Raw genomic sequence first — 57,671 nt, forward strand, 5'->3', positions numbered from 1 at the left:
TGGCGCCGTCGTCCTCCCGGCCGACTACGTCGCCACCAAGCTCGAGCTCGGCTACGCCTCCACAGCCCCCCGCGCCCAGGGTTCGACCGTCGACACTGCCCACGCGATGGTTACCGCCACCACCACCCGCGAAGTGCTCTACGTCGAAGCCACCCGAGCCCGCGAGACGAACATGCTCTACGTCGACACCCACTACGACCCCAACCCCGACACCAGCCACGGACCAGCACCCGTGACCGACGTCGACCAGGTCCTTGCCGCCGTCCTGGCCAACACCGGCTCCGACGTCGCCGCGACCGTCCACGCCCGCGAGCTCGTCGAGGACCGCGAGTCCCTGACCGCCCTGCACCGCGAGTACGCCACCATCGCCCGCGAAGCCGACCTGCACCACTGGACGCAGCTCGTCGACGACGCGACCGCGGGGGCCGGTGCCGCCGTTGGTGCAGCCGAGGCGATCACGGACAGCCCGAACTTCACCGCCCTCTGCGACGCCCTACGCGACACCCAGACTCGGGGCTTCGACCCCCGAGTCCTGCTCACCGAAGTAGTCCTGCGGACCGAAGGGATCGCCACGGTGACCGTCGGGCCCGAGGCGGAATCCGACGACATCAACCCGACGTCTATGGAGGCCGCGAACGACCGGGCAGGTCGGATGGCCGGGCTCGTCGACGCCGAGCTCCGCACCCTGTCCCCGGAGCCGAGACCCGCCCGCGACCGCACCGTCCTGGGCCTCCTGGCCTACCCGGATCACGTCGTCGACGAGGACCTGCGTCGTGGCCTCGACGAGCGCGCCCACGCCATGGAGACCCGCGCCGTAGACCTCGTCGAGACCGCGCTCGCCACCGATGCGGACTGGATCCGCGACCTCGGCAGACCGCCTGCAGCACCCCAGGCGCGCGCAGCCTGGGTCCGCGAGGCCCGCGTCATCGCCGCCTACCGTGAGCTCCACGGCTACCGCGGCACCAACGCCGACATGCTCGCCACCGCGACCAACCGCACCGAGAAGGGTGAGGCCCGCGCCGCAACCGCGGCCGCCGACCGCGCCCGGACTCTTGCGGCGGTGCACCAGCCCTCGATGGCCGTCGCGCTTGCACCGACGGACATCGGAGCAGCTCCCTCGAACCCCGGACTGGGGGCCGGGTAGCGCCCTACGATTCCTGGGCATGCCCGCGGGAGACCCGAGACTCTGGCGGGCCTGTCCCGTCTGTCTACTGGTCGCGAAACCGTTTTCTCACCTGTCTGACTCGGCGCTACCGTGAGTCGTTCAGGTCGTTCAGGTCGGGAGGTAGCAGGCATGGTCATGTGGCGCTCGCCGGCGCTCGAGGCCGTGCTCGGCGCGTCCCTGGACGAGGCTGGTCTGACCGAAGAGGTCATCCAGCGCCTAGTCGAGGTCTCGGCCGCTGAGGGCGAACAGCTCGACTTCAAGCTCAAGGCGCACCTGCCCGAGACGGGTCCGGTACCCGTGCCGTCCACGGGCAAGGGGTTTGGAGCCGAGCAGGAGTTCGCTAAGGACGTCTGCGCGTTCGCCAACCACATGGGCGGTCTCCTTCTCATCGGCATCAAGGACGCCGCGGACGTGGCGGTCGAAGCAACACCGACCGTGACCGACCCCGTTGCTCTTGAGCAGCGCCTGCGCCGAGCGGTGCTGAACTACGCCAGCCCGGTCCCGCAGTTCCAGTGCATCCCGATCCCTGCCGCTGCCGGTGGCCACTACATGGCGATCATCGTGCCGCCCAGCCCGGCTGCACCGCACGCAGTGCGCGGTGCGCCAGGCAACGACCAGCGTCCTCTGCACTACCCGGTGCGCGACGGCAGCACCACCCGCTACCTGCTCGAGCACGAGGTCGCGGACCGCTACCGCCTCCGCGCAGCCGGTCACTCCGAACGCGCCGCGCTGCGCACCGCGACGGTTGCCGAGGGCCTTCACGCGCTCGAGCGAGCCGACGACGACATCTGGCTGTACCTAGCGCTGGTGCCCGAGTCGCCCAGTCTCCAGCGACTCGACCGGTCGACTGTCGACGCCATGAAGAATTGGCTGCGCGAGTACGGATTCACCTCACCGCTCGAACGAACGCTGCACTTCCAGGGCGTGGCGACCCCTGCACCGGAACGGCTCACGGTTTCCATGCAGTCCGCGTGGAAGGAAGAGCATGAGGAGGTCGACCCGCGCGGAGGCTACGTCGAGCTGTACGCCGACGGACGCGTCTTCGTGGCCACGCCCATCACCAGGCGCAGCAGCCGCTCAGACGGCGAGGGCGCGATCGGCAACCTCACGCTGGCCGACGACTCGATCATGCTCACCGACCTCTGCGTCAGCTGGGCCAGCCACCAAGCCGGAGCCTGGGGAGTTGCCGACCTCGTCATCGGCATAGCGCACCGAGGGGAGACGACCGGGCTCTTCAAGCCACCTCTCACGCTGCACTACGTCGTCCACAACGAACTCCGTCGCGTCCCAGACACCCGCCCGGTACGCGAACCCGTCCAGGCGGTGACCACCGCCGACCTCGCCGCGGGCGGCGACCAGCTGGGTCGCCTGCAGGTCGCCCACGACGTCCTCACCGTCCTCCTGCACCACTTCGGCATCGCCGAGACCGTCCACCTCGAACAAGACGGCACCGTCGTCTCCTGGGCGTGGACCGGACGTGAGGACGACGTCGAGAAGTGGGCCCGAGGACGAAACCTCCCGCACCACCCGCGATACCGCCGGTAGCCGGCTCATCCAGTCGGCTTAGAGCGAAGCGCCCGTGCCCGGTTCCTGACCCGCCGGCATCGGCCGTGGCTCATATGGGCTTGCCGACCGAGCCCCAGAGGAACGGCCAACGCCTCCCACACTTCCTGGAGTGGTCGCAACGAGATCCCCGATCACGACGTTGCGATTCCCGGACGGGAACAGATCAGCGCAGGTGATGAGTGTGATCATCGCTTCACGGGCCGGTTCACCACCGCTAGCAGGGGAGGGCACCGGCTGCAGCGGCCAGCTGACATCGGCGTCGACCTCGATGTCACGACCGCCGTTGCGCAGCTCGTAGACGTAGGTCGCTGACTTGGTGTCGACGTAGACCCGGTCGCCCGCGCGGAGGTCGGGGAAGTTGTTGAACGGTTGGCCGTGGGTGATGCGGTGGGCGGCAAGGACGAGGTTGCCGACCTCTCCTGGCTTGGCAGAACCGGTGTCTCGGCCGACACCGCGGGCAAGCGCAGCGTCGTCGGTGCCGTTGACGACGGGGTATGCCCAGTCGTCACCGAAGCGCGGAATGCGGACGATCGCCTCCACTGAGCTGGCTTCACCGCGAGCCCAGCTGTCGCGGGTCCGCTCGACCAAGAGCCCGGCGCGGTGATGCGCGACGACGTTGGTCCCGACCAGAACCCAAATCGCGTAGCCGGTGGCCACCAGGCCCAGCACGAGCAAGCAGATGGCGACCTGTCGGGCCGAGGAGTGCCTGGTCACGCCGGTGCGATCCCGTCCGACACACCCAGTCCAGCGCCCCAGGCAGCGCTCACTCGCGTGGTCGACCAGCCGGTGATCTGGTCGACGTACCAGTCCCTCGGGCGGCCATCGATGCGCTCGGCGAGAACGTCGGCGGCCCCGACCGCGAACCGGTGCCGTGCCTCGCCCGGCACGTGGGCCGCGAGCTGTCCCAGGCGTGGGACGACGGCACCGACGACCTCGTGTGACTCCACCGCGCGCCCGGAGGCCGGCTGAGCCGCGTCCAGGGCGGCGTCGAGCTCACGAATGGCCACCACGGCGCCGGCAGAGCGCGGCCGCGGGGAAGCGGTGCTGTCGTCGTCGACGAGACCGTAGCTGGAGAACGCCAGCAGGCCCACAGGGCCCTCGGTGCGCAGCCAGTCCAAGGGGTCCATCCCGGCCGGGAGGGTGACGGCCAGGACCTCGCGGTGCAGCCCGGCCATCGTCGACGTCGCCCACCGAGCTGTGGCCGCTTGCCCGGACGGGTCCGGGTCACCGCACACGATCGGTGGGCGCGTTGAGATCGCGGCCACCCGGTGCGCAACGGCTGGGGTGAGACTGAGCCCTGACTGGCTGCAGGGCGCGAAGTGCTCGGACATGCCGGCGGCCGCCGCGGAGGAGGCGATCGCCAACGCGTCCAGCGTCCCCTCGACCACGACGGCAGAGCCTCGTCGGTGCACCTGGTGCTCGGTCGGCCGGTACAGAGCCTCGGACTTGTCGAAGACGACCGTGCGGGGGTGGTTGAGGTACTTCGGTCGCCGATCACCGTCCGCCCATGACACCGCACGGGCAGCCACACCGACGACCTCACCGCTCTCGGTCTTGAACGGCACGAGGATCCGGGCGCGGAATCGGTCGATGATCACGCCGGCGGCCGGGACGTCTCCGGTGCGGCGTGCCGCCCAGCCGGCGTCGACCATCTCGTCCTCGGTGAACCCGGCACGGCGCAGCTGGTCGACCAGGCCAGTCGGAGACTTCGGAGTGTGCCCAACCAGTGGCCCCCCGGAAGCGTCCTCCAGAACCTCCAGGCCCGAGACATCGACACCGCGGTAGACCACGTACGCGCGGGCACGCTCGGCGAGTCTCGGGAGCGTGAGGTAGCGCCAGGCCTCGGCGTTCACGGCCAGCACCCGCTCCGCCGGGGTCCGGTCAAGGTCAGGAGCCTCGTAGGAGCCACCCTGGGCCGCCACCCGACCATCCGGCCCCACACCGACACTCGTATCCCGGTTCACGGCGATCGGTCCGCCCTGCTCAAGGACCGCGACGGCCTCGCGCAGCGAGGTTCCGGTCACCGCCCGGACCAGCTCCACGACGTCACCCCCGCGCCCGTCGCGGAAGGCCCACCAGCAGTGCGACGGGGACGCCGGCTTGATCAGCACACCTTGGGAGTCGTCGCGACCATGCCCGAACCCCAGCGCGGCGGCCGACACCCGGAACTCACGATCCGGGGTCGCTGCGTGCGAGGCCGGCGGGTCGATCCCCATCCGGCCGAGCACCTCCACCACCGGGTGAGTGTCGCGGAGCGCGATGAACGGGATCGGCGCACGACGCTGCCCCGACCCGCTCGGCTCAGGGCTTCTCCTCTCAGGTGTGCTCACTGACGTGCTCCTTCGCTCTCTCGGATCCAGACCATGACGTCGACCGGGATCTCGACCACCAGGGGTGTCACCTGGTGGCATTCGGCGCCGCGATCGCTCGCTGAGGCGGATCCGCCGCATCCCAGGGCGCTGACCCAGGTCCGCAGCCGGCTCTCGAGGTCGCGGAACGTCATGTGCCAGTTCGCGGCCCCGGTCGGAGGCGAGGTCGGCGCGAACGACGCCCGCTCGTAGTCGTGCAGCGCCTGCAGCACCTCGACCAGACCGTTGTGCCGGTGCCAGCACTTCGGCAGCCGGACCATCTCGGGGAAACGGTCCTGGAGCTCCACGACCCACCGGTACAGGGCGTGCATCCGATCCGAGATCTCGGAGGCCTCCAACGACGGCCAGTGCACCGGCGGCGCCAGCAGCTCGGCAAGGTCCGCAACGGGCGGCCCGTACATATCTCCACCGGCACCAGCACCAGCATCAGGACCAGCGCCAACACCGTCAGGGTGGGCCTCGGGCCAGTGCGCTCCCTCAAGAGCAGCATCAGGCCCGTAGAGCAGGCGCCGCACCTCGGCTGCCCGGTCGTCGCCTCGAGTGCCCCACTCGGCAGCCACCCGACCGCCCCCGGCCGGCTCATCAACCGGCTCGTCGGCCGGATCATCGGGTCGCTCGCTGGCGTGCTCGTCGCTCATGGGGTCGTGTCCTGGGTGCGGCGCTTGAGCACGCCGATGATCCCGTACGTGGCCTGCACGCGGCCCGTGCGCCTCCACAACGGAGAGGCGTCGTAGAGGTCGTGCAGGGCCTCATGGTGGGTCCGGCACAGCGGGACGAGGTCCTCGAACGCCTCAGCGCCGAGCCGGTCGTAGGTGACGTGGTGCAGATCGCCCTCGCGCAGCGTCCACAGGCGACCGCAGACCAGGCACACAGGTGCGGCACTGTCTTGGAGTCGTCGAACCCCCTGGGTGCGAGAGACCCATTCCTCGAACCACCAGCGGCGCCGCGCGAACCACTGCGGGGACTGCATGTATGCCTGGTAGCCCGCGCGACGGATCGCCCGGCCGCGCGACCACACCACGTCGTTGCGTCCGGGCCTCATCGGGACTCTCCGAGCCCTCCGCTGTGCGGGTCGCCGGATGGGTTTCTGTGCGGGCCGTCATAGGGGCCGGTCATCAGACCACCCGTGACGAGGTCGTCCTCGGTGAGCGTCCTCCACGCCGACGGGCTGCGCATGGCCTCGGTGATCTGGGAGCGACCCTCCAGGAGCTGCTTGGCGTCGTCCCGTTCAGTCCACCGCTGCATCGTGAGCATGATCGGTGCCGCGGAGCGCAGCACCATCAAGGCGTAGCCGAACCCGATCCGGCGGATCTGAGCGGCGTCGAGGATGTGCCTGTCCTCGAGGTGGTCGGAGTACGAGGTAGTGGGGGAGTGCCCGCCGTAGGAGACAGAGCTCTTGCGGACCTTGCGGGTCCCGAGCAGAGCGGACAGGTCGCCGAGGTCATCGGCATGACCACCGCCCCCGAGGATCACCTTGACGATCGCTGCATCCCAGATCGCGTCCGCGTCGTCATCGCCCCACCGGGCGCGGGCCTGGGCCCGGGACTGCAGGAACACCCACGTGCAGATCCCAGACCCGCCGCCCTCGCTCATCAACGCCGGCAACGACGGCAGCGGGTAGTTCGCTGCCTCGTCGAGCACCAGCGTCAGCGGCGGGTCCAGACGGAAGTTGCTCGAGGAGGCCGCGATCCGGCGAGCGGCCTCAACCAGGTCCTCCACGAACGTGGCCACCAACCGGGCCGTCGCCGACGCCCCTGAGGCCGTACCGAGCAGGTACGCCGTACCGCAGGTCCGGATGAAGGTGGACGGGTCAAAGTGCTCGCCGGGACCAGGGCTGACCGCCGCCAGCACGGCCGGGTCGGCCAGTGCGGCGAACGTGTTGGTCACCATCGCCCACACCGAGTCGCGCTGACGCGGCTCGGCGTCCAGGATCGCTGCCAGGGCGCGTTCCCACCCCGGAGCAGTCCGTGGGTCGCCGCGCAGGACCTCGATGGCCGCACGTGCGGCGACCACCGATAGCGACCACTCGTACAGCTCGACCGGTTCCCGCTCGCCCAGCGCGGCGGCGTGCAGCAGACACCGGACCGCTGCCTCGCACTGCTGCGCCCAGAACGACCCTGACTCCACACCCTGACCGGGATCACCGCTCAGCGCCCTCGCCCGAGCCATCGCGACCCTCGGGTCCTCACATCCCCGCACCAGCGACCACCGTGCGGACCCGGGGACACCGGGTGCCAGGTTCTGGGGATCGAACACCATCACCGGGTGCGCCCGGTGCCGCCCCGAGCTGCGTGCCGTGATCGTCGCCGCCAGGTTGTCCGGCCTCGTCGACGTCGTGACCACCGCTCCCGGGGCGTCGAGGATCGCGTTGATCACCAGGTGCAGACCCTTGCCCTGCCTGGGTGGACCGACCACGATCACCGAGTCCTCGACCGTCGCCCAGCACTCCACACCGTGCGAGCGGCCAAGACGAAAGCCCACATCGGCAGGCTTCATGTCGTCGTGCCCGATCGGGCGCAGCGTCGCCGCTCGCGCCATCAACGCCTTCGTACCGGCGGCCTTCTCGACCTGGCGCCGGCCCGCGAGACCCGGCCAGGTGCCCGGATCGCCGGCGTACGGGTCCGTGCTGGGTCGCAGCAGACGCCACGCCCACGAACCCACGGACGCGACCAGAGCCGCCATGCCCACGACCAGACCCCAGAACAGGACTGCCGGCCCGATCGGGTGGCCCCACGCGGCCGCCGGGTCACCAGGGTGCAGCAGCACGCCCACCGCGTCCGAGATCTCGTCGGGACCAGCGTTGCCGCTCAGCGTGGCCGTCATCGACGCGGCACCCCAGAACAACGCGAGCAGCGAGAACAACCCTGCCAACGCCGCAAGTCCCAGATTCGTGCCCAGCATGTGCCCGCCAGCGGGCCGGGTCTCGTTCACCGACCCTCCCCGCCCTCGAGGTCGGCCCCGGACGGGTCCGGTGTCCTGCCGTGCAGCTTGGGAAGCGGCGGCAGGACCGGCCCAGCTGGCGGGGCAGCGGACGGGCTGTTGGGGGAGGGGTTGGCGGGGGAGTCAGACGTCGACGTGGTTCGGAGCACCACAAGGATCTCTCGGATGCGCTCGTCGTACTCTTCCGGCTCGAGGTCGTCGATGCCTTCGACCTCGGCGAGCATCGCGTGCACCCGCGGCCACTCGTCCTCTGTGGGCTCGTATGCGGGGTCGCCGTAGGGGCCGCTGCCTCGTAGGAGGTGCATCTGGTCGATCAGCCGGTCATGGCGTTCTTGGTCGCCGACCTCGAACTGTCCGGCTGCCTTCCGCGCGGAGAAGATCGTCACGGCTAGGAGCCCGTAGCGGGAGTCCGCGAGGGCGTTCTCCCCGGCGCGCCCGATGTGCATCCCGGCCTCGTAGACCGAGGCGAAGTCCCAGGGCAGTACCGACTCCAGGGACAACCCCGAGGCGCGACGCGACAAGGCGTCGAGGTGGAGCAGCCACAGACCGAACATCGAGTCTCCGGCGCAGAAGTACTGCATCGACTGCGTCAGTTCTGATTCCCCGGCCTCGAAGGCCGTCAGCATCGTGGCGATATCGGCCGGGTTCTTCTCCGCGAACCACGGATGCACCCACCCCGCGTGCGGGCCCCACCCGGTGTCCCCATCGACCAGCAGGGCCGGGTCCTCGATGCGGTGGGTGGTCTTTCCAGCTGGGTAGTAGGAGGTGAAGTCTGCCGGTAGATCGGGGTCGAAGTGACCCGGGACCCTGACCGGCGACACGCTGTCTGAGCCCGTGTGGTCAGCATCGGGGGTGTGGTCGTTCATTCGGTCTCTCCGCTCAGATCGATGCCGTAGCCGGCCGTAGCCGGCTGGGAGTACGGCCCTGACTGTGTGGGGGTGGTCATGCGGGCGTCGGTGGAGAACAGCTCGAGCTCGCCGGGGGTGAGCACGTTGCGGACCAGGAACGCGCGGTCGCGGATCTTCCACAGGCCTTCGCCCTGGTCTAGGTGCGGCAGCTGCCCGATCTCGGAGGCGGTCAGCCCGATCCGGGCGCCGGTCTTGTCGGCCTCTCCGGGTTCGTGGGCGTAGATGATCCGTGTCGAGCAGTCCGCGAGCAGACCCAACGCGAGGTTGCGGGCCTCTGACCCTTCGTCGCCGACTGCCTCGAGGTCCGAGAGGCGGTGCATCACCGCCATGTTCGCGATCCCCAACGCCCGCGACAGCTTCCACTGCGCCTGCATCCTGGCCAGCAACGCCGGGAACCGGAACAGCCGCCACGCCTCGTCATAGATCACCCACCGTTGCCCACCGTTCGGGTCCGTGAACGCGGCCTCCATCCACGCCGCCGCACACGTCTGCACCAACGCGATCAGCTCGTCGGCGCCCTGGATCTGCGACACGTCGAGCGAGACCATCGGCAGCGACGGGTCAAACGCCGTGGTCGACGGCCCGTCGAACAACCCGCCCAGGTCCCCGGCGACCAGCCGGTTCAACGCGTGGCCGGCGTCGCGGCCATCGGCGAGCAGCTGCTCCACGCTGGAACCCTCCACGGCCGCCCGGGGCTCGAACATCGCCTTGACCACCTGCGGCAGCAGCACCACGGTGTTCTCCGCCGTGGCGGTCTCCAACGCCGCGTACAGCGCGGTCGCCTCCGGGGCCGTCAACGGCCGCCCCAGCGCCGCGGCCGCCAGCGCCCGCAGCAAGTCACGACGACGACTGGTGACCACCCGGACCCACTGCTCGTCGCTCATCGGGACCAGGGCACCGTCCGGGCCCGGCGTGTGCGCCGGACGGGGGCCCTCGTCGAGCGGGTTCAACCGTGCGCTCGACGAACCACCCAGCACGATCGCCTGCCCGCCCACCGCACGCGCCACCGGGGTCCACTCGCCCTTCGGGTCGCCCGGCACGTAGACCTTGCGCCCGAACGCGATCGACCTGGTCGCCAGGCTCTTGCCAAGACTCGACTTGCCCGAGCCGACGCTTCCGGCTACCAGCACATTCGGGTTCGTGATCATCCGCTTCGCGTAGAGCACCCAGGGGTCGAACACGAACGCGGACCCGGCGTAGGAGTCCTGCCCGACGTAGATGCCGTCCGACCCCAGACCAGCCTCGGCGAGGAACGGGTACGCCCCGGCCAGGACGTCGCTGGTCGCCTTGTGCGGCGGGAGCTTGAACGGCAGGTACTGCCGCAGCGCATCCGCCCCCTTCGCACCCGAGGCGGGCAGCAGCTCGGAGCGGTCGTTGGCCGCCCGCTCCGCCGCCCGCTCGGCCGCTCTCGCCTCAGCGCGCGCGGCCCGAGTCCTGCCCTCGAGCCGGCCGGCCGCCTTCGCGGCCTCCTTGCGGTCCCGGCGCGACGCGTCGGGCGCGACCAGCCCAGTGCCTGCGACGGTGCGGCGCGCCTGAGCCGAACCCAGGTCCACCCGACCCGATGCCCCGGCCGCGGCCGGGAGGTCCTCACCTAGGTCGGGGTCCTCCGGACCAGGCTCGTAGGGGTCGGTTCCGTCGGGCCACTCGGGCCACGAACACGGGTCATCGTCAGCGTCGGTCACCACCAGCTCAAGCACGTCCAGGTGCATGTCCGGGTTTGGGACGTCGGGCGGATCTAGGCGCAAGTCGATGTCCGTAGTGGCCAGGTACGCGAGCGCCTCCCTGGCCTCAAAAGCGAGACGCTCCCCAGACGCCGGGCCGGAGCCCGAGCCCGTCGCCGGGCCTACCCCAGATTCGGCCGAGCCGGTCAGGGGGAGCGGCGGTAGGGCCTTGCGTGGGGGAGTGGTGACGCTCTGGTCGGCGGCGCTCTTCTTGTTCCGTCGGTTGTTGCGTGCCATGAGGTTCAGACCCTGACTGTGAGCGTGGAGGGGTGGGAGGACAAGCCGTTAGCGGTGCGCACCGAGACGCTGATCCGATAGGTGCCGGGTCCCAGCGAGAAGGTCTTGGACCACGACCCAGACCCGCTGGTGGTCCCGGAGCCCGACGAGCTGCCAGCACCGGAGACCGACACCGATATCGACGACGACGGCGCGTCGGTAGAGACCGACACCGAGACGGTGAACGACCCGCCGCTACCGCCGGCCGACGCGCTCGCCCGCAGGTAGGTCCCCTGCGACGCCGGCTGCTGGACCGGCTTCGTCGGTGCCTTGGTGGGCGTCTTCGTTGGCGTCTTAGTCGGTTGCTTCACCGGTTGCTCGACGGGCTGCTTCACCGGGTTGTCCGGCGGCCGCTGCACCTGCTGCGTCACCGTCACCGGCGGCGGTGCCACCGGAGAACCGCCCCCCGACGCGCTCCCGGACCCACTGCCCGAACCCGAGCCGTTGACCGGCCGGTTCGTCGCCGTCACCTTTCCGGGCTTCTGACCCTTCTTGCCGCCCGCACCCTTTCCGCCCGCGCCCGTGGTGGCGTTGCCCTTGGCGATCGCGCTGTACATCGGCGACTCGGGCCACGGATGCGCGGCGTTGGAGCGCTGCGGGGCCGTGGAGGTGGTGGTGTCACCGATCTGGGAGGGGTCAGCGAGCGCGCTGTTGGCGATGGTGGTGCGAGCGAGCAGAACCCCACCGAAGCTGATGACTGCAGCGGTCACCACGGCGACCGCAGCTGCCACGAATGCCGAACCACGCCGAGAGCCAGCCGCGGGTTGCTTCCTCACCGTGTAGCTCGTGACCTTGGGCGGCAGGGCAGGCATGCCGCCGCCTTGACCCGTCGGCCGCGGCGGCGGCGCGGGGGCCCCGATCCGTGGCACCGGGGGCAGCTGCGGCGGCAATTCTGGCGGGCTGGGCGCGTTCATGGCGTCCAGATCCCCTCATCGGCGGCGAAGCGTGTGTCCTCGATCCCGGCGGCCTCGTTGCGCGCGTCGTACTGGTCCGGGGAGTCCAGGCCGTAGCGGGGTAGACCGGGGTAGTCCCCGACCCGGGCCGCGCGCGGTGGATTCGGGAACCGGGCGGCTACGTGGCCGGTGACCTCGAGGTGAGCCAGCGTCACGGTGGGGTCGACCTTCGCCCAGTCGATGAGGTCGCCGGTGGCCAGGTGCTGGTCGCGCCCGACCAGGACGACCGCGCCGCACGCGGCACGCAGCCAGTCCAGCAACGGTGCCAGGTCGACGGGGTCGCGGTCCTCGTCGCGTGAGGGTCCGACCACGATGATCGCGCTGGTGGCAAGGTCGGCGTACCGTCCGTCGGCCAGCGCGGTGTAGTCGGTCGGCTCAGCGGAGTAGGTCTGCGGGTTGCCGGCCAGGGCCGTGACGAGCTCGACGGTCATCTCGAGCGTGTCCTGGGTCAGGTCGGTGGCCAGTACCAGGGTGTCGGTGCCGGCCAACGCTGCTTGGGCGGCCTCGCCGGTGATCGAGGTGCCCATGTCCTGCACGACGACCTGCGCGGCCCGGGAAAGCAGGTCCAGGACCATCCGGTAGTCGTCGCCGGGCATGGACTCCACCAGGCTGGGGTCGGCGTTCGCGTTGGAGAACACCCGCAGGCGGCCGACGTAGTCGTACCAAGCACCCAACCAACCCCACTCGGGGCAGGCGGTCCCGACCTTGATCTGCTCGACGAGCTCGAGCATCGGCCACTTAGGTGCTGCGTCGGCCGCCACCAGGCGCCGGCGCAGGGTGCCGGTGTGGAGGTTGCCGTCCATGACCGCCACGACCTCGCCGCGGTTCTCGGCGAGGTGGTGCGCGATCGCCGCGGCGGTGATGGTCTTGCCGACCCCGCCCTTGGGGTTCATCACCGTGACCCGGTGACCACCGGTCGGGATCTGCGCGTAGGCGTCGCTGATCGCGGCGGCGTACCCGGTGGGTGTTCCCGCCGGGGTGTACATCACGGGCCCCGTGACTGTCTCGTAGGCGGCATCGATCCGCGCCTGCAGCGCCCGCTCCGACTTCGACAGTCGACGACCGCCCGGCGCGATCTGTACCCGGTTGCGGTTACCGAAGAGATTCATGGGTGCTCCTTGCTGCTCGGGGGGTTGCTCGGGGGTTGCTCGGACGGCCGAGCTGGTCGAGACGACTGGACTCAGGTGATGGGGCGTGCCAGCGGCAGCGCCGCGGCCGTGAAGGCCTGGGCCTGGCGGCCGTAGAGGACCTCGGTCTCCATGCCGCACGCGTTGGCTGAGCGGCGCACGGTGTCGGCCGCTGCCCGCGCCTCCTCCAGCGAGGCGGCGGTGATGGTGATCAGGCCCGTGTAGCGCATGTCGGCGTGCCCGGCGTTCAACGCACGCTCACGGGTCACGACGTCGACGTACTCGTCCGAGTCGGACTCCGCGAGGACCTGACCCATCTTCTGCTTCTGCGCCCGGTCGGCGATGTAGTCGGTCTTCTCGCGGCGCACCTCGCGCACCGCGTTGGCCTGGGCCACCGGGCGCATGAACAGCGACAGGGTGCGTCGTACGCCGCGCTCGAAGATCAGCTGGTGCATGAAGTTCGGGATGGTCTCCGAGCGGGGCCAGTCCGAGATCCACAGCACCACCGAGACACCCGAGTCATGCACCAGGTGGTCCCAGTGCTCATCAACCGCCACCGGCCCCGCGACACTCAGGCTCGCCCCCGCCCCGGCGGGCTCCAGGTCGACCACCGGGTCGTAGGCACCGCGGATCACCCTCGCCAGCTCGCCCTCACTCAGCCACCCCTCCACGTGGAGCTCGGCACGACGCAGCGCCTGCTCGACCTGGGCGATGTCGGTGGCCAGCACCTTCGCCGCCCCGGCCACCCCACGGCCCGCGCGGCGGATCTGCGCCCGGGCCTTGCGCATGTCCAGCCCGAACGCGATCAGCGTCCGGTGCGTCGACGACGTCGGCGCGTAGAGCTCCATCAGGTCCGCGTACTGGACTGAGGCCCACCCACCGGCCCAGCTGGTGTCCTTGATGCCGTGCGTCTCCCACCAGCCCACCACGCCGCGGCCGGGGTCGGGGATCACCGACTCCATCACCTGGATCGTCGACGTGCGGCCCAACGAGGCCTGAGCGGCCTGGACCCTGGCCCACGACGACACCCGGCGCTGCTGGGCGTACCCGTCGAGCAGCACGAACGCCCGATACGACACCTCAGCGACCGCGGTTAGCGTCTGCCGGTGCGGGTCATGCACCATCACGATCCCCGGCCCCCCGCCAGAGCCAGAACCAGAACCAGAGGCAGGGCCGGACCCGTAGCCGGAGCTGTTGGTGGCCAGGAACCGCAGCGCGGCCGCGTCACCGGGCAGCGCCATCGACCCCGCCGGGCGGGGCTCCTCGACCCGGACCCGGAACGTCGTCTGTCCCAGGGCCCGGCGTGCGCCCCAATGGGTCACAACGCCGACCGACTCCACCACCGGGCGTCCCTGCCACCGCACGAACGTCGCGGCCACGAGCACCGTCACCGGTACCAGGGCCAGCGCCAGGACGCCGGACACCAGGGCCAGGCCCAAGATCACCGCGGCCGTTCCCAGCGCGGCCACCCGCGGGCCGGAGAATCCCAACAGCACCCCACGGGTCTGCCGGCGGCCGAACCGGGTCATCGGGACCTCAGTCGTCATCTGCGCCATCACGCGCTCCTCACTGCTGCTTCATCGGCGCCGACGGCGCACTCGGTGTAGACGGAGTCCCGGATGCCGCTGGGGCCGACGTTGCTGCGCCCGGCGTTGCTGGGGCCGGTGGTGGGGGAGTGCTCGAGGCGGGCGCGGATGCGGTGCCGCTCGTCGACGACGCCGCGGGGGCCGGCCCGGGGCGGGGCGCAGCATCGGCAGGTGCGGCACCCGGAGCACTCGCCGGGGTGCTGCTCGTTCCGCCTACAGACCCGCTGATCGTGGCCGCACCAGCCCCGACCTTCGCCGGGACCGACAGCGCGGCCTTGCCGGCACCGACCGCCGCCACCGCGGCCAGACCCACCGGGCCACCCGCAGCACCCGCAGCCGACCCACCCGCAGCCGACCCACCCGCAGCAGACCCACCCGCAGCAGACCCACCGGCAGATCCGGCACCAGCCATCGCCGGCGCCGGCGATGGGCGCGGCGCTTGCGCCCGTGCGGCGCTCTGAGCGCCACCCGCACTGGCGCTACCGCTCGTCGACCTCGACGAGCTCGCGGAGGTCGACATCATCCGGGACACGCTCATCGCCTTCTGCGGCGCCGAGGTGATCGTGCGACCAGCCGCGGCCGCGCCACCGCTGGCAGAGCGGAGGTGGTGATGCAGCCCGTCACCAGCGAAGGTGACGAGCTTGAGTGCCATGAACGGCGCCAGCCCCGCCAGGAGCAGGACCACGACACCGGCCGCGAGCAGAGAAGCACCGTCGAGTGAGCCCGTGCCAGCGTGGGCGAACATGTTGTAGCCCAGGCTCATGATCACGACGATCACGAACTTCGAAAACACCAGGGCGACCACGACCTCGACCCACTTGCGCACCCACGAGGACGTGTAGTCCGAGGCGCCGCCGGCGAACGCGATCGCCGCGAACACCACACTGATCAAGATCAAGACCTTGCGGACCATCAGCGAGGCCCACACCATCACCGCGGCGAGCATCACGATCACCGCGATCAGCATCAGCCCGATCGGGTTCGTGCCGTGCACCGCCTGGAAGACCAGGAGCTTCTTGCCCAGCGCACCCGCGTTTGCCTGCCCCGTGGTCGCCTGGACGACGCCCTTGCTCATCGCGTCCACCGCGGTCAGCGACAGCTGGGTGATCGCCAGAGCCGCCGCGCACCCGACGGTGCCGAGCAGCAGCCCCTTCAGTGCACGCCCCAGGCCGCCGGGGTCTTGGCGCAGCGCCGAGACCGCGCACTGGATCACGAATAACGCGACCAGCAGCACCAGCGCGAACGCCCCGGTGAAGACCATCGGCTGACGCACCGACGCATCCGAGAGATCCACCGACGTCGCCAGGTCGAGCTCCTTCCACAACCACGCCAGCGTGTTGCCCGCCGCGGTACCGAAGGCCTCAGCGAGCTTGTCGATCGCCGACTCCGCAGCCGACTCAGCCAGCCCGCCGGCGGTCCCGCCGACGACGTCGCCCACCACGTCGCCCGCGGCGTCACAGACGCTGTCGAGGACGGGGCAGCCGCGATACATCGGCTCGGCGATCATCGGGCGTCCTTGACCAGCGCGACGCCGGCGAACCCGTAGCCGTCATGCTCGGCCGCCGATCCCGTGCAGGCCATGAAGGTCAGCGCATCCCGTGACTCCTGCTTGCCCGTCGTGCGGTGCAGAGTCACGGTGACGTCGAGGCAGTCGCTGTTCGGGTCGCTCGATCGCACCGTGCCGGCAGTGACCTTGTCTTCCCAGACCTGGTTGGGGAGCACCGTGACGCCGTCGACGACCTGCACCGTCCCTGCCTGGGCGTAGCGCGCCCACTCGTCCTCGGTCGGGATGACGCCGCGCTCCGACTTCGGGGGATCGGTCAGCGTGGAGAGCAGCCACAACGTGTGCTGTCCGGCGGTGTCGCCGGCCTCGCCCGGGGGAGCGGTCTCGTACCGGACCCACGCCATCGCCTCGTCCCACGAGTCCGCGGCGTAGTCGACCGTCAGCAGCTGCTCGTAGAACGCCGAAAGGAAACCCTCAGCGCTGGTCGTCGCCTCATCCGGCAGTGCAGGGAACGACGCTCCGTCCGCGGCCGCGGGCGGGAACCGGCCCGCGTTCTCCTCGGCCCACGCCGCGAGCTCAGGGTCCTGAACCGCGGACCCGTCCTGACTGGCCTCGTCGACGTGTGAACCGGACTGGCCCGGGGCAGTGGCGGTCGACGTCGGCTCAGCCGCCGGCGTCGGCTCGCCAGTGTCGCCCGTGGTGATGACGACCGCGAACAAGGCTAGGAGCAGCAGGGCGAGGCCACCGCCGATGCCGGCGAGGACCTTGGTGCGGGGGTCCACGACTCAGCCCCCCAGACTCGCGTCACGGCGAGGGGCGGCCCGGCGAGCGGTCACCCAGCCGGTCACAGTTCGGCGCCCATCCCGGAGAACGTGCCGACCAGGACGTTCGCGCCGCCGATGAGCAGGGAGGCGACCAGGGACACCAGGACGCCCTTCTTGCCCCGCTCCGCAGCGTGGGAGTTCGACGAGTTCGCGCCGACCGCCCACACGATCGCTGCGAGGACCAGGGCCACGAAGCAGCCGATGAACCCGAACACCAGAAGTCCGCCGGCCATCTTCTTGGCCAGCTGCACACCAGGGAGGCCGTTGTTGTTCGGAGAGATGCCCGGGTCGCCGGCCCTGACCACGAAAGCGGTCACCTGGGAGGCGACGTACTGGCCCTGCAGAGCGGTCTGGGTGAGGGTCTGGGAGATCATGTGCTGCTCCTTCCGGCTCGGGCCCGCGGATCGGGCCCACACCCATAGGCCGAAACACGTACGCAGCGAACACGCCCCCGACGGAATCCGGCCGGGAGAGCGCAGGGAACCCCCGCCCCAACCCCACGCTCCGCCCCCACGCTCCGCCCCCGCTCAGCAGCTCCTCGAGGCGGGTTGCTCGAGGCAGTTCCTCGGGCAAGTTCCTCGGGCAAGTTCCTCGGGGTGGGGGTTCAGGCGGCGGCCGGGAGGGTCTGGCCGACGTTCTGGGCCAGCCAGGTCGACGGGTTGACGTTGTCGGGGCCGTAGATCGAGCCGCCCTTGGTGTGGACCTCGAAGTGCAGGTGACAGCCGGTCGCGTTGCCGAGCTCACCGACTGCACCGATCTGCTGGCCCGGCGCCACGGTCTGTCCAGGGGTGACGGTCACGGACTGCATGTGGGCGTACCAGGTCGACAGTGCCCCGGGTCCTTGGGAGATCTTCACCAGGTGCGGGCCGGCCCACGAGGAGGCCTCGATGCTCACGGTGCCGCCGTTCGCGGCGTACACCGGTGTCCCGCACGGGACCGAGAAGTCGGTGCCGGTGTGCCACGCGGACCAGTGCGACCCGTCGTCGCCCCAGTTGTGGTTGTCGGACGAGGCCGCCAGAGCCGGGTCCAGGGGCCAGCTGATCTCCCCGGACACGGCGATCGCCGGCGTGCAGTCCACCGCCGCGGTGACCACCACCCCGGTCAGCGCCGCGAGGAGGCGGCCGGCGGGCTCCCAGAACCGCTCGTAGTGGTACGGGTCGGCGTTGTGCTGGGTCTCGTGGGCGGCCAGGGTCGGCTCCAACGTCTCCCAGTGCGGGACCCGCAACAGGGCCTTGTAGAAGTTCAGCGACGAGATCCGTGGGTCCATCCGGTCCGCCAGCGACCCCCACGCCCCGTTACCGCGCTGCTGGAAGAGACCCCGCGAGTCCGGGCCCGCGGCGTCGCCGTAGTCCAGGACCCGCAGCGACGACTCACCCAGGGCGGTCATGACCGCGATCCGCTGCGCCCGCGCCGGCACGCCGAGCTCGGCGCCGGCGGCGATCACCGCGGCCGCGTTGGCGACCTGCTCGGCATCGAACCCCGCCACCGCCGGCAACGCACCCGTCGACGAGCCCGTTGTAGCTGTTGCAGCTGCCGGCCGGAACCGGGCCGCCGTGGCCGCCGTGACGCGTGCCCCGCTCTGCTCGCCTGCCCCGGCCGGTGTGCCGGTCAGGGTGAAGACGGCTCCCAGGAGCCTGTGGTCGGAATTCAGAGCCGTCGTCCACTGACGGGTCGGTGTCGCGGCCGCGGGCTGGGCAAAGACGTAGTCGATCGTGCCGCCGCCGTCGTGGGTGGGGACCTTCCCGAAGGTGTCCATGCTCGAGCGCATCGTCACCGGCGCCGGCATCGCACCCAGGACCGCCCGGGGCCCCCAGGGGTCGTTCGCGCCCCACTGGGAGTTGAAGTCGCCGGCGATGAACACCGGACCCGACGTCGAGAGCTGGGTGACCAGACCGGCGACCAGGTCCATGCCCTGACGGTAGATCTGCTGCCGCAGCGGGTTCGGCCCGACCTTGGCCGGGTTGACCATGTGGTGCACCGAGACCATCGACACGGTGCCCGCGGATGTGTTGTCCCCAACCCCCTGCAACGTCACCCAGGTCGCGGCCCGGTCGTGGTCCCACTGCTGAGGACCGTGCTCGACGATCAGCACCCTGCCCTGGTTGACCCGTGTCCACCGGTCCGTGCGCCACAACACCGCGGTGCCATCCGTTCCATGAGCTGGCGAACGCCACAGCCCGTATCCGGGTGGGGTGATCGCCCGGTCGGTGCGGTAGCCGACCTCGTTCAACGACACCAGGTCAGGGGAGGGCGCCAAGACCGTGGCCATGTCCGCAGCGAACGAACCGGCCGGCATGCCGACCTTGATGTTCGCCTGCACCACTCGCACCACGCCGGTGCCGACACCGCTGGCGCCGACATTCAGCGTCTGGCCGGCGCAGCTGGCCACCGCCGTCTGTGTCGCGCCACCGACCACCGTCACCAGCACCGCCACACCCAGCACCAGCAACGCCAACCCCGCGGCCACCAGGCCACCCACGATCACGAATCCACGGCTCACACCCATAGGCCGAAACACGCACACCCCCGACCAAGCGCGCCGGCGAGGGCAACCGTCCCCGAAATGCGGGAAGGGGCGACCCCCTCAGGAGCCGCCCCTCAACACACGCCGATCAGCTCGGAATCTCCGGGCACGAGCCGCCGTAGAACTGCACCAGCACCTCCAGCCCGAGCCGGCCCTCCGGCGTCAGCTTGATCCCAACGCCGACCCCCATGCGGGTGTGGGTCGGCCAGAGCAGTTGCTGCTTGTGTCCCGGTGATGCGAACCAGCCCTTCTGCAAACGCTCGGCGACATATCGCGCGGTCTCCTGGGTTAGAGCCACCGAACCGTAGGCCCCGTGCGCCAGGTTCTCGCCGATTCCGCCGTCGTTGCCACTGCACACCTCAAGTCCAGGCACATCGCCGGACCAAATCGAGGGAGAGTGCGACCACTTGATCGCCGGATTGCCGAAGTCGCTCAACGGGTGCGCATCCGCCCCGGCTTGTGCGTAGCCCTGTGCGCGCGCCGTGAGGGGCGCGAGGCTGGTCAGCGTGGGGAGCGCGGCTGTGGTGCGCGCGTCGTTGGTCAGTTCGACCAGGTCATCGCGGATCCACTGGCGGAACTGCTCGAGCTCGGCTGCCGTCGGGGGCGTATCAGGGCCGGGGTCGGTGGGCAGGTCGCTGTCGTTGGAGGCAGCCCAGGCGAGCTGCTGGACTGTTGCCTCGGCCTTGGTGGCGGCCGCGGACTGTGTGGCCCGGGTGGCCTTGATGCGGGCCTGGTTGGTGGCTGCCTTGACGGCGTGGCCCTTGGCCTGTCGCAGGTTCGGGGCGATCGCGGCCTTTGTCGCTGTTGCGGTCTTGGTGCCGGCCCAGGTGACCGTCTTGGTGATGGTCTTCGGGTTCGACACGTCGCCGGGGCAGGCGTCGGCCTTCCCGGTCCCGACAGCGGTGTTGGTAGCTGTCACTGCGACCGTGACCCGGAGCTTCACGGTGGTCTTCTTGCCGTGCGGCTTGATGCTGAGGAGTTTGGTGCCGAGTGGCTTGGTCTTGGTGACCTTGACCTCGAGGTCCTGCACAGACGCCGACCGATGGGTCGCGCACGCCGAGACCTGCCCGACCGGCCCGAGCGGCCCCGCCGCCGTCGAGGCGCTACCAGCTGCGCTGAGGAACGTCGTGACACCGAACAGAGCACCCAGGAGCGCAGTGAGCCACGGTTCCACCGCCTCCACGCCGCGTGATCCCCGCCGCCGGTGCGGCCGGGGATCCGTCGTGGTGGTTGTCATGGTCGCCTCCTGGATGCGGTCTCGAAGACCCGTTCGAAAGTTCTATCGGATGCCGCCGACAGTGCGGTGGGAGACCGCTGGGAGCCCCGATTCGCGAGGCGGTCCGTCCGGGCCCACGGCCTGAACGCCCGACACCTGGGGATCGGCGGGGGAGTGCGTGGAGCCGCCCTCACCGCGCAGAAACGGTGAGGGCGGCTCGGTTGTCCGGTGACCGTGGTGCTTGGCGGTGGCCACCGGACCGATACCCGCCAGGGGAGGGCGAGGGACCAACTTCTCCACCCCTGGCGGGCACATCTGGCGGGCACATCTGCAGGGCTAGCCGCTGCCCAGCTGCCTGCCTAGCTGCTCTCCGGCCGCTCGGTCTCGTGACGGCCGGGCTGGTCGGCGTGCTGTGTGGATCAGTACCGCACCTCCGGCGAGCAGCAGCAGCCCGGCCAGCAGCAGCACCGGGAGCGCCGCGCCGGCGCCGGCGTTCGGGAGCCGCCGGTCGCCGTCGCGGGACTCACCATCGGTGGAGTCATCGCGGCTGTCAGAGTCGTCCGACCTCGAGGAGTAGGCCTCGGCGATGTCCTGGTCGGGGTTGGTGACCAGGGTCGTCTCGTCCGGGATCCCGGCCAGCGTCCCGATCGGGTCCGAGGTCGGGGTCTGCGGCAGCGACTCGAGGTAGGTGTAGCAGCCTTCCTCGTCGACCAGGTGCTCCCCGACGACGTAGGTCCCATCACCCATCACCTCGAACGTCCCCGCGGCGGCGGTAGGTGCGTTTCCCCACTCGACGCCCAGACAGCTCAGGGTGCTGGTGCTTGTGTCCCAGTACGGGGAGATCGGGCCGAGCAGCGTCCAGGTGCCGATGACATGGGCGCCTTCGGTGCCCTCGATCACCACGGTGTCGGTGATGGTGTCGCCCAGGTCGCTGGTCTGGTCCGAGATCTGGGTGACGATCCGCGGACCGGTGGTGATCAGCGAGGTCTCCTCGACCAGGCCGGCCGGGGTCTCGGGGAACTGCACCGTGACCCGGGTCGGTGCGAGGGACTGGACGTAGGTGTAGCAGCCGGTCTCGGTCACGGTGTGCTCTCCCACGACGTAGGTTCCGTCGCCGGTGACGATGAACTCGCCCTGCCCGGCGACCGGGACGACCCCCTCGCCGCCGGACCAGTCGACACCCTCACAGGTGCGGCCGAGCTCCTGCGACAGCACCGGCTCCACCGGCCCCAGCAGGCGCCACCGGGCCGGGATCGAGATCCCCGTCGCCGGGCCGCCCTCGACCTGCTTGGCGATGCCGATCCCGGTGATGAAGACCTGGTCGGTCAACACCGTCCCGACAGTGCCCATCTGGTGCGACACCTGGGTCGTCAGGGCCGGTGTGTGCTGCGCGACCGTGGTCTCCTCCGGGATCCCCGGAAGCGTCGGCGGCAGTGGGTCGGTCGTCGACGAGCCCGCGAGGTCCTCGACGTAGGTGTAGCAACCTGCCGTCTCGACGGTGTAGGCGCCGACGACGTAGTCCCCGTCGCCGTGGTCGACCAGGAACGTCCCCGAGGCCGCCACCGGGGCCGGGTTCGTCGGGTCGGTCCAGTTCACCTGCGCACACGTCGGCCGCCCATCGGCACCCGCCCGCGGCGTCATCGGCCCGTACAGCGTCCACGTCCCCGCGGGGGAACCAGTGCCGACGTTGCTCACCATCACCGTGTCGAAGATCGTCGAGCCGACCTCGACCCGCTGCGAGGACACCCGGGTCTGCAGGGACGGGACCCGCACCACGATCGTGGTCTCCGAGCGTTCACCACGGGTCGTCTCCGCGACCGGTGCCGTACCAGGGGTCGCATCCAGCGACTCGGTGTAGGTGTAGCAGCCGTTCTGCGTGACGGTGTGCTCACCCACGACATAGGTCCCGTCGCCGGTGACGGTGAAGTCACCAGTGGCTGCGACCGGCGCCGTCGACCAGTTCAGCTCGGGACCGCACGCGTCCACCGTGCCCTGCTGGGAGACCGGGACACTCTGCGACGGCGCGATCGGCCCATACAGCGTCCAGTGCCCAGGCACCGTGGCCCCGCCCGTGCCGGTCACGGTCACGGTGTCGCGGATGACCTGGCCGACCTGAACCTTCTGCTCCGAGATCTGCGTGACCACCGACGGGCGCAGCACCTGGAGCGTGGTCTCCGCCACGATCCCCGCCGGCGTCCAGTCGACCGCCGCCGTCACCACCGTGGCGTCCAGGCTCTCGACGTAGGTGTAGCAACCCGGGTCGAACAACGTGACCGACCCGACCACATACGCACCGTTCCCGGTCACCGCGAAGACACCCTCATCGAAGACCTCCGCAGCCGCGTAGTCCACACCGGCACACGTCAACGCACCGCCGTCCAGCCGTGGAGCCACCGGCCCCAGCAACCGCCAGTGCCCCAACACCGGGTCAACCACCGGGTTCGGAAGACCCGACACGACCACGCGGTCCGTCACCACCTGGCCATACGTCGACCGCTGGGCCGAGACCTGCGTCACGACCGCCGGCGTGTAGAACCGCTCATCAGCAAACTCGGACATGAACGCCGTCCCAGCATCGTTCAACCACGCCTGCTGCACCGGCTCACGCGACACCCAACCGTCCGGCTCATCGACAATGACGACGTAGAAGATCTCATCAGAGTTATAGATGGGGCCGGAGGTCCACAGAGCCCTGCCATCGCTTCGGATGTCAGCAGCCGAGAACGTGTGCGTATCGACTCGAGGACCAGAAGGACTACCAAGCCGGACTTCGAACTGCACCCCGATAATGCCCGCTGGGTTGCCGCCCTCTGCGGACTTCGTCACGCGGATGGGCACGAAGTCCTCGAACACGTCGTGACCGTTCTCGATCTCGATCGTGACTGTCGCGGTCAGGGAGCCAGGGCGAATGCAGCGGACGGTGCGGTCGACCGCGTAGCCGGGGGGTGCCTGGGTCTCGCGGAAGCAGACCTGGGCGCCGTCGGCGTTGAACCACGGGTAGTAGCTGGTGTACCCGCCAGGACCGGACGTCAGCGACATCAGGTCACCGTCGGTGGCGGCGTTGTAGACGCGGTTGCCATCGGTCTCGCCCCACACGTTGAACGCAGCGCCCTGCAGCGGGTCGCCCGTCGCGGCGTCGACCTTGCGGGCCCGCGCCCGACCGCCGTCATCTGCCGTCGTCACGTCGGTGTTGCTGGCGGAGACGTAGTCGGCCCGAGCGAGGACGTGCTGGGTCATCCCGCCGCCGTGCCACACCTGGTAGGTCGTGGCCGCAAGCTCACCCGCTATCGCGGTGACCCTGACGATGCCTGGCTTGGTCTGCGTCGCCTTCAGGGACTGCGGGTTGAACGACGAGACCAGAGTGATGGTCTTCGACCCGGTCTTGTTGAAGACCGCGTCCCCGGACAGCGTCAGCGTCATCGGGGAGTCCGGCACCCAGTCGGCCCCGGAACGGACACCGATCTGGGTGACGTCCAGCCCATCCGGGGAGTCGTCCTGGTTGATCGCGACCGACACGGTGTACCCACCGGCCGGGGAAGCGAACGCGTTGGCCTCAGCGACCATCCTGTTGTGCAGCGAACGGATCTCGTTGTACGTCCCGGGCGACTCCGCGCGCATCTGGTTCAGTCGCGACTGCATCGCCGCCTGCTGCGAGTTCTGCCCGAACGTGAGACCAGTCGCCCACCACAACGCGGCCGCCATCCGCGGGTTGGTCCTCGCCTGGTCCATGAAATGCGACAGCAGGTACGCCGTACGCGGTGCGTTCACATTGACCAGCGACAGACCACCGGTCGGCCACGGGAACTGCGCGCCCGTGTCGGTGCACACCCCGTAGCGGCCGTTCGAGAGCCGCCCGATACCGAGCTCACCGTTCGACGCCGTCACATAGCCCACGAACCCCGGGATCGTGGCCACACCCGGCCCGAGCTTCGTCGCTCCCAAGGTCGCCACCGACGGCGACACATCCGCCGAAGACTCCCCGCTCGTCGTCTGGTCCTCGGTCACCTGGTCCTGGTCGACGTTCTCCCCGCCCTGGCTGGCGGGCGGCTGCTCGCCCTGGTCCTCCTTCCCCCCAGCCGTGGCGGAGTCCGACGACTGCTCCGGTCCGCGAGCGCCGGCCGGCCGGCTGCCCGGCCCATCGCTCGGCTGCGTGCTCGGCCGGGTGGTCGGCTGGATGGCCGCCCGCGTGAGCGTGTACGTCAGGGCCGCGCTCGTCGACGGAGCCTGGCCGGAGTCTTCTGCGGGCACGAACCGGGCGGTCACGGTGTGCTCACCCGCCGACGCTCCCGGCCCGGTGGTGGGGACCTCCAGCTGCACGGGGCCGGTCGTGGTGCCGGTCTTGGTGCTGGCCGTGGTGCTGGCCGTGGTCGTGGTCTTCTCGAGGTGGACGGCCGACTGCTGGACACCATCGACGGAAAGGACAACCGCTCCTCGAGCGACTGCGGCCTCCCCGTCGACCGCACCCGTCGCCCCAGGGACGCTCACGTTGACGGTCGCGGCGATCGGCTCCCCGCCGACCGGGCCGCTCGTGCGGTCAAGGGTCAACGTGGTCGACGTCGCCACCGGAGCACCCGACCGCGACTCCGCCACCGAAGTCGCGGCCGCCAGCGGCTCGTCGGCCTGGGCCGGGGTCGCGCCCAGCGACACCGTTCCGGCGACCACGGCGCCGGCCAGGAGGAACCGCAGTCCTACCAACCCGCCCCGCCCGCGCGCCTGGTCACGTGCCTGGTCGTGCCCCTCGTTAGGGGTCTCGCTCTGCGTATTCACCACGTCTTCGCCTTCCCTACCGGGTCGTCTGTGCTTGAAGACCCCTCATAGAGACCGCGAAAACACGTACGCGGCCGACACACAGGGACCGCCGCGGCGAGCTGAGAGGCCCACAGACCGCGGCGCGGAGCACCCGTGGGGTACTGCTAGCGGATGCGGACCTTCGCGGTCGCAGCTGAGGCACTGACCTCGGCTGAGCCGAGGTAGCGCACCGCCAACGTGCGGACCCCCTTGGCCAGAGCCGGAGTCGTCAGCACCACCCGGACCCGACCGATCCGGCCCGCCTGGGCGGTGGTCCGGATCACCGCCGAACCGAGAACCTTCATGGTCTCCGGCCGGCGCGGGTTCGCGACCAGGACCTGGACCTGGCCACTGAGCAGCCTCGACGAGGTGACTGAGGCAGTCACTCGAACCCGGTGCTTGCGCAGCGCCTTGAGCGCCGCGGTCAACCTCGAGGTCGCCTTCGCGGCCGGGTCCGGCTCGCCCGTGCCGGTGTAGGTGAGCGTCTCGCTCACCGAGGGCTCCTGGGTGCTGCTGCCCAGGTAACGGGCCATCACGGTGTGCTCACCTGGTGCCCGCACCATCGCAGCCGGCAGCTGCACGCTCACCCCGCCGGTGCCCGCTGCCTGCGTCGAGACGGCCTTGCCGTCCACGAACACCGACACCCGCCCGTCAGGGACCCCACCCGGAGAGGCCACGGTAGCGACCGCAGACACGGTCGTCTCACCGAGCGACTGACTGGCAGCCGCACCGCTGGATGCTGCACCGCGTGGCAGGGTGCGCTGGAACTGCAGCTCCAGCGACGTCGTCGACGCCGCCTTGGAGATCTCGCCGATGGTGAACGTGACCGACGTCGACGACGGGCCGGACAGGGTGTCTCCGAGGTAGTCCAGGTCCAGAGTGTGCGTGCCCGGGGCGTACCCGTCGAGCTGCACGCTCGAGCGGCCCGCCGGGTCGAGGATCGCGTTGGACCGACCGGTGCCGTTCTCAGAGACCACCACCATCCCGGACGGGACCACCTCGCCGTCCAGGCCGACAGCCTCGATCGCGACCTGACCAGTGCCGTACGGCACCACCTCCGCCGGCGCGCCCATCTCGCCGTCCGCCTGGACCTCGGCCCGGACCCGGGTGGTCGCCTTCGAGACGGTGAACCGCACCGTCTCCGCCGACTCCCACGTACGCCCGTCGCCCCCGTAGACCAGGTCCAGGGTGTGCGGCCCCGGCGCCAGACCGGCCACGCTCATGGAGCCCGTCCCGCCCTCGTCGAGGACCACGATGCCCCGCGACACGTTGCCCTCGCGGACCTCGACGGTCCCGGCCGCGACCGCTCTCGAGTCCACCGCCGACACGGCCACAGACAAGACCCCGCCCTGGTACGGCACCGTCTCCGCGATGCTCGCCTGCAGCCGCGTGTCCGCCTTGGTGACCGTGTACGTCGCCGGATCGCTCGACGAGGCCTTCTGGACAGTCGGGTTCGCTGGGGCGAACGACGCATCCACCGTGTGGCCGCCGACCGCGTTCAGCGGCAGCCCCAGCGAGATCACCCCAGAACTGTCCAACGGCAGGCTGCCCACCACCTGACCGTCCACCCGAACCTTGACCGACCCGGCCGCCGCGCTGCCGTCCGCGGTCACCACCTCCACGTCCGCCATCAGCGCCGCGCCCAGCACCACCGCCCCCGGACCAGCCAGATCGACCGTGGTCGTGGTCGCCACCACGAACTCACCCGAGCCCCCCGCCTTCGCCGGTGGCGCGGCCATCAGAGCTCCAGCGATCAGCAGCCCGACCGCAAGGAGCACACCGACGCGCTCAACCACCCGGTCGAACCGACCGCCCCAACGCCACTCTCTCTGAGTTTGCCTCACTACAACCACCCGTGGTCCCTTCGCTCGTCCCTACACGTCTCCGAGGCCCCGCGCAGCGCGAGAACCCCTCATAAGGACGGCGAAAACACGTACGCCACCGACACACCGGCGTCGACCGGTAGCCCGGCCGGAAGCGCCGGCGTCGACCAGCTGGGTCGACGAGCGGCTGCGTGGACGAGTAGTGCGTGGGCGGCGAGAAGGCCCGGTCCGACGGCTTCCCGGCCCGGTCGCAACGGGCGGGGCGGACCAGGCCTTCTCCTGGAGACGGGTGAAACACCGAACAGACCACACCCTCCGTCTCCAGCTCCATCACCCATCACCACCCAGTTCTCGGACAGCAGGGTGATGAAGGTGAGGGCGGGTGGGCCCCAAAGCATGGGGGAGGGCCCACCCGACCGGCAGAGCGGGGGACACCAGAACCCTGCCGACGACCCCAGCATCGCCACCCGTCATGGTGAACCGCCGGGAACGCACCGGGAACGCGCCTCACCGGGTCAGCGGCGGCCCGTCGACCAGCAGCTCCCGCTCGGGAGGGAAGGCCCGATCCGACGGAATTCCCGACACCTGTGGGTTATCGGGCAGACCAGGCCTTCCCCTCGGAGACGACTGTGAACAACACGCGGCCGTCCCCAGCAACACCAACCAGTCCTCCAGGCACAAGGTGGTGAAGACACGAGGTGGGCGGGCCCGCCGGCACTCATGGAGAGCGGACCCACCCAATCGACCGAGCCCCGTGGTGGCGAAACCCGGCCGACCCATCAAGCCTCACCCCCAGCGACGGTGATCCCCCGGGACCACACCGGGAGCGCCCTCCCGGAGGACGAAGCCCCCAGCGCCGTCTGGGCCGCCAAACAACCAGCGGCCCAGACGCCGGTGTCGCTCCAACGCCGGCGCGCTGTCCAGTGACTGGAGGTCGACGACGCGCGGCCCAGAGCCGGCGATGGAACCTGCGAGGAGGTCCCGTGAAAAGCAGGGGTCAGCGAGCGGCCGTAGCGGCCCGCGCGGGAGAGCCTTGACGTGCTCCGTCCTCCTGCCGTCGAGACACTCCACGCAGGCGCAAACTCGGCGGCAAGATCACCCGGCCGCCCATGTCGGTTCCCGCCGAGCCAAGCAGGGACTTTCGACGGCGAGCTCCAAGCCATTGTGCGTCGCCATCAGCTCTTTCCGAGAGCCGAGGACATCTCGCGACGCAGGCCCGGTGCTAACCAGCCGGGACGCTCACCGGAGCCACGTCAAAGACGCCCCGTCGACGAGCGATACCGCTCCGACGAGGCGTCTCCTGGAAAGGTTGCCGGCTGGCAACGAGGGAGCAACAAACGCTACGTGAGGTCCTCGACGGTCGCCTCGGCCGCGGCGCGCTTGACGGCATCGGTGCCGTCCTTCGCCCCGTCCTTGCTCTCGTAGGCCTCACTCTGCGCGACGATCTCGCCGTTGGCTGCCTTGAGGCGGAACCGGAACTTGCTCGCCGCGTCCTTGTAGATCTCGAACTGTGCTGCCACTGGACTCTCCTCCAGGTCGTGGTTACCGAACCACCCACACGATGCCGTACATCGATGGGAGTCAGATGGGGCCGGACCGGAGAAGTCGGCGTCGCCGTCGGCCCACAAGTGGGACCTCAGAAGCGGTCTCGTTGTGAGGTCGAGGACCTGCGTGAGCGGACCGATACACCCAGCACGCACGGGCGCACTTTTGGCTGGTCGCTGCCATCGCCGTCACCTATGACCATGTCAGGCGTTGTGCTGGAGGAGGCGCCCAATGGTCGGCAGGCGGTTGGAGGAATGATGGCTCTGTTCATCGTGCTTGCCGTGCTGGCGATCCTCTTCGTGGGTCTAGTTGTCTTCACGGGGACTAAGCGGTGGCATTCGGGTCTTACAGACCGCCTTGCCGTCGCCAACGGCGTTGCCGGAACGATGCTTGCCGTCGTCGCGTTGGTCATCTCCTATCAGCAACTAGTCGCCGACGATGACTCCGACAACCCGGCTCCCACCCAAACCCACGGCGGCGGGGACAGCGAAGTGTCGATTGGTGGCGGGTCGGGCGGGTCGATCTGTATCGATGTAGAAGGTGACTGTCCGAGCGGACTTCCCCCACCCGATGAACTCGCAGAGGCACCTGTGGCTGACTCGGTGGCGCTGCTGAACCAACTCCCCGGAGCGGACCAGCCGCCGTCCTCCCTGCCAGCCAGCTTCGTTGTCCTCGGCACCAACGGCCAAGGTATTTACTACCGCGATGGCTACACCATCGACGCGAACCGACTACCTGGCGAGCCCGTCGTACGGGACGCACGTCCGGTGCTTGCCGACTGCATCGTGAGCAACGAATGGGTCGCTGATCCGATGGCACCCAACACCTCCAACGCAGGCGTCTGGCTGAAGGTCCGATACCCCCAGCCTGGAGACGTCAGCGACACGTACGTGTACGGCGGATTCACCTTCCCGGTTGGGCACAACGGGAAGCTCCCGGAGTGCCCCTCGCGCTAGGTCAGTCGATAACGACTGTGACCCGCAGTGTCATCCCGCCTCGTGGGAAACGAAAGTCCCCGCCAATCCGGAGACGACGGGGAGCAACACCCAAAGTGTGCGGCGACGAGTCAGGGTGGTCAACTCACGGCGGGCTGGAGGAGGCCCACCATGCCCGGCCGCGGCGTGTGCAACGGTTTCTGGAAACCGGGGTGCCGGAAATGTCGGCCGGCGAACCCACCAACGAGGAGCCGCGTTCGTCGCTACGGTGGCGCCCATGCGCATCGGGGTCTACGTCGACGGCTTCAACCTCTATTACGGCGGCAAGTACCTCGTCGGAGGTGGCGGCGTCGCCGGCTGGAGGTGGCTGGATCTGCGACAGTTGAGCCTGAACATCACCGCGGCCAACTCAGGATGGGCGGCCGCGACGTCCTCGCGCGTCGTGTACTGCACCGCCAAGATCAAGGCCGACGCCAACAACCCCACCGCCGCCGGCCCGCGCGAGCAGGACGTCTACCTGCGCGCACTCAACACCGGCGGATACGTCGATGAGATCTCCTACGGCAACTATGTCAGCCGGGTCGCCTACGCGCCCCTGGCGACCGCCAACAAGAAGAACCGCCCGGTGCTGGCCCGGCCGGCCTGGCCCGTGATGATCAAGGACGCCAGCTGCGCAACCGAGGTCCCGGACGCCACCTTCATGGTCTCCGTCGCTCGGCGCGAGGAGAAGGGCAGTGACGTCAACGTCGCCTCCCACCTCCTCCTGGACGTCCTCCAGGGCCACGTCGACGCCGCCGTGGTGATCAGCAACGACAGCGACCTCGAGTTCCCGATCCGCGAGGCCCGCAACCGGGTACCCGTCGGCACCGTGAACCCCACCAAGAACTACACCGCCGGCGCTCTCAACGGCGCACCGGCCGACGGAGTCGGCGGCCACTGGTGGTACCAGCTCACCGCCGCCGACCTTCAAGCCGCGCAGATGCCCGCCACCGTCGGCAAGCTGCAGAAGCCAGCACCGTGGTGACCAGCAAGGACCCGACCGCGAAGCCCGACCGCGATACCGTGACCCACACGACCCGACCGACCCACTTGGCTTACTTGTCCCACAACGTCATGTCGTGACACACTGTGTTCATACCGCCCGCCTCCTTCGTGGGGCGGGTTTAACTTTTCCCTCTGACGCGGCCGTTCAGAGCCGCTCGGGAACGGAAGGGCTCACCTACGCGATGAGCCCTTCCGCCATTCGCCGCTAGCAATGAATCTGTCAGGGTGGCGCGGGTTCGCCGAGCTAACAGCTGCGGCTCCCAGCCCAGTCGAGCACCGAGGAACGGGATAAGGTCGGGCGAGTTCCGCGGCTGGGCCGGCTCTCGATGTCACCTCGTGCCGCTGCGGCTTCGAGGGAGCGCTTGCTGCGACCGGTGAGCTGGTGAGCTGTGATGACCGAGATCCAGGGCTCGGTGGTGCGGTCGCGTGCCCGGTAGGTCGCTGCCCATTGAATGACAGAGTCTCGCGATAGGGAGGGTGCCGGTGCGGGCATCTGACGCTGGTAGATCTCATCGCGTTCGGCCGCGGCACGGATCGCCCGCTTGCCGTGACCAGTGAGGAGGCAGGCGGTGGTGAAAGAGATCCACGACTCAGTGGTGCGGTCGCGTGCCCGGTAGGTCGCTGCCCATTCAAGGACCGAGGCGCGCAACAAGGAGGGCTCGGAGTGGTGAACGTGGCGACGTTCTATGTTGCCGCTCTCGACGGCGTCGCGGATTATCGTTTCGGTATGGCCAGTGAGCTGGACGGCGGTCGCGGTGGAGATCCAGGCCGGTTGGAGGCGGGTGTCGGCTGGGATTGGGCCCTCGAGCACTACGCCGGCAGGTGGGACCGGTCGGATGTCGACGGAGCGCCAGGTCAGGTGGACACGGGCAGGGTTGAACGCCCGGCTGCTGGGGGCGCGGTAGATCGTGAGGTCCTTGATCTGTCCGAGAAGGACGTGGCGGCGTTGCTCGTCGTTCGCGCAGCGAGCCCAGATCTCAGCTACGTCCATTCCCAGTTCGACGAGCTCGCCCTCCACCTTGACCGCTCCGCGTGAGACGAGGCCGGCTCTGGCGCGCAAAGCGTCGCGGGTCTCTTTGAGCTGGGCAATGCGGTGGCCACCGTGACGTAGGTCCTGGGTGTCGTCGATGAGCGCGAGGGCTGCTTCTCTGAGGTCCTGTTCGACCTGCTCGAGCCGCGCGGCGAGGATCGGGTCCGCGACGGCGAAAACTGCTGGCCGGAACATCGGGAGCGTGCCGCGTTCGGCGAGGAGTCGTTGCTCGAGGTGCATGGCGAGTAGGCGCGCCGATATGACCTGGAAGCAGTTGGGGCACTTTAGGGTCGCCCGGCCCGAATGGATGGCCCTGTGCATCGGCCGGTCCCGGTCACACGCTCCGCAGTGGGCGAGCTGGGATAGCAGGGGGCTGGTCACCGCCCGGGCATCGCGCGGGCGGGCGGCCGGGTGCGGTTTGGTGGCGATCAGGCGCAGCAGCGTGTCGTGTTGCTCCGGCGAGATGATCGCCAGATCTGGACGGATGATGGGCGTGCCGTCCGAGGCGCGCAGTACTTCCCGGGCCTTGCTGTGGGCGCCGGCGCCGGGATTGTGCAGCGTCATCCCGGCCAGTAGCGGGTGGGTGAGGAGTCGTTGCACTGTGCTGTAGTTCCAGCGACCGCTGCGACGGGCCTCGGCCTTGGCGGTCGCACGTGGGCGGGGTGCGGGTGCGTCCTCAAGCCACCGCTTGATCGAGTAGACGCTCTGGCCGGCCAGGACACGCTCGACCATGCCGCGTACCCAGTCGATCCTCTCGGGGTCGTGGACCAGAATGCGGCCAGGCCCGTCCGGGTTCGGGACCGACTGCCAGCCATACAGCGGGGGACCGCCGCTCGTGCGGCCGGACCGGATCAGGTGGTCGCGGGCAGCCCTGACGCGCGCCGAGGTCGCTGCGGCCTCGAGCTCGCCGAACACGGCCAGCATCTGCGCAAAGGCGCGGCCTTCCCCAGTGGTCATATCGATGCTCTGCTCGACACACACAATCGCGGCGCCGCGGGCCTGCAGTGCTTCGTCGGTGCGCAGGAAGTCCAACACGCGGCGAGCAAGCCGGTCGACCTTCCAAATGATCACCGCGTCGAACCACTCCGGCGAGGTCAGCAACGCGGCCCACCCAGCACGTTGCTCAGGACGAAGCTGGGTGGCTGAAACACCGTCGTCGACGAACTCGCCTACGACCGTCCAGTTACGCGCCGACGCGTACTGAAGTCCCGCCTCCAATTGCCGCGCCACCGACACCGACTCCTCAGTGGCAACCGACACCCGTGCATAGACCATGGCACGCTTTGACATGAACTCGCACCCTAGGGTCTTCATCCCGATATGGCGGCCCTTTTCCGCCCGCAGGAGCGAACCAGGGGCTGCGCCGTCCAGGCCGTCGACCGGCGCGATCTCGCGGTGTGCGCCAGCTGGGCCTCGGGCTGAACCCTGCTTTGCCGCGTCCTGGGGTGATGCGGTCGCCGATAACTTTCGTCCGTCAGGTCCCTACGGGGGGCTAGGCTCCCTCGGGGCGGTTCCTCCGTACTACTAGCCGTGACTTGGGGGCGTCAGCTCTCGGGGAAGGTGAGTTGTGGGCTGGCCGCCAGTGTCAGCAGCGCGCCGATGCCCGGGAGGTCAGTAGCTGCGGGCGATCCCGGTGCGACGTTGTTGCTCCAGACGCCGGCGACCTCGAGGGCGATGGTAAGTCCGTCGGAGCGTTCGGCGACCACGGCGTGCCCGCCGTCCTCATTGTCGTTGGCGACTCGGGCGCTTCGGACACCTGCGGGGAGTTGCCCGCGATAGGTAACCCAGTCGCTGTGATTGAGGACGACCTGGAGTGGCTCGTGTTTCTCTGCTGAGGCGACCTCAACTCGTACGGAACCAAGGCCACCGCCACCCCTCCAACCGATCGTAGTCCCCAAGGCGATCAGGCGCAGGCCTGTCTTCGGGTCACACGTCCAGGCCGGTTGCATGCTCTCTGATCGCTTGATCTCGCGCCGATCCAGATGCTTGCCGGAGGGATCGAGGACTGCGGCGGCAGCTTCACGGTAGGTGGTCAGAGCAGACGCCTCCGCGGGCGTCATCGCAATCCTCCCCTCTGGAGTCCTAGGGATCTTGCACTTGTTGGCAGCGGACGATGATCCGGACGATGACGCGGTCGAGTTCGGCGTCGGTATCGCAACAGTCGCGCGGTCCGCGGGTTGAAGTCCCGTCTCATCGGAGCCGGGCCACATAGGACCCGCAAGGCTCGCGGCAGCTACACCGACAGCGGCAAGAGCCGTGGTGACGCCCGCGGCCCTCCGAACGTGGCTGCGGCGGAGCGCGGCGCGTCCACGGCGGATGTCGCCGCCCGGGTCGGGCGCGGGGTAGGGCGCTCGCTGCCCGAGCTCACGTAGTCGGTCGGTGAGCTGGTCGAGGTCGGTCATCGGGGTTCTCCTGTGAGGTTGCCGATAGTGGTCTTCACGGTGGCGGCTGGTTCGGTAGCGAGAACGTGCCGCAGCATCGCGAGCGCGACTGACGTCTGTCGCTTGACGGTGCCAACGCTGACGCCGAGGTCGTTCGCAGTCTCCTGGATCGAAAGACCCCAGTAGTGGCGCAGGATTACAACCCGTCGTTGCCCCGCGGGGAGCGCACGAAGCGCGCCCCAGAGCTCGTCGGAGTCTTCATACGGGTCGGACGCGGCCGGAGCGTCCGGGGGCTCCGCCGTGAGACGTTCGCGGCGCCACGGTCTGCGGCCATCGTCGATGTGTCCGTTGACCAACATCCGCCGGACGTAGCCATCGACGTTCTCGACGCGAGAGACCCGGGGCCAGGCGACATAGAGTTTGGCGAGCGTTTCCTGGACCAGATCCTCGGCACGATGCGGATCGCCGCAGAGCAGCCAGGCACTGGCGTAGAGGTATGGGCGCCGCTGTGCGACGTACGCTCCGAACTCCTCGTCCCGTGACACCCAACTCTTCCTTCCTTCGCTCTCTCGTCACCACCTTGACGGAAGCCAGGGTCGGAAAGGTTGACGGGAGTTCCGAAATCTGCCGTCAACGTCGCCGCATTGGCTGGCTCACCTATCCACGAGCCGAGCACGCAACTTCACGCACCTCGAGAACCGAGGGCCTCAACAGAGTCGGTGGCGTGCCTAGGCTGGGTCGACTCTCGATGTCGTTGCAGGCCGCGCCGACTTCAACAGCGTGCTTGCCGCGACCCGTGAGTAGGCAGGCGCTCGAGATCGAAATCCAGAGCTCCTAGTCCAGTGCCGATAACCTGCTCGGGCAGAGAGGGGATGGTCGCGCGCCGTCAGCGGCCTGACGGGCCGCGTTTGGCGGTGGCTGCTCGTTCTGCGGCGGCCTTCATCTTCCGGAAGATGGCTGGGTCGACCCGCTCTCCGACCGTCCGGCCGGCCGGATGGGGGTAGAGGACTCGTGGGCCGCGGAAGAGGTCGTGGCGGTGCATGTCGTCGACCGACCGGTGCCACAGGTGGAGCTTCGACTCGAAGGTGAAACCCCCGCGCAGGCCGTCGAGCTTGTCCGTAGTGGCCACCCACCGGTAGGGAGAGTCCCGGATTAGCTGGTAGTCGATCGCTCGAGTCACGCACGCGGCCACCCAGTCGGCGAACTGGATGTTCGAGCTCAGAGCGCTGTCGATGTGCATCGGCGGCTCAACGATCCGCTTCATCTCGGGGAAGTCTGCCGCCCGGCCGAAGATGTGGCTGTACATGATCGGCAACCGGGTGGCTCGGTCCTTTTCGTTGATCTGGTCGATCATCACCAGCACGTTGGACCCATGACGCTCGGCGTAGCGCGCGATCCGGTTCAGCGCCTCGCGCATCGCCGCCTCCTCGCGAGCCGACGTATCGAGCTCCGTCTGCGCCGGTGTGCCGATTGGCTTCTCGTCCGCGTGGAAGAACAAGCAACCGCGCAGCTGCCGGACCCGGTTGACCAGGTGGTTGAAGACCCGGATCTGCTGGGGGAACAGGTCGAGGGTCTGCGGGCGGAAGATGTTCGCCCCCTTCACCTCCCACCGGCCGGGGTGCTCGGCCGCCGCCAACTCGGTGGGGAACAGGTTCCGCTTGTTGATCGCGAACTCCTGGCTGAACTGACGGGCGTTGTCGGCCTCGATGATGAACCCGGCGTACCCGAAGGCAGGGCTGGTCTTGAAGCGCGCGTGATCGCGCGAGACGAACGCACCCGTCTCGCCGATCTCATCGATGTACGCCAGCAACACGGAGGAGAGTATGGCTGAAACACAGAAGCCCACGCAGAGCGTGGGCTTCCGGAATTGGTGCTCGGAGAACTATTTCATCTCTAGCTTCCACAAAGAACTATACGCACGAGACGTTCGCTAAGACAAACACTCATCCCAACGTCTACGCCAACATCTACCGCCAACGGCTAAGCGCACGTTCGCACCCGCATCAGTCTCTCCGCGATCACGATGAGCGTTCCGTACACACCAACCGTGGCTGCGATCCCTCGGGCTGGCACGCGCGAGATCAGCGCTTGGGGAACACGAAGCACGCTGTCTCATGTGCCTCGAAGATCGCCGTCGGAGTCGAGCCGGCCGACGATCGGTCGACCTCGACGTGCCAGAACCCCTTGCCGGCTTCGGAGCGCACGATGGCCCGGTCGCCGATCACCACCTGGTCGTAGACGGTGACAACGTCGCGGTCTCCCGGAGCAACGCCGGCGAGACGTACTTGGAAGGGCTCGCCTACCTGGGCGGTGCGAAGGGTCGTGTGAGGCGGGATCTGGTCTGCAATGGAGTTCGTCATGCTCCCAGGGTGGACCCCCGCAACCCTTAGTGTCGCGCGCAGGATGTTTCCCACCGGAGCAGGACTCGGCCGCCGCGGCCTCGGCGCCGATAACAATGGTTCAGTCAGCCCAGGAGTAGCGATACGAGTCTTCACGACAATGGTCCCGGGCGACTCAGACGTCTGCGCAGATCGCGTATCCCTGGACGGTCACGTCACCAGGAATGGCGTTGCCCACCCTGATGCCCCAGCCGGAGCCGTCGGGGGTCGGTGCGTTGCCCAGCACGACGCCCGGGGCGGAGGCGTAGCCGCCCGCGAGCACCCGCTTCCCGGCGGGACAGTCGATGGTGGCGACCTCGCCGAGCGGGATCGTCTGGGTCGACTCCACGATCTGATAGCCGGACACTCCGTCCGCCCCGGCAGGCCCGACCGCTCCGTCGCGTCCAGCCGGTCCCGGCGTACCGGCCTTGGCAAGTCGCGCCCGCACCCTGGGCCCGAGCTTGCTGCCACTGACTGAGCCGTCCCGAATGATCCGGGGACCAACCGCGTCGTCAGCGAGGTCCTGGTGCTGGATCGTGTGATTACGGATGGTGGCCGAGGTGACCAGCCTCCCGGCGACCGCACCGGTGGCAGCTGAGGCGACGAGTGCGATCGCGGCAATACCAACGATGATGATGACGCCGAGGTGAGAGCGGCGAGGGTTCATGCGGAGCTCCTAGGGGTTTGGGTGAATCGCTCACAGTCGGATCTGAGGGCACTCGCTGGGGCCGAACCCGAAGAGATCCGGCGTCAGGACCTGAAAAGAGTCGGCAAGTTCATGCTCCACACGCTCCCAGGCGCGTCCCTGCCCGGCGATCCCATGTAGCAGCACGACCAAGGGGCCGACGCCTTGCCGCCGATAGCCATACCGTGCTGGACTGCATCTCGTGTGCTCCTAGAGCGGTGGACTCAACCTGAGCGGCCAGCCTTGGGGTGAAAGACCGATACGACCGACAAGTTGGGCATCTGACCCCTTCCGGTACGCCAGAATCTCCGTCGGCGCCGGTGATCCGCAGGGAGCCCGCGGAAACGCTCTAGACCACGACACCCGTGTCGGCAGCTGACTGATCAGTCTGATGCCGACCGCGGGACCAGGACGCCGTGGTCCGTAACTTTCGCGACAGCGAACGACTGGCGGTCGGAGAAGAACGCCTCGAGCTCAGCCTCAGTCAGGGTCCGCCAAGAGTGTGCTGGGGCGGCGAGGCCGCATCCTGCGTCATTGATGGGTTCGCAGTCAGCAGCCGGCTGCGCTTCACCTCCAACGCTGCTAACGGGAATCTCCGTAGCCGGTGCGTGTTCAATGCTCACGCGCGCATGATTTGCGAGCGCGCCGGGAGCGCAATGGGAGCACCTCGTGAGGCCTGCAGTCACCCGAAGACGCCCAGCCCAGCCACGCTGCGCCGGTCGATGACCACGGCTGGTGAGACGCACTCAGCGTTTCGCGATCGAGCAGGCTCGCTGCTCGAGCTCGTTCCTGTGCCGATGGCCTTTGGTCCAGACGCCCCGTCACCGTGCTGCCGGCATTGCCGCGCGGCACTCACTTGATGCGCACCTGCATCGCCGACGCCAAGGGCATATGCCGAGCTGCGGTCCTGAGCCTTCACGCGCCGATAACAATGCTTCTGTCAGGCACTTGAGCTGCGGCCGACCACGACCATCGCCCCGGCGCCCAGGTTCAGAGTGGGCGGGCTCAGGTCGAGTCTTCGTGTCTACTCGGCAGCGTTGACCTGGTGCCACGAGAGTTCGTGCGTGGGTTCGTCGGCGTACCAGGCGTAGGTGTCGCTGGCTAGGTCCTTCAGGCGCCGCCGCGCGGCGGCATCGTTGCGTGACCGGAACGCGGTGAGGAAGCGGCAATCAGCCACTTCGATCTTCTGCTTCTGGGCCCAGGTGAGGAGTTGGGTTTTGCGGGCGTCATCGATGGGGCCGTCGGTGTTCACCGCTTCGACGATCCAGAACTCGACGGGGTCGCTTCCGAGGTCGGCAAGTACGGCATCTGGGAGAAGCTCGGAGGTGTTGATGGAGATGCCGAGGTACTTCAGCAAGTCGTTGTCGCCGGTGAAGAGCTTCTCGCCGGGTTCGCTGATGCTCACCACTACTGGTTTGGCGAGCCTGGCCGGTGCCCACTGTTCGATGACGCCCTTCAAGATGAGCGAGGCGATCCCAGGCTCGAGGGTCCGGGTGTTTCCTCCTGGCAGGGTGACCGTGATCGCGGAGTCGCTCGTCTCTTCGTATGTGGCGAACGCTGCCTTTAGCTTTGCGCCGGGAGAGAGCTTCGCTTCCCGCCAGTCAACAATCGCTGCATCGAGGGCGGCTCCGGTCAGGCCGGGGTCGAAGAGATCTGCGAACTCCGGTTCGAGGGCCCATACCGGTCGAGGGGAGGAGGTGGGGACTCCTGACCGCTTTCGCAGGGCGCCGGCTTCGCGCCACTTGCGAAACGTCTCGTCGCGGATGGTCTCACGGCTGTTGTCGGCGTATGCCGGCGTGAACGGCAGTCCCCAACTCTCGAGGAGTTCGGCGACTGCCTTGCGAGCTCCTGCTCCGGCGGCTGCGCTCCGCCAGGCTGCTCGCTCGGCAGGGTCGTTGTGCGCGAAGGTGTCTTCCGACATCCACGTCACGGTGGACGGTCGCGCCCAGATTGTGTCCGCTGGGTCGTCCGTGGCGATTGCGTCGACATAGATCATCGCCGCCACGGCCTGTCCGGCCAGCGGGTTCGACATCACGGTGTCGAAGGCAGCCCTGGGGAAGATGGCGGCCAGCCTCTCAGTCGCGAGATCGCGTCCGATCGCAGGGCGCATCAGGGCATCAGCGCCTGACGGTAGTGAGCGGAGACGGTCACCTCGAGCTCCGCGGCCGGCAGGTCGTCCCATGACCGCAGGACCTCCACAGGCGGGAACGGCAATGACTCCAGCTCGTAGGCTGACAGCGCCACTGACCCGGACAGGCACCGCGTGACCTGGTCCATCGTCTCGGTCGCCAGCAGCCGTCCCAGTAGGTCCGCCGACAGCGCAGGCTCGGCCGTGGTGGGCCGCAGCACGTTGACGTGGTTCTCGACCACGACCCTGCCGCCTAGGTTGATCAGCGCGTCCTCGGTGAGAACGGCTCCGACCAGTCGGCGTCGTTGCTCGGGTGAGGTGGTGCGCTGAACCAGCACGCACGGTTCCGACAACGACATGACCCTGCGGTCCGTGCCGTCGTGGAGCTTGAGGTACCTCATCGTTGCTCGTGCCTGGTCGCGGTGTACTTCGCCGCCGTCGATGTCAGCTGCCCACAGCACCGTGTAGCGCTCCCGCCCAGCGTGTGCGTAGAGATCGCTGCGCCGGCGGTTCCAGACCAAGGGCCCGGTGCTGACACGCCATCCGAGCTCACGTAGTCGCATCGGCATCGTCGCAGCTGCTGCTGCGACCGGAGCAAGGTCGGCTCGACGAGGCAGGACCCACGGCGACCCGCCCGTGGGCGTGGCCACCTTCGCGATCTCGGACACCTCGGACCCGGCGCTCGTCACGAGCGTCTTGCGCACCTTGGACTGGGTCACGATCGCAAGACACGTCTCCTGCAAGACCGACCCGAACACGCCGGAGCGATCCTCGACAAACCGGATGGATTGCAAACGGCCCCGGTTCGTCAGGGTCCGGCGCAGCGGCTCGAAGTACCGCCCAGCCGTGAACGACGTCGGCACCAGAGCGGCCAACACGCCGCGTTTCGCGAGACTCTTCTGCCCGGCCGCCATGAAGATGCCGTAGAGGTTGGCGTGGCCGTACAAGACGTCCGCGAAACGCTCGCGGTCCTCATCGCTGAGGCGCACTCGGCCGTACGGGGGGTTCATCAACACCGCCCAAGCGGGGTCGGCAGGTGCGAGGCCATCACCGACACGGGCCAGCGCGGGAAGCTTGCGGCGCCGCGACTCCGGGACGCGCGCCAGGGTCGGCAGCATCTCTGCAGCTAGGACGATGTTCGCGACCCACACCGCTGCCGGGTCGGCGTCTATGCCTTCGACGAGTGCCGGCAGCCCCGCAAGCACTAGTTGTGGGTCGACCTCCCAGCTGGCGGACAGGTGCTCGCGAAGCGGCGGCAACAGCAACGCACCCGCCCCGCACGCAGGGTCTCGGACCAGGCCCTCGAGCGCGTGCCCGTAGTGGCGGTGCCCAAGGGCGGTTCTAGCCATCTCCCACAGTTGCCGCGCGAGCTCACCCGGCGTGTAGTGCCGACCGTGCCGGGCCCGCACCCCCGGATCCAGAGCCGCCACATACGCCGCCCCCAGCTCCTCGGCGCTCAACGGCCCCCAGGACGGCTCGAGCGGCGGGTGCTCCTCCGCAAGCTCCAATGGAGGAGTGGTGTCGACCGCTGAGTGCACGTCGAGCCAGCGACCCTCGAGCCCCGCCTCGGCGGCGCGGGCCGCCCACCAGGCAGGAATCGCAGCCAAGACCGCGGCCGCTGTCGCGGTCAGTTCGGCTGCAGGATCCGCCGATCCCACGGTGGCCCGTGACCCGCGAGCACCCAGTTCGCGCGCCGCCAACACCAACTGCGCTGACGCTCCGCTCTCCACGACTCGCAGCCTAGTTGCTGAACGGCATGGAACGCGGCAGCTGGGACGCCTGTGTGCGCGACGACTTGTGTGCAAGCGAATGACAGGGATGGGAGTGGTCCCAGCTACTTCGACGTCCGTTGGATGCCCGCCGATAACTTTTGTTATGTCAGCTAGTACGGTGTAGACGTCTTGATAACTCATAGTTACTCGATATAGTGATCGCATGACACCCGCCACTCCCCTCTACCGGCAGGTCTACGAGGACCTGCGTGAGCGGATCGAGTCCGGAGAGTTCGAGGTCGGCGCGCGACTGCCGGCCATTAACTCGCTCCAGGAGCACTACGAGGTCGCCGGCCTCAACACGATCCGCCAAGCGCAGCAGATGCTCGTCGCCGATGGGCTCATCCAGACCCATCAGGGCGTTGGGGCCATCGTCGTCAGCACCGAAGCCGTCGACCAAGCCGTCGACGTCCTCCACGAGCTCCGCACCGCACGGCGGGCCCTCGACCGCGCGATCACCGTCCTCGAACACCAGAGCCGCGGATGAGCGTCGGCAAAGCGATGCACGCTCAGACTTACGACCTTGCACGCTGCCCGGTGCGCGATAACTTGCCAACGAGACACCGCAACCGGGTCTGAAATGTCTGAAGGCCCGGACGGTGTTGGATACCGCCGGACCTTCAGCTGATCTGTAACGGAGAGACCTGCCTCCGCCTTCGCGAGAAAGTTTGCCAGTTTGACGTCAACTAATCAAACACCCAGCAGCGGCGAGGCCCGGACCGCAACCATCATCGCTCGGCTCAGCGAACCCCGGCTCGGACCGTACCTCGCGGCCGCGGGCGGCAACCACAAGGACGCCCTGCGCCTGTACGGATGGAACATCGACCTCTCCGGCGCGGTGTACGAGGCCCTGCACGTCTTCGAGGTCGTCCTGCGCAACGCCCTTGACCAGCAGCTGTGCACCTGGAACGCCACCCAGAGCGACGCAACCACCGGACTCCCCCACGCCAGGGACTGGCTGATGGACCCGTCCCGTCTCCTCAAGCGCCTCCTGCGAGACGACCTCGAGAAGGCCACCAAACGCGCCACGACCGCCCTGCGCGGCAGCGGCCGAGCCCCGGGCCACCCCGACGTGCTCACACAGCTCACGTTCGGGACCTGGCGATTCCTTCTGCCCGACCGAGATCCCGGCCGACGCCTGCTCTGGGACCAGGCGTTGCGGCACGGCTTCCCTCACCTGAGTGTTCAACCTCGAGATCTTGTCGCCCAGGTCGACGGCGTCTACCGGCTCCGCAACCGGGTCGCCCACCTGGAACCACTCCTCGCCCAAGGAGCCGTCCGGGCCGAGTACAACGCGATGCGTCACGTGCTCGCCGCGATCGACCCCACCATCGAGCAATGGTTCACGTCGCGCCAGCGCATCACCGCCGCGCTTCGAGCCCGCCCGGTCTGACCCTCGGCGGTCCTTCAACCGGAGCGGTGGCGAGCGCCGAGAGCCACCTTGGGCCGCTAGCGGGTCGCGTTGATGACCTGGACCTCGCGGCCGCCATCCTCGCGACCGATGGCGATCGCCATCCCGCCGAACCGGATCACACCATCCGCGCCGGTGGCCACGGTCTGGACCGAGACCCCCAGCCGGCGGCCGGCCTTGCGGCCACACGAGCGGACCAACGCGATGCGACCCTCTACGTCTGGGTCGGTCGCGGGCACGACCTCGCGGTAGGCCAACTCCGGACCGGTGAGCGCCGCGGCGATCGCCGCGATCAGCTCCTCGGGGTCCTCGACACGGTCAATAGCCTCGACGGTGGTCACGACCGGCGAGCATAGGCGCCCGCCGGCGCGGCCGCGCGCCGGCTACGACCGGTAGACGTCGTACTCGCGAGCGGCCGCCGGCGCGACAGACAAAGCGCCGGCGGGACCGGACTCGCTCACGATCCGCCCGAGCTGGTGACCACTCCCGTGGTTGGTCCCAGCGCACGAGCACTCGCAGGTCAGCCCGGTATCCGGGCTTGCGTTCCAGCACGCCTCGACACACTGGGTGGTGCCACCGTGCTGGATCACATGGACGTGACCGAAACGATCCGCCAGGCGCCGGACGAGCAACGCCGTGTGGCCTCGCGCGACCAAGAACGCGCCACCCGAGTAGAGCACCTGCCCGCGCCGGGACGCATCGATCGCGTCCTCGATGATCGCGTACCCCGACCCCGGCCTTCCGTCCCACGGCAGGTTGCGCACCTCGGTGCGCGCACCGTTCGGGCGGATGGTCACCGTGATCGTCATCACCGGATCGTGGCACGAGGGCCAGGCGCAGCAACAGGGCTCGCCCGGCCTCTTTCACACCCAACGGGGACGCATCAGCTCTGCTCACGAGCCTGCCGGCGCAGCCGCGCCTCCAGGTCCGCCATGCCGACCCCCAACGGCTGCGGCGGACTGACATCGGCCAGCTCATCGAGCAGCTCCTCCTCCGACGAGCTCGCACCATCAACCTCGAGCACGGGGCCGCAGTACGACTCCCACTCCCCCACAGCCTCGACCAGTCGGCGGTACACATCGATGTCCGTCGGCGCGCTCAACCACGCCGACGCCGCAAGTGCTACACGTCGCGCGAGCAACGCCGCCTGGTCATCCACGCTGTCAGTGTCGCCGCAGCCACGGGGAGAGGGAAGGCCAAGGCGCGCAGGACACGCCTCAAAGGGTCGAATATTCCACGGAATATTCGTCAGGGTGCGCGCCTCGGCCTCCGGCGATTTCAGTCCACCGCCCTCTGCCGCGATTCCCACGCCGTGGGTTCATAGCCCGCGCGGATGCGCAGGACCTCGAGCTGGGCAACGCCGGCACGGTCCCAGGGCAGCCGCTGAGATCGAAGCTGCGTGGCGATGACGCATAGCGCCCAGGCGAGCCAGTTTTGGTCAGCGAGACGGTCTGTGCGCGAGGCTATGAGGGCGCACCACTCCGTGGGGTCAGCTGAAGCCTGGCCACGGTGCTTGCCTGCGGGGATGGCATCGCTGAGGTGACGGTGCGCTTCGCGCAGAACCTTCGGGTCTGGACGCACCAGCAGCTCGGCCGCCACGTCCCGCATACCCTCGCCTCCCGCCGAAGGCGGGGTCAGCAGCATCTTGGCGATCGCCTCGGCGCGCTTCCTGGCCGCTCGTCTCTGCTCCTCGACCGGGATCCCCCCGCCGGGGGCGGATGCCCGGGCCTTCGTCTCAGAACCGGCAGGCACGTCCGCAGCAGGTTGCGGATCCTGGTCCACCGAACCCTCCGGCGTGAGCGCCGACGCAGTCGCCTCATCCCCCGCGCCAGTCATCGAGTGTGCAGCCCCGGTGGAGGGGTCGTGGTGAGCCAGCTCGTTGGCGCGAATGGCGGCGCCGAGTGTCTGTTGCGCGTCGGCGTCCTCCGACCATGCCCCCCACACCTGGTCTCGGGTTTCGTCCTGCAGCGAGGCAAGAGCGATCGCGTCAGTGATCTGGATGCGGTCTTCGCGGACCGCGGACTGCACGTCGGGTGACAACCTCAGCAGAGCCAAGCGCTTCGAGACGTGCGACTGGGAGACCCGGCAGGCGACCGCGATCTCTTGCTGGGTCTCTCCATCGTCGCGCAGCACCTCGTAGAGCCGGGCCTCCTCGATCGGGTCCAGCTCGAGGCGATGCATGTTCTCGTGCAGAAACGTCCGAAGCGTGTCCCGTTCGCTCTGCGCCGGATCCACGATCGCCGGGATAGACCACCTACCCGCGAGCTTCGAAGCCGCGAGACGCCGCTCCCCCGCCTTGAGGACGTATTCAGCATGAGCGACCTCGTCGGCATAGCTCGGGTTCGCGGCAACAAAGGCATCACGCGAGACAACCAGGATCGGTTGAAGTACACCCAAGTCAGCGATGGATGCCGCAAGACCGCGGAGGTCACCCAGTTCCTTGCGAGGATTCTCCGGGTGTGGCGCCACCGACGCCACCACGACATCGACCAGGACGCGACCGCTCCCGCCGTCACCAGCTTCGCCCAGCACGGTCGCCAGCGTCGCGTCTGGTGCAGGCTTCACGACGCCATCTCGCCGGCGTCTTCAGCCACCAAGGCCGCGAATCCCGCGGAACGTCGGTGCTCATCCACAGCCTTCAACGCATGCCGACGGGCCTGCGGGTACGACCCCGCCTCGATTCGCCACAGATCCACGGCCCACTCACGAGCGGCCCTCTCGCTGGTCGTCATCGCCACGTACGGGATGTAGGACCGAGCCGCCCACACCGCAGAGGAGTTCTGCTCCTCCCCATCCCACGACTGGAAACCCGTGACCAGCCGCGCCACCCAGCCGGCCTCGTCGGCGGAAGCGGCCTCCCACTCCTCGAGCTTCGCCGCGATGCGGCCACGGAGACGACGCACCCGAGTCATACCGCTGCTGCCCGAGTGGCCCGGCAGAGGCCCAGCGCCCCCCACGTCCTCGCCCAGCACCCACAACACCGCTCGGACACCGACACAGAGCATCTCGGCAACGCGAGGCGACGGCGTCGCTCCCGTCTGCGCCTTGATGCGCCTCCCCGCCCAGGTCGCAATCAACGCCTCCGGACCCGACGAGTACGACCGCTGCTCCCACACCGGCCGACGCTCCACCACATCATCCGCTTCCGAGCCAAACTCCTGACGCGGCAACTCCAGCTCCGCGTGCGCGCTCCCATCCACGACCAGCCGCCGCAACTCCGCACGCTCCGCCGCAGCCTCATCGCTCGTATCGGGTCTGGGGTCCACTCCCCCGTGCCAAACTTCCATACGTGGTCCCTCTGGGATCCAGGGCCTCCACTCGACGTCTGTTCCGCCAAGAGCTTCGTTGGGTGGGGGCCTTCTTTTTCGACTGGTACGCGGCCTCCCCTGGCAGAGGGCCCGCGTGTGCACGTCGAACTGGTGTGCTGCTGGCGTGAGAGCGGATCGCTCCCCCACCCCGACGCAACACTCTCGGGTTCGCCGAGGCCCGACCTGTAGGGGCAGGCGTCCTGAACCCGCGATTGTGCGGCGGTTGTGCCACGTCCGGACGTATCGCGGTCACGGCGGGTAGGCTAACAGAACGTGCCATTAAATGGCGCTATATCGGCAAGGAGGGTGGTTCCACTGAACGTCGCACGACAACCCGGCAGAATGCGACGGTGCCCAAGGTCGCTGCTATCAAGGTCTCGACGCCCGTGATCGTCGAGACCGCGGTGCGCGTTTTCGGGTCTGCCGTCAAGGTCCAGCTCATCAAGCACTACATGACGTCACCCGGGACGTCCGCCGAAGCCGCAGCCGCGCTCGGGGTAGCGACCAGGTCCGTGTACAACAACACCATCGAACTGGTCGAGGCTGGCGTTGTCATCGAAGAGCCGGCCGATGACAAGCGCATGCGTATTTGCCGCGTCGACAGCGCACGCGTCGACGAGCTCCTCGGCGCCCTCCGCGAGTTCGCGATCGGCGAGAAGTCTTCGTAGATCGCGCCTTCTGTGCCATTTATTAGCACGACACGCCGACGAGCAGTATCATTCATAGACACGAATGCGTTGTGCGGTTGGATTCCCCCATGGGGACTCTCAGAAGTCGATCGACACCAGGCGCTGTGGCAGGTCGGCGCAAGCGCGCGCCGGGGACTGTCACGGTCAACATGCAGGCCCAGATCCCACCGGCCCTACGCGACCACGTGAACGAGATGGCGACCAGGGCCGGCATCTCGCTCTCCATCTTCATGGAATTGCTGCTCGCGGGCATTGAGCTCGACGACCGTGGCCTGCCGCCTTGGATCCCGACCGCCACGGACCCGGAGCTGCCTTTGCAGAACGCCTCGTAGATCGCGAAAGGCCCCCGTGGTCCCTCGGGGGCCTTTCGCAGAAGCTGTGGGATCCCAACCGCCAAGTAGTGATCCCTAGTCCAAAACCGATCTCCGACCAGTGAGGTGAGGTGGCTTTGTGCTGCCCACGATAGCAGCGCACCCTCGACCGTTTGGTGCACATCCGGTTAAGGCATGTCGCGCGTGTCGCGCCTCCTTTAGGAGTGCGCGATGAGACCCACCGGCAATAGCCAGGCAACCAGTTCGGACAGCACCCGAGCTGCCAGCGTCTGGGCGCGCCTTGCACCTCGCCTGGCCGCGCGCGGGCGCGTCCGGATCTCGCGTGATGGCGGGCGGAACTACCCGCGCAAGTACGAGCGGTTCGCCTCGGCCGAGTTGCCCAACACCCCTGCCGCGGTCCGGGTTTACGACGTGAACGGGTGTGCACCGGTGTTCGTGGTCGACCTGGACTCAGCGAAGAGCTCTGCGAGCCAGGTGGAACGCGACTTCGACGCACTGATCGGGCTCCTAGAGCGCACAGGGCTGCGGTCGTGGTTCTCTGACCACTCCCCCAACGGCGGGCGCCACGTGTATGTGCCGCTGACAGAGCCCGCGCCTTTCGAGGAGGTCAGAGCTGCGGCCAGGCTGCTCGCTGGCCGGTTGCGCACGGTCGACCCGTTGCCGTTGGCCAGCATCGACTCCGGCTGTATCCGCCCGCCGGGTGCACGTCACAAGTCCGGTGGCCACCAGGTCCTCGACGGCCCCGTCGAGCACGCTGAGGCGGCCCTGGACGCCCCCAACGACACCCGCGCGTGGCAGCGGTTCCGCGCCGAGCTGAGCCGCCACACCGCTCCCCTGGCCTCCCCCGCTTCCGGCTCGTCGATGAGCTCCGGAAGCACCACCGCCGACCCCGAGGGGCGCCTGCCTGCGCTTCCTGGCCACCTGAAGCCCTCCGAGGCGTTCCAGACCATCGCCCGCACCGGCGAGTATCCGACCACGCGGTACGCCTCGCCGTCTGAGGCGCGTCAAGCGGTCCTGTGGGCCGCCGTGGCGGCCGGCTGGTCGTTCGTCGACGTCGCTCGACGTGTCGAGGACGGCACCTGGGCTGGCCTGGCGTCCTTCTATGCCCGCTACCGCCCACACCAGCGCCATAACGCGCTGAGCAGGGACTGGCGAAAGGCGTACATGTTCGAAACAAGACGTAGAGAAGCCCACGAGAAGACGTCTGTTCGCCTACGCCCCACTAGCCCACAGAAGTCACACGGGGCAGAGGGTTCTTCCCCGGTACCGGTTGGGTCGGTTCAGGTCGCGGGGCGTGGGGATGCGAGTGCACGGGTTCGTGAGTGGCTCGCAGCGGTGGACCTGCTCCACGGTTCGGACTCTGACCTGGGGGTTCGCGCTGTGCTGTACGCCCTTGCTGAGGCAGCAGTACTGACCGGATCACTGACCGTCGAGCACGGTAACCGTGCTCTGGCGATCGGCACCGGCTTGCACGAGCGGAGCGTGGGCCGCGCGCTCCAGGTGCTGCTCGACGAGCCGCCCGACCGTGCCTTGATCGATCTGGTGCGTCCCGCGCGAGGTGTGCGGGCCAACGCCTACGAGCTCCGCATCCCCGCGCTGCTCGTGCCTGCGTGTGAGGCGAAACCTTGGCGTGCTGGCAGGGTGCACGCGATCCGGCCGGTCTTTCGTGAGCTCGGCCTTGCGGCCGCGTTCGTCTATGCCGCCCTCGAGCGCGAACAAGCGGGCCAGAACAGCTCCGGCGACACCAGCGCACCCATCGGAGGCCGCGAACTCGCAGCCAAAGCACGCGTCGGTGTAACCGCAACATACGACGCGCTGGCCACCCTGGCCGCACACGGCCTCGCCGAGCGTGCGCCCGCTGGCAGCGACGGCCCCGGCGGCTGGATCCTCGGAACCGCCTCCCTCACACAGCTCGCTGAGGCGTGGGGCATCGCCGACACCATCCGCGCACAGATCGAGCGCTACCGCGCCGAACGCCGCGCCTGGCGGCGCTGGCTCGTCGAACACGGGCTCCTCGATCCCCAGTTCGTCGACGCCACCAGGGCACCCCCTCCCCCACCACCGCGAACCGCACCGCAACGCCCACCCGGACTACCCGAACGCCCGTTCCTGGTCCCGGCCGCGGCCGGCGGCACTCCCTGGGCCGACGACGAGGCCGGGATGCTCGCCTTCCTCGAACGCGAGCTCGGCGCACACCAGCTCACCCCAGGCAACGGCTCGGCCGTGTCCTAACCAGAACACGGCCGAACCACCCGGAGTCGAGATTTGGGGACTAAGGTGCCGTGACGGCCCAGACGCCGCGAATGTAGTGCTCTGCCGAGCCGATTGTGGTCGCGCGAATAAAACCGCCCGATGGACCAATCGTCCCCGCTATAGCGTCGGTGTCGTCGGGGACAGCAGGATCCGCTTGAGCAAAGACCCGTGTAGAGCTCTGGTTGTAGCCGCTGACGTCACCGACGTAGACGCACATGAACCCGGCAGCCGCGGTGGGATTCCAGATTGTGCCCGTGCACTCCGGGGGCTTCGGCGACTCGCCGAGAGGGACGATGATCGCTGCAAGCAGCCCCGGGGTTCGTAGGTCGAAGGAGACATCTGCCCCGCTATCGATGCCAGCCGTGCTTCCAGTGGGCTCCGTGAGGTAGAACGCTCCGCGGAGCGTGACGCCCGAGGGCAGGTCGCCGGTAATGGGTCCGGCGGGTCCCTGCGCACCGGCGGGACCGGCGGGACCGGCCGGCCCCCGCGCGCCCGGCGCACCAGCTGCGCCGGTAGCACCCTTGGCGCCGGTGCGGGGCAGTGCCGAGTTCGCGAGGTCTTTGTTGGTGATGGTCTTGTTCCTAATGTCGGCCGTGGTGATGGTGTTGTCCTTGATCTGCTTCCCGGTGATCAAAGACCCGGCCACCGCTCCCCCGGTGCTCCCCAGCGCGAGTGCCAACGCGACAGTCGCAACCAAGATCCCGCTGGATCGCGGCACACGCCGCCTGGCCCGGGCCGGCCCCGGAAGATCGTTGTGTTCAGAGTCGTCACATGGTGTCTTCATCCACCGACCATCACCCCAGCCGCTGGGAGCAGAGTGGGAACACCTGCCCTCCTCGCCGAGGCCCACTGCGAGCGGGCGACGAAACCCTTTTCCGAAATAGCCCGACACGCCGCCCGGCGTTCCAGGTGATTTCAGAAATCACTGGTTTGATCGCGATATGGCTGGACGTAAGAGCAAGGGCGACCGACACGCTTTCATGACTCGTGTCCCCCGTGAGGCGGCCGACCGCCTCATCGAAGAGGCCGAGAGTCTAGGCGTCCCGTACAGCGACCTCATCGCGTTCCACGTCGCAACGGCCTACGGCTGCGACATGGCGCTTCAGCCACGCAACGACCCCAAGCAAGGAGAACTGTCCCTGAAGAACGTCTCCTGACAGCACGAGAGGCCCCCGCGCTCACGGAGGCCCCTCGTCAAAGTGACGGGATCAGATCTCGCAGATCCCTAGTTCCAAAACCGCTCTCCCACTAGCCGGAGGTGAGGTGGCTTTGTGCTACGCACCATAGCAGCGCGCGCTCACGCGAACGCCTACAACGGCGGGGCGTGTCGAACACGACCCGTTGCCGGAGTAACGGCCTCGGCAACGCTCATTCAGGCCCACCGAACCACCTTGATCGCTTGCACCCCCGACCACCCCCAGGAGCTGCCACTGAAGACCGCCACCTAAATGGCGAAGGGCCCCCGATACCAACGGAGGCCCTTCGACAGAAGCTCTTGGGATCCCTACCGCCAAGTACGCGATCCCTAGTCCAAAACCGATCTCCGCACAGGAGGTGAGGTGGCTTTGTGCTGCCCACAGTAGCAGCGCACCCTCGACCGTTTGATGCACATCCGGTTGAGGCGTGTCGCGCGTGTCGCGCGCGCTCGAGGAGCGTTCGGTGACGACCACCGGCGCCGATGGCGGCGCACTCTCCGACAGCAGTACTGCTGCCGCCACTTGGGCGCGTCTTGCTCCGCGTCTGGCAGCTCGTGGGCGGGTGCGGGTGTCGCGTGATGGTGGTCGGAACTACCCGCGCAAGTACGAGCGGTTCGTCTCGTCCGAGCTGCCCAACACCCCGGCCGCCGTCCGGGTCTACGACGTCAACGGGTGCGCCCCGGTGTTCGTGGTCGACCTGGACGCCGGCAAGTCCCCGGCAGGTCAGGTCGAACGCGACCTGACGGCGCTAGTTGGTCTCCTGGAGACCTGTGGGCTGCGGTCGTGGTTCTCTGACCACTCCCCCAACGGCGGCCGCCACGTGTACGTGCCCCTGGCAGAGCCGGCGCCGTTCGACGAGGCCAAGGAGGCCGCCCGGTTGCTTGCCGGCCGGCTCCGAACGGTCGACCCGTTGCCGCTGGCCAGCATCGACTCCGGATGCATCCGCCCGCCAGGCGCCCGCCACAAGTCTGGTGGTCACCAGGTCCTCGACGGCCCCGTTGAGGCCGCTGAGGCGGCCCTGGACGCCCCGAACGCCACCGCGGCGTGGCACCGGTTCCTGACCGAGCTCCGCCGCCACACCACTCCCCTGGTCCCCCCGGCCCGGCCGACGTCGACGACCAGCAGCACCGGGTCGAACACAGACGTCGACACCGCGTCCGACGGCGAACTCGACGGCGAACTCGACGGCGAACTCGACGGCGAACTCGACGGCGAACTCGACGGCGAACTCGACGGCATGGCCCGCCTGGATGCGCTTCCTGGCCACACCGAGCCGTCCGAGGCCTTCCAGACGATCGCGCGCACCGGCGACTACCCGTCCTCGAGGTACGCCTCGCCCTCAGAGGCGCGCCAGGCCGTGCTCTGGGCGGCCGCCGCGGCCGGCTGGTCCTTCGTCGACGTCATCCGACGCGTCGAGGACGGCACCTGGGCAGGCCTGGCGTCTTTCTACGCCCGCTACCGACCGCACCAGCGCCACACAGCCCTCTCCCGGGACTGGCGCACCGCGGCCGCGTTCGAGAAACGACGTCGAGAAGCCCGCGAGGATCAGTCTGTTCGCGTACGCGCCACTAGCCCTCATAAGTCACACGGGGCAGGGGGTCCTCCAGTTGAAACGGGTACAGCGGCTGTCGGGGGGCGTGTGGATGTCGGTGGCCGGGTGCGTGAATGGTTGGCCGCTGTCGATCTGCTCCACGGCCCGGATAGCGACTTGGGGACACGAGCTGTGCTGTACGCGCTGGCTGAGGCCGCGATGCTCACCGGGTCCCTGACGATCGAGCACGGGGAACGATCTCTCGCGATCGGGACCGGGCTCCACCGAGGAACGGTGGGGCGTGTTCTCAAGCAGCTGCTCGACGAGCCCGCGGACCGTGCCTTGGTCGACCTGGTTCGGCCGGCTCAGGGAGTACGCGCGAACGCCTTCGAGCTCCGCATCCCCGCTCTGCTGGTGCCGGCGTGTGAGGCGAAGGCCTGGCGGGCCGGCCGGGTCTATGCGATCCGACCCGTGTTTCGTGAGCTCGGCCTGGCAGCTGCGTTCGTCTACGCCGCCCTCGAGCGCACCCAGCTCGAGCGAGCCAAGACCGGCCGCGGTGCCGCGGACGGTGCCGGTGGGCCGATCGGCGGCCGCGAGCTCGCAGCCGAAGCGCGCATCGGCGTCACCGCCACCTACGACGCCCTCGCAGCCCTCGCTACCCACGGCCTGGTCGAACGCGTCTCGTCCGGCAAAAACGGACCGGGCGGCTGGGTCATCGGTCCCGCGTCCCTGGCGCAGCTGGCCGAGGCGTGGGGCATCGCGGACGCGATCCGCGCCCAGATCGACCAATACCGCGCCGAACGCCGTGAATGGAGGCTGTGGCTGGTCGCGCACGGCCTGCTAGCCCCGGCCTTCGTCGACGCCACCAGAGCACCACCTCCCCCACCACCACAACGAGCACCCGCCCCCAACTCGGCTCTGCCCGAGCGAGGGCTCCTTGTCCCCGTCGCCGCTGGCGGGATCCCCTGGGCCGACGACGAGGCCGGCATGCTCGCGTTCCTCGAACGCGAGCTCGGCGCACACCACATCCGAACCGACAGTGATTCGGCAGCGTCCTGAGCCAGGCCACTGCCGAACCACTTCTATGGTGAGCAAGGATCTAGGGTGCGGTGATCGCCCATGCTCCTCGGATGATGTGCGTGCCGCCGGCGGCGGTGATCGCCTGGATCAGGCCTCCCCCGACACCGATCGTCTCGCCCGTGGCAGCCGTGTCGTCGGGGAAATTGGCATTGTTTGCTTGCCCGTATACGGACAGCGAGTACTGGTCATAACCCACAGAGTTTGCGATGTAGACACACATGTGGCCGGGAGCGGCGTCGGGGTTGCGAATAGTGCCTCCGCACTCCGCGGGCTTGGTGGCTCCCATCCTGACGACCGTCACCGGGAGCGGCGTCGGGGTCTGCAACCCGAGCGAGATGTCGTCGCGGCTCGTCACACCTGCAGGGCTGTTGTCAGGTTCAGTAAGGAAGAACGCGCCTCGGAGGGTGACTCCGGAGGGCAGATCTCCGGTAATGGGACCGGCTGGCCCCTGAGCGCCTTGAGCCCCGACCGCACCTTGCGCGCCGGCTACGCCTTGCGGCCCTCGGGGCCCCGTTGCTCCTTTGGCGCCGGTGCGGGGCAGCGCCGATTTTGAGAGGTCCTTCTTCTTGATCGTCTTGTTCTTGATGTCGGCCGAGGTGATCGTGTTGTTCTTGATCTGCTTGCTGGTGATCAGCGATCCGGCGACCGCTCCCCCGGTGCTGCCGAGAGCGAGCAGCACCGCCGCGCCGGCGACCAGAGCGATCGCGGATCGCGGCGCGGGACGCCTGGGCGAGGCCAGCTTCTGGCTGTCGTTGCGTTCAAAGTCCTCATGTGGTGTCTTCATCCACCGACGATCACCCCAGCTGTTGGGAAGACAACGGGAGCCCGCAGGACCTGCTTACCCCTAGTCAGCTGCTGCCGGCCGCTCGGCCACCCGTGGGACGGATCCAGCTACATCGGACCTGCGCCGCCCCCACGCATGCCCTGGCCCAGCCCAAAGTCTGGCCCGGGGTGGACGACCGGCAACTGTGGCCGGCCCTGCGGTCCGGGATCGACCAGTCCTGCGGCCTGGACCACACCAGAAATCGAGCGGCCCCGTTCCGCAAGCCCCACGGACCCGCGCTCGTGGGCTGTGCGCCCCTGCGGGGCGGAGTTTTCTTCTCCCCGGGGTATCGATTCTGGTCCGCGGCCACCTCCGCGCAACCCGGCACTCCGCAAGCTCCGCGCCGTGGCCGAGTGGTCGGCGCTCCGCCCGAAAAGCGTGGGCTGCGCTTATTTCCTCCCCACTCACCCACGGTCCCGGGTTGCACTCCGGCGTCCCATCGCGGCCCGACATCACTACCTGCCCGGGGAGGGCGAAAAACGGTCGGCAACCCAGAAGCCACCACCCATCCCCGGTGCAGAAAGGGGTCCCACGTGACCACCAGCACCACCCAGAAGAACAACCGGCAAAACAACCGCAAGACCGGCACCGAGCCCGCATCCAGAACGGGCCAGGACGCCAAGACTGGCGCGGAGGTCACCGAACCGGCCACCCAGCCGCGCAATGCGCCGGTCAGTGAGTGGGAGGTCGGGACGACCGTGCACGTCGCCCCGGACACCCTGCTCATCGAGCGCAACATCCGCGACGCCCAGCCCGACAAGGACCTGATCGACTCCGTGCGCGAGTTCGGCGTCTTGGAGCCTGTCTCCGTCGTCATCACCACCGACGGTGACGCGCTACTGGTTCGACGCGGCCACCGCCGCACCCTCGCCGCGATCGCCGCCAGCCGAGCCACCATCCCGGCGTACATCGCAGGTATCGACTCCCTCGCCAAGGACGCCGAGGTCGAGCGGGTCGTGACCCAGCGCGAAGAGAACACCCGACGTATCGGACTCACCACCGGTGACGAGGTCCGCTACGTCGAAACCCTGGCAGGGATGGGGCTCTCGGCCGCACAGATCGCCAAGCGCGGCAAGGTCAAGCGCGCCGACGTGGACAACGCCCTAGTCGTGATCGGCTCCGACCTGGCCCGCAAGGCCGCCGACCGCTACGAGTCCCTGACCCTGGACCAGATCGCCACGGTCGCGGAGTTCGAGAACGATCCGGAGACGGTGAAGGCCCTAATCGCCGGCGCTGCGACCCGGCAGTTCGAGCACGTCGCCCAGCGCGCACGCAACGACCGCGCCGAAGCCCAGTTCAAGGCCGCCCTGGTCGCCGCCCTGGAAGCCGAAGGCGTCCGCGTCGTCGAGCGCCCCGACACCGCCGGAGCCCTGGACCGGTACAAGCCGACCATCGACGGCGAGGTCTTCACCGCCGACACTCACCGTCAGTGCCCCGGACACATCGCCTGGCTCGGCACCGACTGGGTCACCGTCGGCAAGGACGGAAACCCCGTCATCGAGCCCGACGAGCCCACCGAGCCCGAAGGCGGCTGGGCCAGCGAGGAAGACGAGGAGGCCGCGTGGGCGGCCTACGACGCCGCCGAAGAGAAGGCGTACGAGGAGGCCCGTCGGGTCAACCGGCCGGTGGCGGTGTACGGGTGCGAGAACCCCACCGGACACGGCCACATCGACCGGCACGGGGTCTCGTCGTACTCCCCCGCCAAGACCAAGGCAGCCGACATGACCGATGACGAGCGCGAGGAAGCACGCAAGGCCCGCGCGCTCGTCATCGAGAACAACAAGGCCTGGGACGCCGCCGAAACCGTCCGCCGCGAATGGGTCAAGGCCACGTTCGGTGCCCGCAAGAGCGCACCCAAGGGCGCTGCCGCGTTCCTCGCCATCGCGTTGGCGGACGACACCTACACGGTCAACAACCCCGGCCACGGAGCGCTCAGCATCAGCGCCGAGTGGATCGGTGACCGCGCCAAGATCGCCACACAGGCCGCGAAGGCCACCGAAGGACGCGCCCTCGTGCTCGCCCTCGTGCAGATCCTCGCGGCCTACGAGAGCCACATGACCCGCGACGAATGGCGCCGCGACGGCACCACCACCGCCACCGGTCGCTACCTCCGCTTCATCGAGTCCTGCGGATACCCGCTCTCCGACGTCGAGAAGTACGCGACGTCCAAGAAGACCGCCTGACCCCTGTCAGACGGCCACCGGGGCCCTGAGCACGTCTCAGGGCCCCTCCCCCGGCCGAGACGACCGTCGTGCCGCACGTGAATGCAGGGGCGGCGGATGCAGCCCTCGGGCATCGAGCCCTCGAGTTGCAGCGGATTGTGTCCGGGTACTCGAGCCCAATTCCCCGGCGAGCCGGCCGCGGTCTAGGAACGCGGAAACAATACAGACGCGCCGCTAACAGACGCGTTAGCGGTGGCCGCTACGGCAAACGCTAACGCATTCCGCTATCTGTCACGGTATCAAGTTCTGGCAGTGAGGCAGGTAGCGCGATCGGCTAGCGGTCAGCAATGCCATGTCACGATAACCAGCCCGCTAGCACACCCCTAATAGCGCCACCGCTAACCCGCCCGCTAGCGCGTGTCGCTACCCGCACGCGCTAGCGGCAGGAAAGAGAATGGTCACCATGAGTGAGATGCAACGCGTGATCACCTTCGCCACTGGCAAGGGCGGCACCGGCAAGACCAGCTGCGCCGTGAACGTCGCAGGCCTCGCGGCTGCCGCCGGATGGCGCACCCTTCTCATCGACCTGGACTCCCAGGGAAACTGCGGCCACGACCTTGGCTACGGATGGAACGGGCGCAGCGACGAAGGCGCCGGCCTGGTGAACTGCCTGGTCTCAGGAGAAGCCCTCAAGCCCGTCCTCAGCGACGTACGCCCCAACCTTGACGTCATCCCAGGCGGCAGCAGACTCGACGACCTCGACGACCTCGTCGCCGGTCGTGAACGACGAGGCGACGACGGAGTCAGCCTCCTCCGCGACGCATTGCGACCACTCGCACCCGAGTACGACCTGGTCATCATCGACACCCCACCATCGCGTCGATCGGCGCTCGTCCTGAGCGCCCTCATGGCGGCCCGCTGGATCGTCGTCCCCACGAAGTCGGACCGCTCGAGTATCGAGGGACTCCGTAAGCTCGCCGAACAGGTCGTCGCAGTGCGCGACCGCAACCCCGACCTCGAGGTCCTCGGCGCAGTCTTGTTCGGCATCGGCTCATCCGCCACAGTTCTACGCCAACACGCGGCAGACGACGTGCGCAACGTCCTCGGAGACGCCGCGCCCCTGTTCGAGTCCGTCATCCGGCACGCCCAAGCCGTCGCCGACGACTCACGGGAGAAGGGCCGCCTCGTCTACGAACTAGCCGAAGTGGTTCACAACGCCGAGCCTTACTGGATCGCTCTCAAAGAAGGCCGCCGACCCCAGCGCGTACCCGGCACCGCGCCCGCGCTCGCCGAGGACTACGCCTTGCTCGCCCAAGAGATGCTAACGCGCATCGCCGAGCTCGAAGAGCCGAGCGCATGAGCGAGGACCGAGCCCCGCTCCCAGTCGCCTCAGGACTCGCACGAGTTCCAGGACCCCCGCCGCGCAAGCCTCCGAACACCGTCGAACCAGACACGGATGCCCCCCCGACGACACCCACCCGGCGGCCCTCAGCGACACCCTCCAAGCCCACGCCGACACCGTCGACGAGCAAGCCGTCGCGAACTTCCAACCGCAGCACCGGCGGTACACGCGAGACGAGCCTCAGCCTGCCGGTCAGCGTCCGCGAAGCACTCCGAGCCGCCACCGCCAACGGCCCAACCAACGCCGAAGTCATCCTCACCGCAGTCGAGAACAACGCCGAGCATCTGGCCGAGCTC

Annotated in this window: 47 protein-coding genes; 13 read left to right on the plus strand and 34 right to left on the minus strand. The window is 68.8% G+C overall.

Features of this window, described 5'->3' with window-relative positions:
• A partial coding sequence (locus ACFPYL_RS17115; RefSeq protein ID WP_379156884.1) for a C-terminal helicase domain-containing protein occupies window positions 1-1,144 on the plus strand: 1,144 nt, incomplete at its 5' end.
• A gap of 150 nt (window positions 1,145-1,294) precedes the next feature.
• Window positions 1,295-2,710 (plus strand): AlbA family DNA-binding domain-containing protein, encoded by a 1,416-nt coding sequence (locus ACFPYL_RS17120; RefSeq protein ID WP_379156887.1) that lies wholly within the window; start codon window positions 1,295-1,297, stop codon window positions 2,708-2,710.
• An 18-nt stretch (window positions 2,711-2,728) separates the two neighbouring features.
• Here the strand turns inward: ACFPYL_RS17120 and ACFPYL_RS17125 are convergent, their stop codons facing one another.
• From ACFPYL_RS17125 to ACFPYL_RS17210, 18 genes are all read right to left on the minus strand, one after another.
• Window positions 2,729-3,445, minus strand: a complete 717-nt coding sequence (locus tag ACFPYL_RS17125) for a sortase domain-containing protein (protein WP_379156890.1) — start codon at window positions 3,443-3,445, stop codon at window positions 2,729-2,731.
• Entirely contained in the window at window positions 3,442-5,061 is a 1,620-nt protein-coding gene (locus tag ACFPYL_RS17130; RefSeq protein ID WP_379156893.1) for a toprim domain-containing protein, read from the minus strand. Before ACFPYL_RS17130 ends, ACFPYL_RS17125 begins: the two co-directional genes overlap by 4 nt.
• Window positions 5,058-5,738, minus strand: a complete 681-nt coding sequence (locus ACFPYL_RS17135) for a hypothetical protein (protein WP_379156896.1) — start codon at window positions 5,736-5,738, stop codon at window positions 5,058-5,060. Before ACFPYL_RS17135 ends, ACFPYL_RS17130 begins: the two co-directional genes overlap by 4 nt.
• Window positions 5,735-6,142 carry a hypothetical protein gene (locus ACFPYL_RS17140; protein WP_379156899.1) on the minus strand — a complete coding sequence of 136 codons (408 nt, stop codon included), beginning with the start codon at window positions 6,140-6,142 and terminating at the stop codon, window positions 5,735-5,737. The genes ACFPYL_RS17135 and ACFPYL_RS17140 overlap by 4 nt, the downstream gene beginning before the upstream one ends.
• Window positions 6,139-7,923, minus strand: a complete 1,785-nt coding sequence (locus tag ACFPYL_RS17145; protein WP_379156902.1) for a type IV secretory system conjugative DNA transfer family protein — start codon at window positions 7,921-7,923, stop codon at window positions 6,139-6,141. Before ACFPYL_RS17145 ends, ACFPYL_RS17140 begins: the two co-directional genes overlap by 4 nt.
• A 104-nt stretch (window positions 7,924-8,027) precedes the next feature.
• The gene (locus tag ACFPYL_RS17150; protein ID WP_379156905.1) at window positions 8,028-8,906 is read right to left on the minus strand and encodes a hypothetical protein; all 879 of its coding nucleotides are present in this window, start codon (window positions 8,904-8,906) and stop codon (window positions 8,028-8,030) included.
• Entirely contained in the window at window positions 8,903-10,906 is a 2,004-nt protein-coding gene (locus ACFPYL_RS17155) for an ATP-binding protein (RefSeq protein ID WP_379156908.1), read from the minus strand. Before ACFPYL_RS17155 ends, ACFPYL_RS17150 begins: the two co-directional genes overlap by 4 nt.
• A 5-nt stretch (window positions 10,907-10,911) precedes the next feature.
• Window positions 10,912-11,757 (minus strand): hypothetical protein, encoded by an 846-nt coding sequence (locus ACFPYL_RS17160; protein WP_379156911.1) that lies wholly within the window; start codon window positions 11,755-11,757, stop codon window positions 10,912-10,914.
• A gap of 98 nt (window positions 11,758-11,855) precedes the next feature.
• On the minus strand, window positions 11,856-13,007 hold the full coding sequence (locus ACFPYL_RS17165) for a nucleotide-binding protein (protein WP_379156914.1): 1,152 nt from the start codon (window positions 13,005-13,007) through the stop codon (window positions 11,856-11,858).
• Window positions 13,008-13,078: 71 nt separating this feature from the next.
• Window positions 13,079-14,581 carry an SCO6880 family protein gene (locus ACFPYL_RS17170; RefSeq protein ID WP_379156917.1) on the minus strand — a complete coding sequence of 501 codons (1,503 nt, stop codon included), beginning with the start codon at window positions 14,579-14,581 and terminating at the stop codon, window positions 13,079-13,081.
• 10 nt (window positions 14,582-14,591) lie between these two features.
• Window positions 14,592-16,118, minus strand: a complete 1,527-nt coding sequence (locus tag ACFPYL_RS17175) for a hypothetical protein (protein WP_379156920.1) — start codon at window positions 16,116-16,118, stop codon at window positions 14,592-14,594.
• Window positions 16,115-16,897, minus strand: a complete 783-nt coding sequence (locus ACFPYL_RS17180; RefSeq protein ID WP_379156923.1) for a hypothetical protein — start codon at window positions 16,895-16,897, stop codon at window positions 16,115-16,117. The genes ACFPYL_RS17175 and ACFPYL_RS17180 overlap by 4 nt, the downstream gene beginning before the upstream one ends.
• Before the next feature lie 62 nt (window positions 16,898-16,959).
• On the minus strand, window positions 16,960-17,313 hold the full coding sequence (locus tag ACFPYL_RS17185) for a DUF6112 family protein (RefSeq protein ID WP_379156925.1): 354 nt from the start codon (window positions 17,311-17,313) through the stop codon (window positions 16,960-16,962).
• Window positions 17,314-17,543: 230 nt separating this feature from the next.
• A complete protein-coding gene (locus tag ACFPYL_RS17190; RefSeq protein ID WP_379156928.1) occupies window positions 17,544-19,439 on the minus strand; it encodes a peptidoglycan DD-metalloendopeptidase family protein in 1,896 nt (631 codons plus the stop codon).
• A 112-nt stretch (window positions 19,440-19,551) separates the two neighbouring features.
• Window positions 19,552-20,700, minus strand: coding sequence for a CAP domain-containing protein (locus ACFPYL_RS17195; protein WP_379156931.1), 1,149 nt, complete (start codon window positions 20,698-20,700; stop codon window positions 19,552-19,554).
• Window positions 20,701-21,015: 315 nt separating this feature from the next.
• Window positions 21,016-25,446: a hypothetical protein gene (locus ACFPYL_RS17200; RefSeq protein ID WP_379156934.1), complete on the minus strand. Its 4,431-nt coding sequence runs from the start codon at window positions 25,444-25,446 to the stop codon at window positions 21,016-21,018.
• A 146-nt stretch (window positions 25,447-25,592) separates the two neighbouring features.
• Complete coding sequence (locus ACFPYL_RS17205; protein WP_379156937.1) at window positions 25,593-27,206, minus strand: Ig-like domain-containing protein; 1,614 nt, start codon at window positions 27,204-27,206, stop codon at window positions 25,593-25,595.
• A 1,424-nt stretch (window positions 27,207-28,630) separates the two neighbouring features.
• Window positions 28,631-28,810, minus strand: a complete 180-nt coding sequence (locus ACFPYL_RS17210) for a YegP family protein (protein WP_379156940.1) — start codon at window positions 28,808-28,810, stop codon at window positions 28,631-28,633.
• A gap of 282 nt (window positions 28,811-29,092) precedes the next feature.
• Between ACFPYL_RS17210 and ACFPYL_RS17215 the strand changes: the two genes are divergently transcribed.
• On the plus strand, window positions 29,093-29,791 hold the full coding sequence (locus ACFPYL_RS17215) for a hypothetical protein (protein ID WP_379156943.1): 699 nt from the start codon (window positions 29,093-29,095) through the stop codon (window positions 29,789-29,791).
• 256 nt (window positions 29,792-30,047) lie between these two features.
• Complete coding sequence (locus tag ACFPYL_RS17220) at window positions 30,048-30,794, plus strand: NYN domain-containing protein (RefSeq protein WP_379156946.1); 747 nt, start codon at window positions 30,048-30,050, stop codon at window positions 30,792-30,794.
• Window positions 30,795-31,058: 264 nt separating this feature from the next.
• On the opposite strand, the gene ACFPYL_RS17225 is transcribed toward ACFPYL_RS17220, so the two are convergent.
• The 9 genes from ACFPYL_RS17225 to ACFPYL_RS17265 all read right to left on the minus strand — a co-directional run bounded on the left by ACFPYL_RS17225 (window position 31,059) and on the right by ACFPYL_RS17265 (window position 41,146).
• Entirely contained in the window at window positions 31,059-33,134 is a 2,076-nt protein-coding gene (locus tag ACFPYL_RS17225) for a recombinase family protein (RefSeq protein ID WP_379156948.1), read from the minus strand.
• Between the two features lie 254 nt (window positions 33,135-33,388).
• Window positions 33,389-34,246 (minus strand): hypothetical protein, encoded by an 858-nt coding sequence (locus tag ACFPYL_RS17230; RefSeq protein ID WP_379156951.1) that lies wholly within the window; start codon window positions 34,244-34,246, stop codon window positions 33,389-33,391.
• On the minus strand, window positions 34,243-34,770 hold the full coding sequence (locus ACFPYL_RS17235; RefSeq protein WP_379156954.1) for a SigE family RNA polymerase sigma factor: 528 nt from the start codon (window positions 34,768-34,770) through the stop codon (window positions 34,243-34,245). The genes ACFPYL_RS17230 and ACFPYL_RS17235 overlap by 4 nt, the downstream gene beginning before the upstream one ends.
• 341 nt (window positions 34,771-35,111) lie before the next feature.
• Window positions 35,112-36,038, minus strand: coding sequence for a DUF3800 domain-containing protein (locus tag ACFPYL_RS17240; protein ID WP_379156957.1), 927 nt, complete (start codon window positions 36,036-36,038; stop codon window positions 35,112-35,114).
• Window positions 36,039-36,306: 268 nt separating this feature from the next.
• Window positions 36,307-36,585, minus strand: a complete 279-nt coding sequence (locus ACFPYL_RS17245; RefSeq protein WP_379156960.1) for a hypothetical protein — start codon at window positions 36,583-36,585, stop codon at window positions 36,307-36,309.
• A gap of 154 nt (window positions 36,586-36,739) precedes the next feature.
• Window positions 36,740-37,270, minus strand: coding sequence for a hypothetical protein (locus ACFPYL_RS17250; protein ID WP_379156963.1), 531 nt, complete (start codon window positions 37,268-37,270; stop codon window positions 36,740-36,742).
• Between the two features lie 30 nt (window positions 37,271-37,300).
• Window positions 37,301-37,435, minus strand: coding sequence for an alpha/beta fold hydrolase (locus ACFPYL_RS17255; protein ID WP_379157051.1), 135 nt, complete (start codon window positions 37,433-37,435; stop codon window positions 37,301-37,303).
• 877 nt (window positions 37,436-38,312) lie between these two features.
• Complete coding sequence (locus ACFPYL_RS17260; RefSeq protein WP_379156966.1) at window positions 38,313-39,398, minus strand: BsuBI/PstI family type II restriction endonuclease; 1,086 nt, start codon at window positions 39,396-39,398, stop codon at window positions 38,313-38,315.
• Window positions 39,398-41,146, minus strand: a complete 1,749-nt coding sequence (locus ACFPYL_RS17265; RefSeq protein ID WP_379156969.1) for an Eco57I restriction-modification methylase domain-containing protein — start codon at window positions 41,144-41,146, stop codon at window positions 39,398-39,400. The genes ACFPYL_RS17260 and ACFPYL_RS17265 overlap by 1 nt, the downstream gene beginning before the upstream one ends.
• 205 nt (window positions 41,147-41,351) lie before the next feature.
• Between ACFPYL_RS17265 and ACFPYL_RS17270 the strand changes: the two genes are divergently transcribed.
• Window positions 41,352-41,675, plus strand: coding sequence for a winged helix-turn-helix domain-containing protein (locus ACFPYL_RS17270; RefSeq protein ID WP_379156972.1), 324 nt, complete (start codon window positions 41,352-41,354; stop codon window positions 41,673-41,675).
• 189 nt (window positions 41,676-41,864) lie between these two features.
• Window positions 41,865-42,581, plus strand: coding sequence for a hypothetical protein (locus tag ACFPYL_RS17275; protein WP_379156975.1), 717 nt, complete (start codon window positions 41,865-41,867; stop codon window positions 42,579-42,581).
• Between the two features lie 56 nt (window positions 42,582-42,637).
• On the opposite strand, the gene ACFPYL_RS17280 is transcribed toward ACFPYL_RS17275, so the two are convergent.
• From ACFPYL_RS17280 to ACFPYL_RS17300, 5 genes are all read right to left on the minus strand, one after another.
• Entirely contained in the window at window positions 42,638-42,940 is a 303-nt protein-coding gene (locus ACFPYL_RS17280) for a hypothetical protein (protein ID WP_379156978.1), read from the minus strand.
• Window positions 42,941-42,982: 42 nt separating this feature from the next.
• A complete protein-coding gene (locus ACFPYL_RS17285) occupies window positions 42,983-43,408 on the minus strand; it encodes a hypothetical protein (protein ID WP_379156981.1) in 426 nt (141 codons plus the stop codon).
• Window positions 43,409-43,482: 74 nt separating this feature from the next.
• A complete protein-coding gene (locus ACFPYL_RS17290; protein ID WP_379156984.1) occupies window positions 43,483-43,758 on the minus strand; it encodes a hypothetical protein in 276 nt (91 codons plus the stop codon).
• 119 nt (window positions 43,759-43,877) lie between these two features.
• On the minus strand, window positions 43,878-45,164 hold the full coding sequence (locus tag ACFPYL_RS17295) for a ParB/RepB/Spo0J family partition protein (protein ID WP_379156987.1): 1,287 nt from the start codon (window positions 45,162-45,164) through the stop codon (window positions 43,878-43,880).
• Entirely contained in the window at window positions 45,161-45,865 is a 705-nt protein-coding gene (locus tag ACFPYL_RS17300) for a hypothetical protein (RefSeq protein ID WP_379156989.1), read from the minus strand. The genes ACFPYL_RS17295 and ACFPYL_RS17300 overlap by 4 nt, the downstream gene beginning before the upstream one ends.
• A gap of 392 nt (window positions 45,866-46,257) precedes the next feature.
• Between ACFPYL_RS17300 and ACFPYL_RS17305 the strand changes: the two genes are divergently transcribed.
• From ACFPYL_RS17305 to ACFPYL_RS17315, 3 genes are all read left to right on the plus strand, one after another.
• Window positions 46,258-46,575, plus strand: a complete 318-nt coding sequence (locus tag ACFPYL_RS17305) for a hypothetical protein (RefSeq protein WP_379156992.1) — start codon at window positions 46,258-46,260, stop codon at window positions 46,573-46,575.
• 170 nt (window positions 46,576-46,745) lie between these two features.
• Window positions 46,746-46,928 carry a hypothetical protein gene (locus tag ACFPYL_RS17310; protein WP_379156995.1) on the plus strand — a complete coding sequence of 61 codons (183 nt, stop codon included), beginning with the start codon at window positions 46,746-46,748 and terminating at the stop codon, window positions 46,926-46,928.
• A 210-nt stretch (window positions 46,929-47,138) separates the two neighbouring features.
• On the plus strand, window positions 47,139-49,160 hold the full coding sequence (locus ACFPYL_RS17315) for a hypothetical protein (protein WP_379156998.1): 2,022 nt from the start codon (window positions 47,139-47,141) through the stop codon (window positions 49,158-49,160).
• Between the two features lie 40 nt (window positions 49,161-49,200).
• Here ACFPYL_RS17315 and ACFPYL_RS17320 read toward each other — a convergent pair whose 3' ends face one another.
• Complete coding sequence (locus ACFPYL_RS17320) at window positions 49,201-49,815, minus strand: hypothetical protein (RefSeq protein ID WP_379157001.1); 615 nt, start codon at window positions 49,813-49,815, stop codon at window positions 49,201-49,203.
• 307 nt (window positions 49,816-50,122) lie between these two features.
• Between ACFPYL_RS17320 and ACFPYL_RS17325 the strand changes: the two genes are divergently transcribed.
• The gene (locus ACFPYL_RS17325; protein WP_379157004.1) at window positions 50,123-50,338 is read left to right on the plus strand and encodes a hypothetical protein; all 216 of its coding nucleotides are present in this window, start codon (window positions 50,123-50,125) and stop codon (window positions 50,336-50,338) included.
• Window positions 50,339-50,813: 475 nt separating this feature from the next.
• Window positions 50,814-52,967 carry a hypothetical protein gene (locus ACFPYL_RS17330; RefSeq protein ID WP_379157007.1) on the plus strand — a complete coding sequence of 718 codons (2,154 nt, stop codon included), beginning with the start codon at window positions 50,814-50,816 and terminating at the stop codon, window positions 52,965-52,967.
• A gap of 40 nt (window positions 52,968-53,007) precedes the next feature.
• Here the strand turns inward: ACFPYL_RS17330 and ACFPYL_RS17335 are convergent, their stop codons facing one another.
• On the minus strand, window positions 53,008-53,772 hold the full coding sequence (locus ACFPYL_RS17335; RefSeq protein WP_379157010.1) for a hypothetical protein: 765 nt from the start codon (window positions 53,770-53,772) through the stop codon (window positions 53,008-53,010).
• Between the two features lie 392 nt (window positions 53,773-54,164).
• Here ACFPYL_RS17335 and ACFPYL_RS17340 point away from each other — a divergent pair, with 392 nt between their 5' ends.
• A complete protein-coding gene (locus tag ACFPYL_RS17340; protein ID WP_379157013.1) occupies window positions 54,165-55,994 on the plus strand; it encodes a ParB/RepB/Spo0J family partition protein in 1,830 nt (609 codons plus the stop codon).
• 442 nt (window positions 55,995-56,436) lie between these two features.
• On the plus strand, window positions 56,437-57,333 hold the full coding sequence (locus ACFPYL_RS17345; protein ID WP_379157016.1) for a ParA family protein: 897 nt from the start codon (window positions 56,437-56,439) through the stop codon (window positions 57,331-57,333).
• The last annotated feature ends 338 nt before the right edge of the window (window positions 57,334-57,671 follow it).

The sequence above is a fragment of the Nocardioides hankookensis genome (assembly GCF_042658885.1).
Classification (GTDB): Bacteria; Actinomycetota; Actinomycetes; order Propionibacteriales; family Nocardioidaceae; genus Nocardioides; species Nocardioides hankookensis.

Coding starts and splice junctions, on each gene's coding strand:
- ACFPYL_RS17120 (WP_379156887.1), top strand. CDS start 1,295: ATGGTCATGTGGCGCTCGCCGGCGCTCGAGGCCGTGCTCGGCGCGTCC.
- ACFPYL_RS17135 (WP_379156896.1), bottom strand. CDS start 5,738: ATGAGCGACGAGCACGCCAGCGAGCGACCCGATGATCCGGCCGACGAG.
- ACFPYL_RS17140 (WP_379156899.1), bottom strand. CDS start 6,142: ATGAGGCCCGGACGCAACGACGTGGTGTGGTCGCGCGGCCGGGCGATC.
- ACFPYL_RS17145 (WP_379156902.1), bottom strand. CDS start 7,923: ATGACGGCCACGCTGAGCGGCAACGCTGGTCCCGACGAGATCTCGGAC.
- ACFPYL_RS17150 (WP_379156905.1), bottom strand. CDS start 8,906: ATGAACGACCACACCCCCGATGCTGACCACACGGGCTCAGACAGCGTG.
- ACFPYL_RS17155 (WP_379156908.1), bottom strand. CDS start 10,906: ATGGCACGCAACAACCGACGGAACAAGAAGAGCGCCGCCGACCAGAGC.
- ACFPYL_RS17160 (WP_379156911.1), bottom strand. CDS start 11,757: ATGCCTGCCCTGCCGCCCAAGGTCACGAGCTACACGGTGAGGAAGCAA.
- ACFPYL_RS17165 (WP_379156914.1), bottom strand. CDS start 13,007: ATGAATCTCTTCGGTAACCGCAACCGGGTACAGATCGCGCCGGGCGGT.
- ACFPYL_RS17170 (WP_379156917.1), bottom strand. CDS start 14,581: ATGGCGCAGATGACGACTGAGGTCCCGATGACCCGGTTCGGCCGCCGG.
- ACFPYL_RS17175 (WP_379156920.1), bottom strand. CDS start 16,118: ATGATCGCCGAGCCGATGTATCGCGGCTGCCCCGTCCTCGACAGCGTC.
- ACFPYL_RS17185 (WP_379156925.1), bottom strand. CDS start 17,313: ATGATCTCCCAGACCCTCACCCAGACCGCTCTGCAGGGCCAGTACGTC.
- ACFPYL_RS17195 (WP_379156931.1), bottom strand. CDS start 20,700: ATGACAACCACCACGACGGATCCCCGGCCGCACCGGCGGCGGGGATCA.
- ACFPYL_RS17205 (WP_379156937.1), bottom strand. CDS start 27,206: ATGGCCGCGCCACCGGCGAAGGCGGGGGGCTCGGGTGAGTTCGTGGTG.
- ACFPYL_RS17215 (WP_379156943.1), top strand. CDS start 29,093: ATGGCTCTGTTCATCGTGCTTGCCGTGCTGGCGATCCTCTTCGTGGGT.
- ACFPYL_RS17220 (WP_379156946.1), top strand. CDS start 30,048: ATGCGCATCGGGGTCTACGTCGACGGCTTCAACCTCTATTACGGCGGC.
- ACFPYL_RS17225 (WP_379156948.1), bottom strand. CDS start 33,134: ATGTCAAAGCGTGCCATGGTCTATGCACGGGTGTCGGTTGCCACTGAG.
- ACFPYL_RS17230 (WP_379156951.1), bottom strand. CDS start 34,246: ATGACCGACCTCGACCAGCTCACCGACCGACTACGTGAGCTCGGGCAG.
- ACFPYL_RS17245 (WP_379156960.1), bottom strand. CDS start 36,585: ATGACGAACTCCATTGCAGACCAGATCCCGCCTCACACGACCCTTCGC.
- ACFPYL_RS17250 (WP_379156963.1), bottom strand. CDS start 37,270: ATGAACCCTCGCCGCTCTCACCTCGGCGTCATCATCATCGTTGGTATT.
- ACFPYL_RS17260 (WP_379156966.1), bottom strand. CDS start 39,398: ATGCGCCCTGCGATCGGACGCGATCTCGCGACTGAGAGGCTGGCCGCC.
- ACFPYL_RS17270 (WP_379156972.1), top strand. CDS start 41,352: ATGACACCCGCCACTCCCCTCTACCGGCAGGTCTACGAGGACCTGCGT.
- ACFPYL_RS17285 (WP_379156981.1), bottom strand. CDS start 43,408: ATGACGATCACGGTGACCATCCGCCCGAACGGTGCGCGCACCGAGGTG.
- ACFPYL_RS17310 (WP_379156995.1), top strand. CDS start 46,746: ATGCAGGCCCAGATCCCACCGGCCCTACGCGACCACGTGAACGAGATG.
- ACFPYL_RS17315 (WP_379156998.1), top strand. CDS start 47,139: ATGAGACCCACCGGCAATAGCCAGGCAACCAGTTCGGACAGCACCCGA.
- ACFPYL_RS17325 (WP_379157004.1), top strand. CDS start 50,123: ATGGCTGGACGTAAGAGCAAGGGCGACCGACACGCTTTCATGACTCGT.
- ACFPYL_RS17335 (WP_379157010.1), bottom strand. CDS start 53,772: ATGAAGACACCACATGAGGACTTTGAACGCAACGACAGCCAGAAGCTG.
- ACFPYL_RS17345 (WP_379157016.1), top strand. CDS start 56,437: ATGAGTGAGATGCAACGCGTGATCACCTTCGCCACTGGCAAGGGCGGC.